Source organism: Gemmatimonas aurantiaca T-27, from assembly GCF_000010305.1.
In the GTDB taxonomy this organism is placed as follows: Bacteria; Gemmatimonadota; Gemmatimonadetes; order Gemmatimonadales; family Gemmatimonadaceae; genus Gemmatimonas; species Gemmatimonas aurantiaca.
Genome location: NC_012489.1, coordinates 632,737 through 690,407 on the forward strand (window position 1 = coordinate 632,737; position 57,671 = coordinate 690,407).

A 57,671-nucleotide genomic window follows, 5' to 3' on the forward strand; every position below is an offset into this window, starting at 1 on the left:
CATTCTGATCCCAGCCACGACCCGTGATCCACGTGCCTTTGGGCAGTGTCTTGGCTTTCTCGGCCACCAGCGCGATCACGTCCTCGAGACTCTTGGTACCCACGAGATCGACCGCCCGCAGCTTCAGCGCGAGACCGGCGAAGTGCGCGTGCGCATCCACCATACCCGGGATGATCGTCCGTCCCTGCGCGTCGAGCACCCGGGTCGACGCACCCTTGAGCATGCCCGCTTCCCGCTGCGAGCCCACGAAGATCACGCGGCCATCACGAACCGCGAATGCTTCCACGAGCGGACGGGCATCATCCGCCGTGTAGACCCGGGCATTGGTGACGATCAGATCTGCCGGCTGCTGAGACTGCGCGTCCAGGGAAAACGGGACGGCAAGCAGCGCCGCGAGGGCAAGGCGGAAGGGAGACATCCAAATTACATGCCAGAGGATGGGGAGGATTCGGAGAGAGATGACGCTATTGCGAATATTCCTCTGGGGGCAGAACTGCGACAGCGGGGAGGGGCTCTACTTCACTCAGGGTGGGTGAACTACAACCGGTCACAGGTACGAGGGGGCGGGTACTAGGCGGTAGGTGGTAAGTGATAGGTGGGAACCAGCATCCTCGCGCACGAATGCCAGCTCCCACCTAACACCTAAGACCCACAGCCTCGTACCCGCCCCCTCATACCTGTGACCGGCATTCCCCGTAGTTCACCGGCCAGGCGGAAGCATCACGGCATCAATCCCATGAATCACCCCGTTTTTCGCCACAATATCGGCCTTGGTGACATGGGCATTGTTGATCATCGGCGTACTGCCCATGACAGAGATTTTCGCTTCCTGCCCCTCCACCGTTTTCCGGCCTGTGCCGGCCAGCTTCACGGCATCAGCCGCAGTGATCTTGCCGGCCACCACGTGGTAAAGGAGCACGCTGCGTAGCCGTGAGCGATCCTTGGCCAACGCATCGAGTGCGCCCGGGGCGAGTTTGGCGAACGCCTCGTCGGTCGGAGCAAAGACGGTAAACGGTCCAGGACCGCGCAGCGTCTCGGTAAGCCCAGCGTCGCCCAGCAGCTTCGTCAACGTCTTGAACGAGCCGGCAGCCGTGGCCGTCTCGACGATGTCCTTGTCCTGGGCCTTCGCCGCCAACGGGGAAATGGCAATCGCGGCAGCAGTGATCACGGTCCAGTGGCGCATGGGATGCACTCCAGGCAAAAAGTCGTACGCATGTTGGTGGGGCGCAGGAGCGCACCACTCCTGATAATACCGACATGTCGTCGGCAGAGGTCCGGAACAGTTCCCGGAAATGAAAAAAGGGCGCCCTATCGGGACGCCCTTTTCCACTGGTCAACGGCCAGAAACCAACCAAACTGTCGCAGTCAGACCGAAGCGTGTCCGGTCTGATGCAAATCAGGCCGAGCGGCGACGACGCGCCACAAGAGCCATCGCGGCAAGACCGGCCGCCATCAGCGCGTAGGTGCTCGGCTCCGGCACGACCGAAGACGCCGCGTTGCCGATGAACAGACCGTCCGTGCTGCCATCGCCTTCGATCACGAAGCGAATGGCCGTGGCGCCGGCGTACTGACCCAGGTCACCGATGCTGAAGTCGACAATGCAGTTCGGGAAGCTCGCGCTCGGCAGCACACCGTCGTTATCACGGCAGAAGCCGTACTGGTTCGTGCCCGACGGCACGAGGGTGAGCCACGAAGAGTTGGGCGCGATCAGGCCCGACACGGCGTTGTTGGACGCATCCACAAACTGGTAACCCAGGAGGATGTTGTCCCAACCGATGGAGCCGGTGATGGGCGCCGAGCCGAGCAGGTTGGTCTGGAAGGAGAACTGGGACGGCGAGCCGTAGCTGCCGGTTTCGTTCACACCGATCCAGCGCGAGATCGGACCGTTGTTGGGCTGCCAAGGCGCTGACGGCGGATTGGCGATCACCACCGCCTGCTGGAAGCTTGCGCCAATGGCCGACACCGTCCAGAAGGAATCAGTCGATCCCAATCCGGTACCGGTGTTCATGATCTGAGCCTGCGCCGTGGTGGCACCAGCAACGAGTGAAAGAGCAGCGGCGACGCGTGAGAAAGACTTGATCATGAGATCGTGATAAAAGGGGACAAAACCGGTTTGCCGGTACAACAGCAACTTCCGCCCCTTGGAAATTCAGCACTCTGGCAATGGTTTTTGTGGCAATTATCACTGAATGAGGATATTGCTGTGGTGAGCATCCAACACCAACTAGTGACACCGCCACAAGCCTTTGGTCCTACTCTCCGACCTATTCATCCCTCAATGTCCGCTATTGATCCTCGTACTTTGTGACGGTGTTCATCGCTTTCTGGTGAGATCCGCGATGACCGGTCGGTGATCTGATCCGACATCGTTGCCCACCCATGCTCCCGATGTTTCGAACCATTGCGGAGCAAAGAGCACGTGATCGATACGAATGCGCAGCCAGCGCCCCTCGTGTTTGGTGAATCCGAACCCACGACCGCCGGCATCGAAGGCACTGGATAGTGCGCTCCAGTAGGCGCGAAAGATCGAGCTTTCGACCGGCATATTGAAATCACCGACCACGACGATCGGGGTCGTATTGGCGTGCCGAGCACTCCAGTACGACGCCCGTTCGGACTCTCGGAGGCGGATATCGGCGTTGATCGCAAATCGATCTGTCTCGAGCGATGCCGGCACATTGGGCAGGCCCGTATCGTCTCGCAGCAGTCCCTGATCGCCCAGGATTCCCTCCAGTCCCTTGCGCGCCGTTTCGAGGTGGAGATTCACCAGTTCGAACGGGCCAGCGGGATGGGCAATCGTATAGCGGATGACAATCGCCGCACCGCCGTATCCGAGATCGGAGATGCGGGCAAACGCTGCACGCGGCATGCTGTCTCGCTGCGTAACCGGCCAACGGCTCAGCAGACAGAGATTGTGGAATTGCTCGAAGTGCCACTCCGCGCGTTTGGCGAGGTTTTGCCCAAGTTCGCGGCCACATTCCTGAAAGGCCATCACCGACGGGGTATATGCCGCCATCATCTCGTCGAGATGTTGCTGCACCACACCGCCACCCTGGGCATTGAGCGATAGGATGCGCAGGCCATTCGGAGCCACCTGGAGCGGAGGCGTTCTTCCGGCCATCAGCCCGGCGGGGGAGAGTCGGAATCCCATGATCGGTACCGCCGCGATCACCGCGCTCAATGCCAGTGGCAGCAAGGCGCGCCATGCAAAGATCAGTGCCACCGGTACCAGTATCGCGAGCGGCAACAGCACCACCCACCGAGGTCCGTACAGCAGCATGGTGAACGGCAGCGTGCGCTCAGACAGCGTGTAGAGACCGATCCAGATGGCCACCGTCGCCGCCAGCCACCCCCAGCACGTCCACGTCACCACCCGAGCCAATCGTGGGAATCGTGATCCAGAGCCGCGGGATCGCATGGTCCGACGTCGTGTCTCGCGCCGGACTTCCGCACGACCTTCAGGACGACTTTCCGCGCGTGCCTCCGATCGCACTTCTGATCGTCCGCCACTGCTGCGTGAACCCGCGGTCGACTCGGTGCCTCGCACGATCGTGACCGGCTGACCGCAGATGCAGCGCACCGTACGGCCGATGTGCGCGTCTTCCGAATGCAACTCTCGGCCACACGAACACCGGATCGAAAATGTCGCCATGTCTCTTTTTTTTTGGTCTCGTATTGCCGAAAGCACATACCCAGCCAGTCCAACTTCCAACCTACCACGTGCACCCTACGACCAAGCTCCCTACAACCACTGACCTCCACAGGAAAGCGGGAGGTCAGTGGCCATGGGGGAGCGGGTACTAAGCTGTAGGTGTTAGGGGGCTAAGTGGGAACTGATTTTGGGATGCTCTATTTCAGCATCGCCCCAATCAGTACCGACTCGAGAATGCCGAGTCCGAAGTAGGCCACCAGCACCGAAATGTCGATCATCCCGATGGTGGGGATGACGTTGCGCAAAGGCGCCAGGAACCACTCGGTGAGCACGTACGACCACCGCCACCACTTGGAGTACGGGCTACCGCCCACCCAACTGGAGATCACGCGGGCAAACAATGCGATACGCAACACGCTGAACGTCCACTTCGTCAGCACGGCGATCAGCGAATACCCTGATGTCGTGGCGAACAGCAGCATGACGAACTGGTCGCGCAGGAACTGGATGCCGGAAATCAGCAACAGTCCTCCCAGCACCACAGCGGCCAATGCCCACCATGGTGCCGAATAGGGCGTGCCACCTGCGCGCAGAATGCGGCGTTCCACGGGGGCGATCAGCCAGGGATCAACCCTGTCCCGAACGAAACGCGCGGCGCCGGAGAACGGCGAAATGCGTCGTGTGCGCACCGCCCATGACGTCACCGCCCCGATGGCGGTCAATGCACCGGCCGCAAAGACCAGCGGACGAAGAAAAATCAGCAAGGCGTCAATGACGCGCACCACGGATTCTAGCATGGCCGAATATTACCCCGAAGTTGTCGCCAGGCGCCCACGATGCCGGATCCATAGGCGGTCAGCAGCATCAGCCACTCGAGCCCCGTCAATCGCGATACGCCAACTGTCGCCGGCAGTGCCACCATCGTGCACACCATGGCCGCGAGTGGCCCCAACGCAGTGAACGCGGTGGCCATCGTACTCTGGCTCTCCCCAGCCCACCGACTGCGCACGCTCCACCACGCTGCCGGCGCCCACAACCACAGCAGCCACGCCATCAACACCACCGGTGCCAGCGGGTGTTGCACACCGACCACCGACTGCAGCATCGCCCAGCCCATGGTGGCCGAGAGACGGAGCTGCGCGCGAAGGCCTTGAGGGGGCCCCTCTGCGATGAGAGACAGTTCCGCCGGTGACGAATGCGCCCGCAATGCCAGCACCTGGCCGCCGCCTTCCGCGTGACCGGCAAAGGCATGCTCCAGGCGCAGGCGCGGCATGGCCAACCCCCAATCCCATGCACGTCGTGTCACCGCCAGCACCGCGTCGTCTCCATGCTGCGCGAGCATGACAATCGCGCTGGTGTCGGCCGCGCGGTGCACAAACACAAAAGACCGCAGACCCGAAGCGGTGTCCCGCCCCCGCACCTCTGCGGTCACGATGGTGGACACCGGTTCCCGCTCGATTTCGACCACGATCGGGCCCGAGCCGCGGTGCGCAAACGGTTGTCCATTGATCGTCGCCCCCAGCGGTTCGCCGCCGTACCAGCCGTGGCCGGGCGAATAGGCGATCGCACTGCGGCGATAGTCGGACGGTGTTGGTGGCCGCTCATGGCGCCGTGGTCCCAGCGCAATCGCTGTGCCGATCATCGCACCCGCTGCTGCTGCCGTCCACGCCACCGCCAGCCATCCGGCCTGCCGTCCTCGAGCCAGCACCACACCAGACCAGTGTCTCACGACAAGCAGACCAAGACAGGCGCCCGCCGTATTGGTCAGCACATCGGCCAGGGCCGCTGATCGCTGGGCTGGGATCCCCAGCCACTGCAGCGTTTCCACGCCCAGCGACAAGACTGCCCCAGTCAGCAGCACGGTTGGCACACGCCAGCCCAACCAGGCCAGTGCCACGCCTAGGGGCACAAACAGCAGCACGTTGCTGACGCCGTCCATCAGCCACAGCCCACCGCAGCGCAGGCACCAGCTCGGCGGCAACTGCTCCACCGGCGTGCCGTTGCCGGGCAGCAGGGTAGCCGCCACGATGGCCGCCACGCTCAGGGCCAGCAAAAGAAGTGCCCCCAGGCGAGGGTTCTTCAGGTCACGCAGACGCATGTGCCGTCGGTGGTCGAGTTCGGCATGCCGATTGCTCACTCTCATCCATCGTGAGGATACCTGCCAGTCTCGTGACGGTCGGGGCGGAAATCGCAACCGACCACTGCACACCAACTTACGCGTCTGCCGCGGAGGTGCGCAGCCGCACGCCGCGCCACCGCGTACGCGGGGCGGCCACGGGACTGCTTCTGGCCCTGTTGCAGGCGTGCAGCGGCGGTGACGCACTGGCGCCAGCGGTTCCGCTGTCTGGCGAGACGGCGCCCAGCGTTGTGGGTGATATCCCGCACATCGCAGGACTGACCTCTGACACCGTTGAAGCAGGTCACCTGCTCACCCTGAACGGTGAGCACCTCCCGTCGGTCATCGACGCGACACGGATTCTGGTCGACGGGGTGGCCCTCGAAATCCGCATCAGCTCGGCGACCCGTATCGATGCGTTGCTGCCCGCAGAAGCCTTCGACTGTGCCCCACAGCAGGCCCGCACGCTGACCGTGAGCGTGGGCGGCGCACAGATCTTCCGCCAGGCATTGCAGGTGCGTACCGCGCAGCGTGTGGCGCTCGCTGCTGGGGCGACCCATCTGTCGACCACCAGCCAGACATCGCACTGCATCGAGTTGGTTGCCGCAGACAGCCTTGGTGCTTCGCCGGAGGGTGTCGATACGCGGTTTGTGGTAGCGGTCGTGAACACCAGCAACGACCTCGCCCAACAGGCGCACTTTGAGGTGCGGGGCATCGGCTCGGGCGGAACGGGCACGATGGCCACGACCTCGCCGTTCACGAGTCTGCGGCAGCTCTCCGGTCTCAATGGGTTGGCGGCGACCGAGGCGCTGGCCGACTCGCATGACGACGAGCAGCACGCCAGCCGACTCGCCATGCAGGCGCGCCTGATTGCCACGACCGGCCCGGCACGCAATGCCTGGGCATCGGCAGCCCAACCACACGTCGCGTCGCGGGCACTGCGCGCCGAGCGTCGGGTGGGTGATACGGTGACGATGTCCGCGGTGTTCAACAGTTGCGCCACGGCCTCCACCGTGAAGGCGCGCGTGGTGTATGCGGGAAACAAGGCGCTCGTGCTCGAGGATATTGCGGCACCGCGCGCCGGGCGCATGGACGGCGTGTATCGTGCGATCGGCACCGAGTTCGATACGCTGGTGTATCCGATGCTCGCGCAGAATGTCGGCGATCCGCTGGCCATGGATGCAAGCATGGGTGGCGACGGGCGGGTGACGATGTTGTTCACCCGTTTCGTCAACGACTCGGCTGCGGGCACGGCCGGTTATGTGAGCGCGTGCAACTTCTATCCGCGCCGCACGTTTGCTGCGAGCAACGAAGACGAAGTGTTCTATGCGCGCGTCGCCACGGCAAACGAAACACCGGACGATTGGCGTCGTGTCATGCGGGCCACCATCGTGCACGAAGCCAAACACCTGGCGAGCTTCGCCGAACGACTCGTGCGTGGCCAGTCGTTCGAAGACACGTGGCTGGAGGAGGCCACGGCCCGCGTCGCAGAGGAACTGTATGCGCGCACGTTCCCGGGTGGTGGACAGTGGCGCGGCAACACCGGCTACGCCGGCAGCCTCGAATGTGAGTTGCTGCAGTGTGATGATCGGCCACTGATCATGTGGCGACATTTCTCGCAGTTGTACACATACCTGCGCGGCGCCAATGGACTCTCGCCGTTGGGGCCGACTCACCGCAGCGACAATACGTACTATGCCAGCGGCTGGTCATTGGTGCGTCATGTGCTCGATCGGCACGCGCAGGATGAAGCGGCCACCCTCAAGCGCCTCGTTCGTGGCGACGCCGGTCGGGGGCTTGCCGCCCTTGAGGCCGTTTCTGGCACTCCGTCGGATGCGTTGATGGCCGAGTGGGCATTGGCAAACTCCGGTCAGGCGACCGGCAACACCGGTAGTTGGGATCTGCGCTCGATGTGGGACGGCCTGGCCCGCACCTTTGCCGGTGCCTACGACGCCACACCCCAGCAGCACCTGCGTCATCAACTCGGCACCTCGTTCCAGGACACCCAGCGAGCTGCCGCCGGCGGCGTGGTCTATCTGACCCTCGACGGCAATGCTGCGCGCACAACACAGGTGCTGCGGCTCGCACCCGTCAGCGGCGGAGTTGCAGCCCCACTCCGCCTGGCCATCTCGCGGGTGCCGTAAAAGCTGGTGCAGTTGGGGGCGGCAGTTAACGCGCCGCCTGCCCTATTTGAACTCCCAATGCGCCTCGTCTGGCGGCGTCATCAGGATCCCTCTCCGCGCCCCGACCGCAACACATTCTGTAGCTCACAGCCTACAACTCATAGCCTACAACTCACAGCCTACAGCCTACAGCCCACAACCTACTACTCAGTACTCCCCACCGGTGGCGGCCCTTGCAGCCCGCCACCGCCATCCAAAAAGCAGAAAGGCCACCGAGGGGCGAGAACCCCCACGGTGGCCTTCAAAAAAACCCTGCCCCTTATCGGAGACCCGGCGCCGAAGCGCCGGGCAGTGAAGAGCTCAGCCCTGCTGCTTGCGACGACGTGCCACAGCAGCCAGACCCGCCAGGCCGGCGGCCATCAGCGCGTAGGTGCTCGGCTCCGGCACCACCTGCGAACCACCGATCGACTGCAGGAACAGACCGTCCGTCTGGCCGTCGCCTTCCATCACAAACGTCAGCGTCTGACCCGCCGAGGCGGCAAACGTCAGCGACGTCGGGTACACGCAGGGTTCCATGTTGGCGTTGTTCAAGCTGCCCGCACGGCCGCAGAAGCCGAACGTGTCGGGCGTCGGCAGTCCCGGGGTGAAGGCCAGCGACGTACCGCCGCTCAACCAGTTCGCGGCACTTGCATCAGCCGTCCCGCCCAGGAACGCGCCGACCATGTAGTTGTCCCAACCCAGGTTGAACGTGTACTGGGTGGACGGGGCCGCGGCGCCGAACGTGTACGTGAACAGGTAGCGGTAGCGGCGGACATTGTCGCCCGAGCCGCCCACCGAACCCGACGAGTTGGCGCCAATCCAGTTGGCTGCCGCCGTATTGTCGGTCCATTCACCGGGGATGCTCGGACCGATGTTCGTGGCCGTGGTCCAGGCGCCCGCGTTGGAGCTGATCTGGCCCCAGAACAGGCTCCAGCCGGCCGAACCGGTGTTGTCGATCTGAGCAAAGGCCAGCGACGGGGTGAGCAGGGCAGCAGCGGCAACGACGCGAATCAAATTCTTCACAGGTTTCCTCGATAAGGTTTGCCGTATGGAAGAGCAATCTGTATGCCAGAGTTTTTGTTATCTTCTGTTTAGCTAGCTTTCCATAAAGTTGGCCCTGTGTGACACAGCGCACGGAAAAGGCCGCCAAGAGCTCTCTAGCGCTGTCGCATCGTCGCCTCAGTATTTGTAGCCAGGATCACGCAGAAAGTACTACTCACAGTACTGAGCTACTCAGATTTTCGGTTGCTGAGTTCAGCCAGCGTCGTCTTCGTAACACTGCTGGCAATACGTCTCACCTTCGTTGCTCCCGTGACCCCCGCATGCCTCTGACGTCGATCGCTATGTCAAAGCGTCTGCCGTCGCTTGCTCAATTGGTTTCCGACGCAGCCGGACGGTTTCACGACCGCCCGGCGCTGGCTGGGCACGTCGGTGTGGTGACGTACGGAGAGCTCGACACGAGCGCCAGGCACTGGGCGACGGCGTTGAGGCAACACGGTGTGCCGCAAGGCGGACGTGTGGGCGTGCTCGGCAACCGCTCGCGCGTCACTTATATAGGTGCACTTGCCGCGGCTTATGCCGGGGCCGCGTTCGTGCCACTCAACACCAAGCTGCATCTTGACCGAGTGCGTCGCATTTCGCGGCTGGCCGAGTTGGATGCGGTGATCGTGGAGCCCGATGCGTTGGGCGTGCTCGACCTGCTGCTCGAGGAAATGCCGTCCCTCAAGCTGATCCTGGCGCCTGAATCGGTACTCACCGCACGCGTGGGCGGTATCGCCACGTGCGACAGGACCACACTGCCGGTCAACGCCGAGGCACCCTGTCTCGCGCCGGACCGCGACGCGCTGGCGTATCTGCTGTTCACCTCTGGTACGACGGGCACCCCCAAGGGCGTCGGGGTCACGCAGGGAAATGTCGCCGCGTATCTGGAGCAGGCGCGTGCCCGTTTTGCGTTTGCGCCGACCGATCGTTTCTCGCAGATGTTCGAGCAGTCGTTCGACGTGTCGATTTTCGATCTGTTCGTGGCATGGGCCAGTGGTGCCGCCGTGCATACGCTGGCCGCACGACAACTGGTGGCGCCGGCCAGTTACATCGAGCAGGAAGGCATCACCGTGTTCTCCTGCGTGCCGTCGGTGCTGTCCCTGATGAAGCAGCGCAACGCGTTGCGGCCCGGTCGGTTTGCCTCGGTGCGCTACAGCATGTTTGCGGGCGAGGCGCTGACCGTGGAAAATGCACGGGAGTGGGCGGCTGCTGCCCCGAACAGCGTGATCGAAAACCAATATGGCCCCACGGAAACCACGGTCGTGGTGACGGGGTTTCGTTGGTGCTCCCGTGACTGCCGGGAGTATCCCAACGGATACATTCCCATCGGTGCCGCATTCCCGGGGGTCGATGCCCGCATTGTCACGTCGGAGCTGCGCGACGTGGCCCCGGGCGCGTCCGGCGAATTGTTGATCGGCGGACCGCAGACGGTGCCGGGGTATTGGCGTGACGGAACGCTCACACGCGAACGGTTTGTCGATCTGCCGACCGACGGCGGTGAGCGTCAGCGTTACTATCGCACCGGAGATCTCGTGCGCAGTCTCCCCAGCGGGGATATCGCGTATCTCGGGCGCGTGGACCATCAGCTCAAGGTGCTCGGCCGCCGCGTAGAGCCGGCCGAAGTCGAAGCGATCGCGCGTCAGGTACCGGGGGTGACCGATGCGGTCGCGGTCGGGTGGCCGCTCGAAGACGGACGTGCCGTGGCGTTGACGCTGTTTGTGCTGGCCTCATGCGGCGATGAACAGCTCTCTGGCGAAGTCACACAGTCGATTGCGTTGCGCGTGGAGCCGTTTCTCGTGCCGCGCACCGTCATTCCGTGTCGTGAATTTCCGACCAACGCCAACGGAAAGGTCGATCGCGCCGCATTGTTGGATACATTGCGTGAGTCTGCGCTCGTCGCCACCTGATCACCCGCCACACCGTCTATCGCCTGCATGCCCGTGCTCGAAGAAGTGCTCGCTCTGGCGCTCCGCCTTCCGCTGGAGCGCATCGACGAGACCATTGGTTACCAGCTCATCCCGCAGTGGGATTCCGCGAACCATGTCGCGTTGATCGGTGCGCTCGAGGAAGCGTATGGCATCATGATCGATGACGAGGATATCCCGGACCTGAATTCTGTGTCGGCGATTCGCCGCTATGTCGAGCAACGTACCGGCGGTTGATCCGCAGGTTGTGCACGGGAGCAGTGAACCCACGGCTGTTCCGAACTGGGCACTGATTTCCCGTGTGTTGCGGGAACCCGGGCACGCGGTGTCGGTGTTCCTGGCGGTCCTGCGGGGGCGCCTCTACACGTGGTGGGCGCAGGCCTTTCGGCCGCGCGTGCAGATCGGTCAGGGACTGCGGATCTACGGTCGACTGGATATCCGCGGTTCAGGCACGGTGGTACTCGGGGATGGTGTGCAGATCTATGGACGGGTGACACCATGGACCAATGCGCCCGACGCCCGCATCGAGGTGGGTGATGACACCAAGCTCGATGGGACGCGCATCAGTTGTGTGACCCGCGTGCGCATCGGACGCGAGTGCCTGATCGCCAACTGTCGCATTCTCGACACGTCATTTCATGCGGTGCGCCGTGACGCTCATTCGGCGACGATGCCGATCCTCGAGGGGCCCGTGGAGGTGGGAGACAACGTATGGATCTCGCCGGATGCCGGGCTGCTACCGGGCACACGTATCGGCAGCAACTCGGTGGTCGCCATGGCAGCGATCTGCAAGGGTGAGTTCCCCGAGGGTGTGATGATCCTGGGCAATCCGGCGCGGATAGCCGGGCGTATCGGCTGAATAGGAGCCGGTCAGGTCCGGTGCGTGGTGAGGCTCTCGATCACGGCCTTTCCCAGCATCGGACCGTAGCGCAGTAACCAACCTGAGTGACTGCTGCGGGTGCCGGTCATTCCCCAGGTGACCCCATGTATAGGGTCATGCCAGGCGAGTGTGCCGCTGATCCCGACATGTCCGAACGACACCGCCGACGCTTCTTTCGGGCTCCAGTGGGGCGCCTTCTCGCCGCGCAGTTCCACGCCAAGACCCCAGGGACAACGCTCCCATTCCAGCGTTGGGTTGGCGGCAATGCCAAGTTGGCCGTTGGTTGCAGCGATGCCGCCGGATAGGAGGCCGGCATCGGGGTCAAGAATGGCCGCCTGCTGTATTCGTGCTGACAGTACCGGTGATCCGGCGGCGAAAGCACGCACAATGCGCATGCCGTCATCGATGGCGCCGCAGATCGCCGCCCACGGCAACGACAATGCATGCCAGAACTCCGAGTTCAGCGGTGCAATCGCTGAATCGGCGTGCGGCGAAGGCACACCCGTGACCTGCAGGTATTCGTGCTGCGGCTTGCAACCAAACGTGAGCCTGGTGCCGAGTCGCGTGTTCAGTCTGTCGAGGCAGGCACTCAGCGGCGCTTCACGGTGTTGTACCACGACATCGGCCAGCATTCCATACGCGACGTCGCTGTACTGCACATGGCGTGTGCGCGCCGGCCGCAAATCGAGGCCGCGATAGGCGGCGCGAATGCTGTCCGCGGTGAGAGACGAAGAATACGGGACATCTTCCTCGCGAAGGATGGGCGGAATGCCCGCACGATGCGACAACATGTCGCCAATGGTCGCATGCCGCACGCCACCCCAATCACACTGGGCCGCGTGCTCGAGAGTGTCGTCGAGTGAGAGGCGCCCTTCGTCCACGAGTTCCAACACCAGCAACGCGATAGCAGGCTTTCCGACGGAGGCAAGGCAGGCCGTGCTCGCAGATGTCACGGGCATGCCCCACGCATCTTCCCCACGAAAAACCTGTACCTGTTGGCCAGCCGAATCTTCTGCGAACAGGGCGATGCCTGGCATGCCGAATGGCGGGGCAGACTTGCTCGTAATACGAGCCGCCAGCGCGTCGAGGCGCTGGCGGGTGTATTCTGAAAGTAGCCCGACCAAATTGATACCCAATAGGCCCGCGGGCTCTATCTACTTGAGTACAGCCTTGGCGATGGTCTGCAACTGCATGTTGCTGGTGCCCTCATAGATCGCGCCGATCTTGGCGTCGCGATAGAACTTCTCGACCGGATACTCCCGCGTGTAGCCGTATCCACCGAACAGTTCCACGCACAGCGACGTGACACGTTCGCACATCTGCGAGGCATACAGCTTGGCCATCGCGCCTTCGCGCGCAATGTCCTGGCCGGCGTCCTTGAGGCGGGCGGCGTTGTACACCATGAGACGCGCTGCTTCCAGTTCCGTCGCAGCCTGCGCCACCTGAAACTGAATGCCCTGGAAATCGGCGAGCGCCTTGCCGAACTGCTTCCGCTCCTTGAGATACGCCGTAGCGGCACTGAGCGCCCCCTGGGCGACGCCGATCATCTGCGCGCCGATACCGATGCGTCCTTCGTTGAGCGTTTCGATCGCGATCTTGTAACCCTGGCCAACTTCACCAAGCACGTTGGCATCGGACACGAACACGTTCTCGAAGTGCAACGATGTGGTGCTGGAGGCGCGAATACCGAGCTTGTCCTCCTTCTTGCCCACCGAGAAGCCTTTTGCGTCACGCTCGACGATGAACGCCGTGATGCCCTTGTAGCCAGCTTCCGGCTTGGTGTTCGCAAACACCACGAACACTTCCGCTTCGCCGCCGTTGGTGATCCACGCCTTGCTGCCGTTGAGCGTCCAGCCGCCCTCCGCCCGGTCCGCCCGGGTCGCGAGACCGAATGCGTCCGACCCCGAACCCGGCTCCGAAAGCGCGTACGCACCCACCGTGTTGGACGTCATCCGGGGCAGCACGCGGGCACGCTGTTCATCCGTGCCGTATCGGTTGAGCGGGTAGTTGACCAGCGTGTTCTGCACATCCACCTGGATGGCGGCACTCGCATCCACCTTGCTCAGCTCTTCAACGGCGAGGGTGACCATCATCAGCGAGCCCCCGGCGCCACCGTACTGCTCTGGCAACTCGATGCCCATGAGGCCCAGCTCGAAAAACTTGGCGGTCAGCGCCGGATCGACCTTGCCGGCCGCTTCCATATCGTGGACGCGATGGCGAACCTCGGATTCAGCCAGTTCAGCGACGGCAGCGCGAAAAAGCTCTTCTTCTTCAGACAGAAGGGTTAGGGGAGAGCGTACGAAATCAATCACGAGTTGGTCGGCCGAGTGGCATAGGTATGGATCCAGAGGGTAGTTCAATCCTAGAAGCACGACCTCTGCGGGACTAGGGTCGAATTGCGGGCGACCAAGTATGAGCGCGATCTACTTTCTCTGTGCTGGCGGCTCGTTTCAGCAAGTTTACCTCTATTATGGTCCTGTCCAATATCGCTTCTCCGGTTTAATGAATGATCTCAAGTTGTCATTCGCAGCGAATGTTGTCTGGAGTGATGAATCGTTTGGCGGGATGGGTGAGTTGGACTGAAACAGGTGCAGGATGAGTATCGTCAGTGTAGATGAAGAGCGTGCCAGCGAGGGCCTTGGAGGCACGGATCAGGGCGGATCTAGACCTGGGCAGCAATAGCCGCTGTTCGGGCAAGAATATGAAGACCGCCAGCGTTAGTGCGCTTGACAGGTGCAAAGGGCGCCCCCTTGTAGATGAGAGGCTGTCTGGATTCTTGATCTTTGAATTGTGGGAAACTGGTAAGATCGCAGTAGTGGAGCTAGGCCGCAGGCGGTAGCTCAGTCAGTGCATGGGCTGGCTCCGATAGTGTGCTGTACTGCTGCTCGCGAAATGCAGAGTTCCCGCGTGCGCTATATCAGGGAGGTAGAAGAGCCCCATACCGCACGTTCAATATCGATAACGGAGCATATTGTGAAGAATCCATACACGAGCCTCGACAGGCCAGCATGCGTCTACGCTACCTGCCTTTGAGACCGGCGCGGGCTTCCGGAGAATCCTTGTGCTCTACAGTTCTTGGGCACGCTACTCCGCCGCGCCTTAACCCTTTTCTGGAGTCTCCTCCCGACCCTTAATGCCGCTCGTTAACGTTCCCGCGCACGCCAGTTCTAGATCCAAGTCGGCGAGATGCCCCCTCCCAACGCGCGCTGATCCTCAAACTGCGATATCGCTCGTGGAGGGAGAATCCGGTCAGCATTAGCGTGAGGTTTGCCATGTCCTCGGACTACACAAAAGCAAACTGCTTTCTGCGGAGTTCTGCTGCGGCAAGCAAGTCTCGATCCGTGGTGGATCGATCCCCTGAATCAGAATCTACAACGTGAAGATCTGGTCAAACATGCCCGAGCTCGGTGCATATCTGAGTACTCGAAAGGATATTCAGCACGCCGACCTTCCGAGCTTGCCGACCATCGCCAGCATGGTGAGGTGGGTGCGAGGGCTGTCGGAAACCGATCTGCTACTGGTAAACACGGACGCCACACTGACGCTTCGCCTCGCTGCAGCTTCTATCATCGCGCAAGCAAAGCTGCCACTCGTGTCGCTAGACTGTCTGTTGGGCTTGCCTCCTACTACCGCAATGGCACGCCTCGCAACCTATCTCAAGAAAATATTGCTCGCGAGAGTTGATCACTTTCTCTTGCCGCAGAGGGATACCCAAGGCCTAGAACGACTTTTCCATCTCAATGGGCGGACTAGCTACTTTCCGTTCAAGGTCAACGCGTGGCAAGCGCTTCAAAGCGGAGACTTGACCGTCGTCGATGAAGGCTACGTCATTCATGCGGGCCGCACCATGCGTGATATTCGCACTTTTATTGAAGCAATGCGAATCACGAAATTGCCGACAGTATTGTTGTATCAGGACCAAGACACCGGACGGGAACATGGGACCAGCTGGACACTTTCTGCTCTTCCTGAGAACGTCGTGGCTGTTAAGCACAACGGTGACCCTAGAAGCTACCAAGAGTATCTTGCGCGCGCCCGCGTGATAGTGGTGGCGATAGAATCACATGTTGTAACAAGCGCAGGTATTAGCACGATTCTGGATGGTATCGGAATGGGAAAGTGTGTAGTAGCTACAGATTGTCCGGCTGTTCGAGGCGTCTTCACCGATGAGATTGCAGTCGTTCCAGCGAATGATTCAACGGCTCTAGGGGCCACTGTCTTAAAGTTGTTCCAAGATGAGCACGAACGCGACGAGCTAGCAATGCGAGCTCATCGCGCGGCAGGGCAATTTGGAGGCACAGAAAGGTATCTCCGGGACATAGTGGATTTCTTGAGTTCTCGCTTCGGTGCTTCGGCTTCGGTCAGCACCGTGGAGTGAGGCGCGTCGCGCCACGGATCGCGCTCGTGTTCATTCCGGTAGATACCTGAGAACCGCCGACAACGCTGAGCCAGATGAGCATGGTGGCGCACAGGTTTCGTCGCCCGGCCCGCGCGGCACGGGAGTTCAGTGAAGCTCCGCCGCGGGCGTACGAAGCATGCGGACGCACGAACAGCTTTCTTCACGTCGGCAAGAGTCGCAAGGCTAGCGGATTTGACTTCAAGTTGATGTGCTTAAGGAGATTTGCGTGTGCGTAGAGGTTCTCCAGTACGCGCAATTGCTCTGGATCTGTACCGAAATCACTTTAGGACGAGTGGTTTCATTTCCTTGGAAGAGTTAGACGCGTTGATTCCCGTGATGGCCGAGACCATTTTCCACTCACTTGTGATCACGCTATTCACTCTCGCTGCTTTCGGTGTTGGTACCCTAGTGCTGATCTGGCTGGGGTTCCCGATTGGCATGTGGGTGCTTGCCATGATCCGGGGCAGTAGAATGCGGCCGGACGCAGAATCGGGGAGTACCACCAGGGTCAGTTTAGTGCTCGCCACTCGGGATAGCCCTGATGCGATTGCCACGCGTGTCCGGAACCTCCTGGATACCGACCACCCACTCTCACGCCTGCAGGTGGTCGTGGCGCTTGATCACACCGGATCGCGAGCTACGGAAGACGAGGTGCGGCAGATCCCGGGCGTGAATTCGGTTGTTATCGGCGCTGCGCCTGGTGGCAAGGCAACGGCCCTCAACGCTGGCGTGCTGGCGTCGACCGGGGATGTGCTCATCATGGCGGACACCGCCCAGGCTTTTGATCGCCAAACGGTCCCATGCCTGGCTGCCGCGTTGACCGACTCTCGGTTTGGTGCCGTTTCTGGAGCGTTGTTGCTGGGAGAGCGGCGGCGCCTTTCTCCTGTCGATCTCTATTGGCGACTGGAGAAGTGGCTCCGCTTCAATGAGTCGCTGGTGCATTCCGCCGTCGGTGTGACGGGGGCCGTGTACGCCACCCGCCGGGCGCTGTGGCAGCCATTGCCACCGGGCACGCTGTTGGATGACGTGTATGTCCCGATGTCACTCGTGCTGCGGGGGCACCGCGTGGGATTCACGTACGATGCAGTGGCGCGCGATGTCAGAGTCTTTGATGCTGCGGCCGAAGGAGGACGAAAGGCACGTACGCTCACCGGCGTGCTTCAGCTCCTCGATCTGCTTCCTGGGTTGCTTTCGAAACGCAATCCGATCCGTTGGACATTCGTGATGCACAAGCTGGCTCGGTTGACGTCACCAGTGTTCGTGCTGTTTGCTGTAGTCGGCAGCATGGGTGTAGCGACGCTGTTCGTGTTGGCCAACCCCCGACTGGGATTGGCGCTGACCGCTGGCCTGATGGTTCCTCTTTTCGCCGTAGGGCCGCTTCGAAGATTGCTGTTTGCCACGCTGCGATGGGTGTTCGCCATGCAGTGGTCCATTGTGACAGCGTTGAGGAACGGTCTGTCCAGGCGCTGGTCGGTATGGAACCAGCGCTGAGTGGCACCGACCTACAGCCGCCTAGACAACGTCGCTGATACCGTAATGCTGTTCCCAAAGCCTGAGAAATAGCAGCGAATAGAGACGGTCGCCGACAGCTCGCCCCTCTGTGAGCAAGCGTTGCAGTGACAGGAACGCTTCTGGTGCAATCAGTCCGGCACTGCTGCCGGACGCGGCGGACTCCAGCAATGGCTGCCACGCCCCTCGCATCCAGCTTTCCACTGGAATTGAGAAACCCTGTTTGCGCGTCAGGTCGAGTTGTTCCGGCAACAGCTTCGCGCCAATCCGACGCAAGACGATCTTTCGATCGTCACGTGTGGCCTTGAGTCGATCAGGGACCGAGCCGAAGGCGTACTCGATGACCGGAATATCCAGGAACGGTGCGCGCACCTCGAGTGAGGTCAACATGCTGGCGCGGTCCACTTTCACGAGTACATCGTCGACCATGTACGACGTGAAATCGACCGCAGTCCCTCGCTGCAATGGAGACGTGCGGCGATGCATGGAGCTCGCACGAATCGCCTCGGGAGCCATCAGCTCGGCGGCCTGCAAGTCCTGCAGGTGTGGGCTGAGTGCGCGCCGTTCATCGCTGCGATACAGGCGGCCAGCGTTGGAAATGCTGGTACCGACGTCGCCAGCGAGTGCCTCCAGCAGCCCGCGACCGCGGGCACCCTCCGGAATGAGCATGGCCCCAAGCTGGGACATCCCCCGCCGTGCGAAAGCCGGCACCTGACGTCGCAATGCCTGCTGACGCAACTGCGAGGGATAGCGATGATAGCCCCCGAAAAGTTCGTCTCCGCCGTCGCCACCCAGCGCCACGGTGGCATGACGCCGGATCTCTCGCGACACCAGATACGTGGGGATCATCGATGAATCCGAAATGGGATCATCGTATTGCGCCACCAACGCCTGGAGCAGATCAGCGTCCGCCGGCGGCGTTTCGAGTTCGATGTGCTCGGCACCGATGTGCTCTGCCACCATCCGTGCGAACGGACCTTCGTCGACCGATCCATGTCCCGGGAAACGGGCTGTGAAAGTCCGGATCCGGCTCCCACTGACCTGCGCCGCGATGGCGGCGATGAGACTCGAATCCACACCGCCGCTCAGCATCACACCGACGGGCACATCCGCCGCCAGCTGACGGCGGACGGCTTGCCGCAACAAGCTCTCCACCTCATCGCCGATACTGCTGTCGGACTGGCTCTCTGCTTTCGGCTGCAGGGTGGGCAACTGCCAGTACAGCTCGTGTCGTCGTGTCCCGTCACGCAGATCGACGATGACCCGTTCACCCGGCAGCACACGACTGATGTCGGCGAACATCGTGTGTGATCCGGTGACGTAGCCATACGCGAAGTACTCGTTGAGCGACTGCCGTCGTACGCGTCGCGGACACGAGGGATCGGCCAGCAACGCTTTGGCTTCGCTGGCAAACGACAGTTGGGAATCGGTGACGCGATAGAACAGCGGCTTTTCACCGGCCCGGTCCCGGGCCAACAACACCTGCTGGCTGCGCGGATCGTACAAGGCCAGTGCGAACATGCCGTGCAAGCGCTCGAGGCACGCCGGCCCCCACTCCCGGAACGCCACCAGTATGACTTCGGTGTCTGACTTCGTGTGGAAGTGATGCCCTTTGCTCGACAACTCGCTCTTCAACTCGAGATAGTTGTAGATCTCGCCGTTGAAGGTGATCACGGCACCCGTCAGGCCATCGATCATGGGCTGGTGGCCGCCAGGCGACAAGTCGACAATCGCCAGACGCCGATGGCCAAACCCGATGCGCCCGTCGTCCGATATCCACAGACCGTCAGAATCCGGACCGCGATGCAACATGGTGTCGCGTTGACGCAGGAGCAGGTCCCGGTCAACCGATCCACGAAAACTCAAGGTGCCGACAATGCCGCACATGGATACGTAGGCTAGACGGTTCGCGCCGTGAGTACGTCGAGCGCGTATTCCACGCGACCAAACGGTGCGCTGATTTGTACACCTTGCACGGACGATTGCACCCGCTCCAGCGCTTCCCGCGCAATCGCAATGCCTTCCGCCAGCGCATGTTCCTTGCTGCGCTCGTTGGCCTTCCGCATGCGCACCAGCACCGATTCCGGCACGGTCACTCCCGGCACTTCGTTTGCCAGGAATTCCGCGTTCCGCGCGCTCACCAGCGGCCAGATACCGGCCACCACGGGGATGCGCACATCGTGAATGGACTCGAGGAATCGCTCGAGCTGCGCCGGGTCGAACACTGGCTGAGTAATCGCATACTCGGCCCCCGCCTCCACCTTCCAGTGGAAACGTCGCAGCTCCTGCTCGGGGTCGATGGCCGCGGGGTTCACACCCACGCCCACCACAAATCGTGTTGGTTCACCGATCGGGTTGGCGCCGGGATCGAGTCCACGATTGAGCTTTGACACCAGATTCGTCAGACCGATCGCGTCGATATCGAAGACCGCCGTGGCATCGGGGTACGGCCCCATCTTCGGCGGGTCACCGGTCACCAGCAGCAGGTTCCGCAAGCCGAGCGCCGAAGCACCCAACAGGTCACTGAGCATGCCCAGCAGGTTGCGGTCGCGGCAGGCATAGTGCGTGACCGACTCGATACCGTGCCGTTCGATGATGAGGCTCGTTGCGATGGCACCCATGCGGCTTTGCGCCCGCGGCCCGTCGGGCACATTGATCGCATCGACGCCGGCCTTGGCGAGCGCCTGTGCGTCGAGCTCCAGCTTGCTGGTGTCGATGCCCCGAGGCGGCACGATTTCCACGCTGGTGACGAATTGTCCAGCGGCCAGCTTGGCGCCAAACCGCGAACGTTCGCCCAGTGGCACCGGCTCGCGTCCCACGGGCGCCGCGTTTTCCACCGCGAACTCCCGCGTGTTCCCCACCTGGACGCGGGTGCGCGGTGCGAGGGGACGGACACCTTCCACCATGGCCTTGATGTGCTCGGGCGTAGTACCGCAGCACCCGCCGATCACTTTGGCGCCGGCATTCACCAGGTGTCGGGCATACGAGGCCATGTATTCCGGACTCGCCATGTACATCCGACGCCCCGCCACGTCGCGTGGCATGCCGGCATTGGGCTGCGCCGACAGCTTGCGGTCGGTGACGGCGGCCATGCGCTCGATGGCTTCCAGGATCGTCTGCGGGCCGATCGAACAATTCAGCCCGATGATATCCACGCCCCACCGATCCAGCGCCACGGCCACGTCTTCCGGCGTTGCTCCGAAGGCGGTGCGCAGATCCTGGCCAATTGTCGCCTGCGCGATCACCGGGACGCGGGCATCGACCGCGCGTGCCGCCAGCACGGCCTGCTGCAGCTCATCGAGATCGCCAAACGTCTCCAGCACAAAGCAGTCCGCCCCGCCTTCCAGCAGCGCCTGCATCTGCTCGGCGAAGTGACGCCCCGCCTCTTCGCGACTGGTTGGACCGTAGGGTTCGAGGCGAACGCCCAGCGGACCTACCGCTCCCGCGACCAGACGGTGCTCACCTGCCGCCTCGCGCGCGAGCTCAGCGGCGCGACGGTTGATCAGCGCCACTTGAGATTCGAGGCCATACTGCGACAGCTTGGGACGATTGGCGCCAAAGGTGTTGGTCTCCACCACCTCTGCACCGGCCTTCACATAGGCCGCGTGGATGTCGCGCACCAGTTCCGGGCTGCGCAGCGCCAGCTCGTCATAACACAGGTTGATGAACACCCCGCGGGCATAGAGCATGGTGCCCATCGCCCCGTCGAACATCACCACCTGTTCCGGATCGAGCAGGCGCGCCAACAAGGCATGGCGAGGGGTCGGGTGCTGCGCAGCAGTGGTCATAGATACCTTTCAAGATATGTCAAATCCGGTCCAGCCGAAGCCCATCGCCTCGAACGACGCGCGCACTGCACGCCTGGCGCAGCTCGACGAGGCACTCGCCCGACGCCTGCTGATCATCGACGGCGCCATGGGCACGATGCTGCAGCGTCATCGCCTCACCGAGGCCGACTATCGCGGGGGCATGGACCATCCGCGCTTCGGCGCCTGGCCGCACGACGTCAAAGGCAACAACGACCTGCTGGTGCTCACGCAGCCCGATATCGTGGCCGATGTGCATCGCCAGTACCTGGCGGCCGGCGCGGACATCCTCGAGACCAACACCTTCAATGCCACGGCCATTTCCATGGCCGACTATGGCATGGAAGCACTGGCCTATGAGCTCAATGTCGCGGGAACCGCCCTTGCCCGGCGAGTCGCCGACGAGTTCGAGGCGCAGGATCCCACGCGGCCACGCTGGGTGGCCGGTGTGCTTGGCCCGACCAACCGCACGGCCAGTATCTCTCCGGATGTCGAGAATCCGGGCAGTCGCAATGTCTCCTATGACGATTTAGCTGCAGCCTACGGTGAAGCCGTGCGCGGGCTGGTCGACGGTGGTGCCGATATTCTGCTGGTCGAAACCATCTTCGACTCCCTGAATGCCAAGGCGGCCCTGTTCGCCATCGAACGGTATTTCGAGGAAACCGGCACCCGGTTCCCGGTGATGATTTCGGGGACGATCACCGACGCCAGCGGTCGTACCTTGTCGGGCCAGACGGCCGAAGCGTTCTGGAACTCGATGGCGCATGTGCAACCGGTGTCCATCGGGCTCAATTGCGCGCTGGGTGCGGAGCAGTTGCGGCAGTACGTGCAGGAGCTGGGGCGAGTGGCCGACTGTCACGTCAGCGCCCACCCCAACGCCGGCCTGCCCAACGCGTTTGGCGGCTATGACGAAACACCGGAGCGCATGGCCGAACAGATCGGCGAGTGGGCCCGCAGTGGATTGGTGAACATCGTAGGCGGCTGCTGCGGCACGACGCCGGAGCACATCGCCGCCATTGCCGCCGCCGTGCACCAGGTGCCGCCGCGCAAGCGACCGGTGCTCGATCACCAACTGCACCTGAGTGGCCTGGAGCCCTTCACGGTGGGCCCGACGACGAACTTCGTGAACGTGGGGGAACGCACCAACGTCACCGGTTCGGCCCGTTTCGCGAAGCTCATTCTCGAAGGCAGCTACGCCGAAGCGCTGGTGGTGGCGCGGCAGCAGGTGCTGAGCGGCGCCCAAGTGATCGACGTGAACATGGACGAAGGGCTGCTCGACGCGGAACGTGCGATGACCACGTTCCTCAATCTCGTGGCCAGCGAACCCGATATCGCCCGCGTGCCGGTGATGGTCGATTCGAGCAAGTGGACGGTGCTCGAGGCGGGGCTCAAGTGTCTGCAGGGGAAGGGTATTGTCAACTCGATCTCGCTCAAGGAAGGGGAGGCCGAGTTTCTGCGTCAGGCGCGGTTGGTGCGGCGGTATGGCGCGGCGGTCATCGTCATGGCATTCGACGAAGACGGCCAGGCCGATACGGTGGCGCGCCGTGTGGCGATCTGCACGCGCGCCTATCGGTTGCTCACCGAAACCATCGGTTTTCCGCCCGAAGACATCATCTTCGATCCGAACATCTTTGCCATCGGCACGGGCATCGAGGAACACGCCAACTACGCGGTGGATTTTTTTGCGGCCACACGGGAAATCAAGCGTACGCTGCCCCATGTGAAAGTCAGTGGCGGCGTGAGCAACGTGAGCTTCTCGTTCCGTGGCAACAATCCACTACGTGAAGCGATCCACGCGGTCTTCCTGTACCATGCCATTCGTGCGGGCATGGACATGGGCATCGTGAACGCCGGCCAGCTCGTGCCGTACGAGGATATTCCGGTCGACCTGCGTGAACGCGTCGAAGATCTCGTACTCAATCGCCGTCCGGATGCCACCGAACGGCTGATGGATGTGGCCGAACAGGTGAAGGGTCGCGCGGCGCGAGCCGTGGAAGATGAAGTCTGGCGTGCGCTACCGGTGGAAGACCGCCTGTCGCATGCGCTCGTGCATGGTATCGACAGCCACGTGGTGGCGGATGCGGAAGAGGCGCGTCAACTGGTGGCGCATCCCATCGAGGTGATCGAAGGCCCGTTGATGCGGGGGATGAACATTGTCGGCGACCTCTTTGGCGCCGGCAAGTTGTTCCTGCCGCAGGTGGTGAAGAGTGCGCGCGTCATGAAAAAGGCGGTGGCGCACCTCATCCCGTTCATCGAAGCGCTCAAGACGTCTGAGACCAAGTCGGCCGGTCGTGTGCTCATGGCCACGGTCAAGGGCGATGTACACGATATCGGCAAGAACATCGTGGGCGTGGTGTTGCAGTGCAACGGCTACGAAGTCATCGACATCGGCGTGATGCAGAGTTGTGCGAAGATCCTCGACAAGGCGCGCGAGATTGAAGCGGATGTCATCGGCCTGTCGGGGTTGATCACGCCCAGTCTCGAAGAGATGTCCTTTGTGGCCAGCGAGATGGAGCGCCAGGGGTTCACGATCCCACTGCTCATCGGCGGCGCGACCACGAGCAAAGCCCATACCGCACTCAAGATCGAGCCGGTGTACAGCGGGCCGGTGGTGCATGTGCTCGATGCCTCCCGTGCGGTGGGGGTCACCAGCAGCTTGCTCAGCCCCGAGCGGCGGAGCGCGTACGTCGCGGCGCTGCGTCAGGAGTATGCAGGCATCCGCGAAGCGCGGGCCGCGCGTGGAGGTGCCGATCGTCTGATCTCCATCGAAGCGGCTCGGGAGAACCGGGTCAACATCGACCTGACGGTGCCCGTGCCTACGCCCGCGTTCACGGGGGTGCGCACGATTGCGCCGTATCCGCTGGAAGATCTGGTGCCGTTCATCGATTGGACGCCGTTTTTCCAGACATGGGAGTTGGCGGGGCGTTTCCCGGCCATTCTCGATGACGAGATCGTCGGAGAAGCCGCGCGGTCGCTCTACGCCGATGCACAAGCGCTGTTGGAGCGGCTGGTCAGGGAGAAGCGGCTCGAGGCGCGTGCGGTGTTCGGTTTCTGGCCGGCCCAGGCCGTGGGCGACGACATTCTGCTGTACGATCCGGAAGGAGGGTCGGAGACCCCAACTGTCGCGGCGACGCTACATATGCTGCGCCAACAGCTCGACAAAAAAGGTGACGGCCGTCCCAATTATTGCCTCGCCGATTTTGTCGCGAAGCGTGACAGCGGCGTGCTCGACTATGTCGGAGCCTTTGCGGTGACCGCCGGTCACGGTCTGGAATCGATTCTCGAAGAGTTTCACGCCCAGCACGATGACTACGGCTCGATCATGGCCAAGGCGCTGGCGGATCGCTTGGCCGAAGCGCTCGCCGAGCGGCTGCATCAGCGGGTCCGGACAGAGTTTTGGGGGTATGCCAATGCCGAATCGTTGGACAACGACGGGCTGATCAGGGAGCAGTATCAGGGAATCCGACCAGCACCGGGTTACCCTGCCTGCCCTGATCACCGGGAGAAAGGCACTCTCTTTGCACTGACTGGTGCCGCTGAGCGCGCCGGGATGGAGCTGACGGAGACGTACTCCATGATTCCGGGAGCCAGTGTAAGTGGCTGGTACTTCTGGCGGCCGGAAAGCACGTACTTCGGGGTCGGGAAGATCCTTCCTGATCAGCTCGCCGAATACGAAGCCCGGGCGGGGCGGACGGCGCCGGATCCGCAGTTCACCTCGGTGCTGATGGCGTCCTGACCACGTGATGGTGACAGGCTAGCTTTCAGGCTCAGGGGTATGCCCCGTGTGTGACAGGTGGTGCCTTCCGGGCGTCATCGCAGTGCCCCCTACTTCCTGAGTCTTTGGTGACAATTCCCATATCTACCACGCAGCCTGCTGGCGGTGTCGCCAGCGGTACCGCCGCGAACGAATCGGTTCTGGACGAGATCAGTCGCGATGCGCGACGGTTCGTGGCGGCGGCACGTGCCCTCCCACCGGCAGAATTGGCGGCGCATGTTCTGACGGCGCTGATGTTCGTGCTGCTGTTTGCGAAGCCCATGCGATTGTTGGGCGACGCCTGGTGGAATGATCCCAATTCCGGTCACGGCCTGCTGCTGGCGCCCCTGTCGCTGTGGTTCGCTTACAAGAGCGGCATCGTGGCTGGCGCCCGTCCGCAGCGCATCCTTGGCATCGCCATCATCGTTGCGGCCGTGGTCTTCCGGTATGCGGCTGATCTGGCGGCCGAACTGTTCGTGATGCGCGGCAGCATGGTGATGGCGCTGGGCGGCTTGGTAGTGTGGCACGCCGGCTTCCGGCAACTGCTGCACTGGTGGCTGCCGTTCACACTGGTATCGCTCAGCATTCCGATCCCGGAAGTCATCCTCAATACCGTCGCGCTGCCGCTGCAATTCACCGCCAGCAAGATCGGCGCGTCGCTGCTCGAATGGCGTCAGATCCCGGTGCTGATGAACGGTAATGTCATCCGCATTCCGGGGCAGGAACTGTTCGTGGCCGAAGCCTGCAGTGGACTGCGCTCCCTGACCGCGTTGCTCAGTCTTGGCGTGCTGCTGGGCGCAATGTTCCTGCAGAAATGGCCGACACGGTTACTGCTCATCCTGATCGCGATTCCCATTGCGATCGTGATCAACGGCGTGCGCGTGTTTTTGACAGGGTTTCTGGTGTTGTTCGTGAGCCCCGAGATGGGCGAGGGGTTCATGCACACCAGTGAAGGCATGTTGATGTTCGGCGCGGCGTTCCTGTTCACATCGTTGACAGCCTGGGGGCTGGGACATGTGGAGCGCTTGGTGTTGCGTTCGACTTCCAAGGCGGAGACAGTCTGATGCGGTTTGCAACATTTGCACCGGTAGCGGTGCTGGGTTTGGGTGTGCTGCTGATTTCGGGGATGCGCGAGCAGCATGCCGTCGAGCCGCGCTCACCCATGAACAGCATTCCGCGCACGATGGCCGGCATCGAGGGACGCGATCTGGTCGTGCCGGAGGAAGAGCGGAAGGTGGCCGGCATGACGGACTACATGATGCGCGTCTTTGGCTCGGACTCGGCGCCGGCATTCACGACCTACGTCGGTTATTACGATCAGCAGGTGCAGGGAAAGGCCATCCACTCCCCGAAGAATTGTTTGCCCGGGGCTGGTTGGGAAATCATGGAGTCCACGCCCGTACCATCGCCTGATGGGCGCGCGGGTGCGACAATCAATCGGGTGATCCTGTCCAACAAGGGCACCAGGGCCTTGGTGTATTACTGGTATCAGGGCCGTGGGCGGGTGCAGTCGAATGAGTATCGCGTCAAGTGGGATTTGATGCGTGATGCAGCACGCTATGGACGCACCGAGGAGGCGCTGGTGCGTATCGTGTTGCCCGTCGATCCTGCACAAAATGGTGCCATTACCCAGATTGGTCGCCTGCCGCAGGACAGCTTGGCGATCGAAGTTGCTCGGGTATTGTTGCGAGAGGTGGATCGGGCACTTCCCCAATCCGCGAGCTGAGCGAGGCCTATCGCACGTAATGCCAGCTCATATTGCGTTCGTTGCCAACCGCCTGCCGTGGCCGTTGGATGACGGCTGGAAACGCAGAACTTTCGCGATCGCACAGGCCACGGCGCTGCTTGGGGATTTGACGATCGTTGTGCCACGAGGTACCTGGAGCGACACGATCGAGTTCGAGAACGCTTTTGGGGCTGATTGCCGTATCGTGTTCTCCGATGGTCCGAATCCGTTGTCTGTTGGCGAGGCGCTGACAAACGCGGCGAGATTCAATCTCTCTCCTCTGGCTTGCAGGCACCTCGATCCTTCCTTGGTGGAGGCGCTTGTCTCGGTGGCGCATCACCGCCGACTGGACGCTGTTGTGTATGCGGGTGCCTTTCTTGCTGAACGACACCAGCAGGTACCCGCACTGCGCGATGTGCCCTTTTGCATCGATACGCACAACCTCGACTCGCTGGCGCTCGGCCGTCGCGCAAAGTTGAAGGGAGGGTTGATGCAAGCGCCGCTACGGCTGTCTGCGCGACTCCAGCAGCGTGCGGAACGCCGTGTATTCGGGCAGGCTGCAAAGACGGTGGTATGCTCAGCAACAGAAGTCCCTCTGGCCAAAGACATCAGTCCGAATGCGAACGTCGGCGTTGTCGCAAACGGGGTGGATCTCTCGGAGTTCGTCGCCGCCCCACTTCCAGAGCGTACTGACATCTGTCGCCTACTGTTCTTCGGCAATCTCGAGTACCCTCCGAATGTTGACGCCGTCCAAATGCTGGTGGACGATCTGATGCCGAGGATTCGATCACGAGGCTTGCCTGGACATTGTCGCATCGTGGGCGCGGGACGCCCAAGCGCCATCGCCGCAATGGTCGCTGGGCTGGACGATGTGTCGTTGGTCGGTCAGGTGCCAAAGATCGTGGACGAGATCCATGCGGCCGATATCATCGTCGTTCCGTTGCGCGCTGGCGGCGGGACTCGACTCAAGATCGTTGAAGCACTGGCCTGTGCGCGGCCGATTGTCACGACGCGCATCGGTGCGGAAGGGCTTGCACTCGACGACGGTGAGACGGCGCTCCTGCGCGATGATGCCGACACATTTGTCGATGCCGTTGAGGCGCTATGGAACGACGAAAAACTCGCAGGGAAGATCGCGGAGAACGCATCGCGATTTGCGACATCACGCTATGCGTGGCAAGGACTCCAAAAGGAGTTCGCTCGACAGGTTGGTGAGGTGCTTTGATGAACGATCACGCATGAGCGCGGCACGAGTCCTGGCCTTTCTGGATACGGGGATACTCTCAGGGCCCGCCCGTCAGCTGATCGCTGCGATTCCACTGCTTCGCGAACGGGGCTACGATGTGCGCCCCGTTGTCTATCAGTCTGGGGAGGCTCGGACAGACTTCAGGCGTGCGTTGGAAGCGGCGGATATCGACTATTCGGTGCTTCACTACGGCACTCGTCGCGACCTGTTGTCGGGCAAGCTTGTTGAAGAGCTGATACGGAAAGAAGGGCCTCGCATCATTCAAACCCACAACTTCCGTCCGGCTGTGGGGGTGTCCCTGTCACGGCGCGCGACTCGTGACCTTCCGTGGGTGGCGTTTTATCACGGCCACACGCTCGAAGACTGGAAAGTTCGAGTCTACAACGGCATTGAGCGTATCCTGTTGCAGCGCTCGGACGTGCTGGTCACTGTTGCGGAACGTCAACGTCGCCGATTCCCTTTCGCGCGTCGACTCGAAACGATCCCCAACGCGGTGTTGCCATCAGCTCGCCAAGGGCCTTCACGGAGGCCGGCAGAGGCAAGAGCGGGGGCCAATTTTGTTCTTGGTTACATTGGCCGACTCAGCCATGAGAAGGGTGTGGACATTCTCTTGCGTGCACTGGCGCAATTGTCCGACAAGGAGACCTTCACGCTCCGGCTCGTTGGCGATGGCCCGGACGAACTCATGCTCCGGCAACTCGCAGTAGAGCTTGGTGTTGAGCAGCAGGTGGAATTCGTCGGCCGGTTGGCATCCGCCGACGCCTTTCTCGAAACGCTCGACGCGCTGGTACTCCCCTCCCGTTCAGAAGGGATGCCAAACGTGCTGCTCGAGGCGGCCGCGAAAGACGTCCCGATGGTGGCCACAGATGTTGGTGATGTGCGGCGCATTTTGTCGTCGCCTCATGCCGGCACGGTGGTGCCTGCCGGGGATGTGCCAGCTTTGGCGGCCGCGCTTCTGGGGATTGTCCGCTTGGCCGAGGACCCTCGCGGCATTGCCGACCGGCGCACGATAGTCCAGGAATTTGGCTTGGAGCGACGGATCGATCGTTTGGTGACGTTGTACGACCAGCTGTGAAATGCAGTGGTATCACATTGTGACCCCATTTTGCTGAAACCGCCTTGGACGGATAAGATTTTATGTGGAATGGCGAAGAGAGGTGCGATGACGCACTCTGCTGGCCCAACTGTCACAAAATCGTAGGTCGAGTAGGTGACGGGCGCCGCGAAGCGTTCGTCCCCTGCATGTGGATGCGATGATCAGCATTTCACAAAGCTCGACCGAACGAAGTAGTTTCAGCGGGCTCGTCAACCGTGTGTTTTTATCAGCTCCCAGGCACGTCCTTGTCCTCGAAGAGCATCATGTTTCTGCCAGCCCTGCTCACGCTTTCGGTTCTCTCCGGATGCGAGACGCCGGCCACCGCGACCCACGAAGTGCGAAGTGTTGTGGCGGGCTCCGTAGCAGAAACCATCATCGCGTCCGATCGGACGTGCGAAGAGGCTCGTGGTCGAGCCTTCGGACCCAGTGTTGTTGGTGTACAGCTCACTGGTGTTCCTTCATCAGTCGCATTGGGAGCTTCGTTTACGCCGAACGCGCAAGCGCTCATGTCGGATGGTAGTAGTCTCGACGTGGGTCGCTTTGTCCGGACGTCGAATACCGGTGTTTTAGGCGTCGCCGGAAGTGCGTTTGTCGCGCTTGGGGGTGGCGTGGCAGAAGTGCGCGTGGCTTGCGGTAGTCATCGCCGAAGTCTCCAGGTTACGGTCACTGGGGGAAGTGATTCGGGTCAGCTGGTGGCGAATCTCAAGGTGGTACGATTCGATGGTGGTAGTGGGCCAACGGCTATCTCCAACGGCATTCCACTTGTGCAAGGCGCCTTTCAGCCTGCCGCGATCGCGAATCTTCGCATGTATGTTTCCGGCGTCGAACAACCCGCCCGTATTCAGGCACTGGAAGGTCGTTTTCATGATGGATCGGTTCGCGCCGTACTCGTGCAATTCACGACAACGGTGAACGGCGCGCAGACGGCGTCTGCCTCTCTTCGTTTGGTCGGCGCGCGACCGGCCTTGGCAATGCCGCCGCTTATGGAGACCTCTCTCGCACCGGATGCCGCTGCACTTCCGAGTGACGCCACCTATCTGCGGAGCACGAACGCAGCGGGCAAGCTTCCGGCCTATCCGTTGACTAACGTGCCTGCAGTTGTCGCCACTCATGACGCCGAATATGCGCAGCTTCATGAAAAAGACTGGGGACGATGTGCGGCTGCATGGGATTGTGGTCGCACCTCCGGCTACGATCGGGCGCAAATGGTGTACGAATTGTGGTTCCGCACAGCTAATCCATTGTACTGGAGGCGCGCTTCGCTCATGGTGAAAGACTATGTCACCCGCTACGCCGGGCCCAACAATGGCGGGCTGCCGCCCTGGTGGACGCAACCACGTAGTGTGGCGCTCAACTACCAGTTGACCGGGGAGAGCAAGGCGCGAGTACTCGCGCGTCAGATGGCAGAAGTACATGCATTCCAGACTCGACCCATGCCCAATTGGGGTCAGGGATGGGCGATCGCCGATGGCGATGATCGACGCGAGGCCCGTGCGATGGTCGCTGGATTGGCTGCTACCAGCGTCGGTGCGGATAGTCCTATTGTTGGTCTGGTGACTCAGTTTGCCAGTTACTTCAGCCCGTCGACGATGTCTCAGTGGATCGGACTACTGCCGAGCTCACAGAAGGCAAATGGGTGTTTCTGCGCACCGGTGTACAGCGATGGACAGAAGAACTTCATGGTTGGCATGCTCCTCACGTCATTAATTCGCTACTATGAAGAGGTAAACGCCGACCCACGTATTTTGCCTATCGTTCAGCGTGCAGCAGACTACATGTGGGAGAATGAGTGGCTGCTCCTTGATCGAGGATTCAAGTATGTTTCTAACAACCGCATCGAGAATGGAGCCGTCGCGGAGTCTTCCAAAGCTGCCCCAGACCTGAATGCGTTTACGCTTCCTGCGTATGCTTGGTTGTACAAGCAGACACGGCGTCAGGAGTATTTGGATCGTTACACAATTATTCTCTCTGGGCTTTGGCGTCCGATGATGGCCACGTCCGGCAAGCACTTCGATCAGGGCTACGCTGACGTGGCTTCTACCTATCTGTGGATCCAATAGCTAGCGGTCCGGTTTTGGAGCCTGCTTCAGGCAGCTACTTGCAGCCCTCACCATCAGAACCGGTATTCTTTCCGGTTTCCTCGGCAGGTATTGCCGTGGCGCCGCGACGTGCAAAGGTTGCGGTGCGCAATACGGGCCGTGCTGCTATAAGAGGCAGCGCCGGTGTCGCACTCTTCGCTGCGTTGGCAACTATCGGTTTCCGACTCCACGAGTTGGTGCCACTGGTAGCCAATGTGCTTCGGCCAGCAATGTTCTTGGGGCCATTGGCGGTGGTGCTCATGCTCCGTCAAGCCAAAGTCCCATTCTCTGCTGTGGTGAAGCGGAGTTTCTTGTTGAGGGCTCTGCTTGCATTGGCGGTCTTCGCAGCGATTGGTGTACCGTTTGCCCTGTTGCGTGGTTTCGCATTCGCACGCTTGCAGGGATTGCTCCCGCTCTTTCTGCTGTTTCTTGCATTCTCCCTGGCCAAGCCTTCTTCGGCCGATGTGAAGCGGGCCATCACCATGTTTGTCATACTTGGTGGTCTGCTGGGTACAGCGGCAATCCTGTTAGGCCATTCGGATTCTTCCGGGCGCGTGAGTGTCACTTACACATTGGACTCCAATGATCTGGCGGCTGTTCTTGCTATGGTTGTGCCGCTCGCCTGTGGGTTGGTGTTTTCTGGATCGGTCTATCAACGCGTGGGTGCCGTTATAGCAGTGGCGATTTGCAGTTGGGCGATCGTTCGTACGGGCTCTCGAGGGGGTGTTGTCGGACTTGGGGTTGGGCTTCTGGTTTTTGTCCTTATACAACGCGGAAGCATGCGCATGATCAGCCTAGCTGTGTTGTCTCTGGCAATGGTCGTAGGTTGGCAATTCGCTCCGCATTCTTTTCGAGAGCGTATGGCGTCTTTGGCGTCCCTGGAAGCGGACTACAACACCACAAGCTATTTTGGTCGCAAAGAGATCTGGAGTCGAGGAATTGGATACGGACTCTCGAATCCAGTCATGGGAGTTGGTATCGGCAATTTTGAGGCAGCAGAAGGCTCCACTTTGGAAGAGATGGGGCGGCGTGGTAAATGGTCCGCAGCGCACAATAGCTTCATCCAGGTTTTCTCGGAAATGGGATTTCCTGGGCTGATTATCTTTTCGCTCATTCTTGGGCGATGCCTATTGGTCGCGTGGCGCTGGCGTTCACCAAGGGTATTCTATCCTAGTGAGCCTAGTAGCTATCCAGGGCTGCTGGGGGCGGTGACAGCTTTCACGGTTGCGGCGTTCTTCGTGAGCGGGGCATTCTCGTGGGCCTTTTTCGCCCTATGCGGCCTCATGAGCGTCGCCGATTTGTCTAGCAATCGTGAGGGGATGACTCCACCTAGGCGAACCGGACGTGCTACCCTCGCACCACTCCTGCGTAAAGGCGCTCGTATCGGGAAGCACAAGCGTCCATACTGAAGCGCTCTTGTACAACTGTCGGCGCTTTCTTTTTGAACACCGACCGCCATGAATCGTTGTGAAGTGACTCTCTCAATGCGGCCGTCAGTTGATGTTGATCATGTGGGTCAATGAGCAGGCCTAGGCCACCTAGTACATCGGCGCTGTCTCCGACATCTGATGCTACGACCGGCGTGCCACTCAGCAACGACTCGAGGAGCGCAATGGAAGTGCCTTCTGAAAAACTTGGCAGACAAAAGGTATCAAACGCCGCTAAATACTGCCTAGCGTCTGTGAGGTTGCCCGTCAGAATAGCAGAATCTCCGATACCAAGATTGGCAATGTCGGCCGTGAGTGTATCATGCTCTGCGCCATCACCAATGATTACTAGATAGGCGTCGCGGATGTTTTTCTTGATATCGGCAAACGCTCTTATGAGCACGCGATGATTCTTGACCGCGGCGAGTCTGCCGATTGTGCCGATGACCTTCGCGTCGTTGGGCACGCCAAGCTGGCGCCGCGCAGCACTACGCTCGAGCGGAGTAAAGCCGAGTACTCCATTGGGGATCACTTCTGCGCGCGACCCATTGCGCGGTAACCAGCGCAAGAAATGCGGACGGAGGGCCTCGGAAACGAACGTCACGCGATCTGTGAAGAGGTCCGCGACTCCCTCTAAAATGCGTGCAGTGGATGCACTGCTTTCGTGTAAGCCATGAATTGTATGAATTCGTGCTGAGACCCCAGAAAGCACCGCTGCGAGGAGCCCTTTGGTCCACGCCCCTGTATGTGAGTGGACAACGTCAGGACGCACAGTGCGCAGATGGTCTACGAGCTCCGGCGAGTAGAAAGATCCTCTGCGGCCGGATACAGGGCAGAATCTCGTTTCGACGCCAAGCCGGTTGGCCAAAGGGGCAAGTGAACCATATTCGTCCGTTGTGGATATGCCAACCCTATGTCCTCGCTCCAGAAGCTTCGCGGACAACTGTACAGTGAAAGTTTCCATGCCCCCGGTCTGCAAGGTGGGCAGGATCATCTCAATCCGCATGATTTGCCGCGTTCATTGGGTTGCGAGCCCTCACTATTGCCTCGAGTTTAGCGAAAAGAATATCCGCCTGCGTGACAATGCTGACGTCCAATGTGTCGACCACGCGCTTTGGTGTCTCGCCCTTCTGGAATCGACGATATAGCGAGGCAATGGCTGTGGCAATTGCTGCCACATCTCCCGGCGCGCAGACGACTGCATTTGCTTCCACCAGAAGACGATGACTCGCGGTGCCACGTTCTTCCAGGGCCAGAATCCAGCTAGGGTGCTCAAAATACTCGTATAGCTTGCTCGGAATGCAGAGGCGGGCACTCTGAGGAAGGTTTACCAGCACGGCAGCCCGTTGTTGCATCGCACCGAGTTCCTTACGCGCCACTGGTGCTTCGATAGAAACCAGATCTGAAATGCCAAGTGCTTCGGTGTATTGCGTGAGAGAGACATCGCCAAAGTGCGAAACGTTTCCAACGAAGCGCATCTGAAACTCCTTTGACGTGACGCCTTCGGCTTGAGCAAAATCGCGAATTGCTTGCAGCAGGGGCCTTGGATCACGATCGAGGTAGATTGCTCCTGCGAATAGCATTTCGAATCGGTCGCGCCGTGACACCTCACAAGCCGGTGAGGTGGGGGCTGAGCCGTTACGCACTACGACGATCTCGGTGCCCGGGTGACGCGGTTGGGTGGCTTCACGTGCCTCTTCGGTATTCATGACAAGCAATGATGCATGCCGCACTGCTCGTTCTTCCAAAAAATCGGCGAGCCTATAGAAAAACGGAGAGGCGTAGTCTGGCTGCAGCACATCCATTGCTGACCAAGGGTCCCGAAAGTCCAGTATCAAAGGAAGCTTGCGGCGTTTCGCTACAACCGCCGCAGCGAGCGATGTGAGATGAGGAGGAGAAGAGCAGATTACCGCGTCGTATGCGCGAAACCGGGAGAGCTGCAGGCCTACGCGCTGGGCGGCTTGCTTCCAGCGAAGTCCCGGAATGTAGTAGAACAGCGTGTTGAAGCTCCGCTTTAAGCCAATGCGACTTAGGGCTGACGGAAGCTGATGCTTAAGCACCACTGCCTCGCTTCCAACACTGTCCGCGGCGCCAATATTGCCATTGGAAGAGGTAGGCATGGCCGTACGAAACCGTGCGCGTGCTACCTGAAGCAGAGTAAGTAGGGTCTGTCGGGCTCGCTCTAGCCAATGAGCGCGATATGGGACTGAATAGCGTTCTATGCCGGCAACCGAAGCGAAGATGCCAGGAGTTTCACAGCAAATGACATCGAAATGCCAGCCACGCTTCGCACCTTCATCGCATAGAAGCTTCCAGCGATGCGCTCCAGCCGCATTGGAGGGAGGAAAATGGTACGAGAAGAGCAATATGTGCCGCTCAGACTGCATACGTGCTTTCTGTCTCCAGGCAAGCGTACTGAGAATGGAACTTTCACCGCACTCGCAATCTATAGGTAGCCATTCATATGCTCTAGCCAACACCTCGCCTCCTATTTTAGGTGGCGCCGTGCAAAGGGGGCGGGTATAGTAGATGGGCGGTGCTCGGTGTGTGGCCGGTTTTTGCGGCGAATCCCCAGACCAATCGCAGGGTCTCGTCATGCTTAGGCGTGGACTTCGATATGCTCGTCGAATCGCCAGGGATAGCCTCGCGGCGATGCCCCACTTGGGAGCAAGAGGTGCACTGTACTTCTTCCTGGTCTCACCGTTTCGTGAGCTGCTGTCCGGAATGCTCCGTGCGCCCTATGCGATCCCCCTCAAGGATGGGCAACAGGCGTGGCTTCGTCCCGGGACTTCTGATCGGATGGTGTTCGATCAGATCTTTGTGACACGAGAGTACGCTCCATTGCTGGTACAGGCGGACATTCGGAAAGTGGTCGACCTCGGCGCGAACTGCGGGCTCGCATCATTGTGGTTCCTGATACACTTCCCCGAATGCTCAGTCGTATACGTCGAACCAGACGGCAGCAATTTCGAGGCGGCTCGCCGAAATACTCACGCGCATGGCACGCGCTCTCGCGGTCTGCGCCGAGCCATCTGGTCAGAATCCCGACGCTTGTGCCTCCATGCCGCTTCTGATGAGCACCAAGGGGAGTGGGGGCTTTTTGTGTCAGAAGACAGCACCGGAGCGATCGATGTGGTCGAGGCCTCCACGCTGGAGGAGATTTTTGCTTCGGAAGGCCTGCAGTCTGTCGACATCCTGAAGGTCGACATTGAAGGAGCTGAGACAGAGCTATTCAAGACACACAACGATTGGCTGCCTGCGGTGCGTTCACTGGCCATCGAAATACATGGTCGGGAGGCCGAGGAACTCATTGGCCGGACGTTGGGTCCCAGCGAGTGGGAAAAGGCGACATCCGGTGAATTGACACTCTTCCGGAGAATGGGTACTGGGTGAGTTCGACTATTTGCCGATGGCCGTCAGATGGTAGTACTCGACCGAGCCATTGTAGATGACTTCGGGGTGCACGATTGCTGACCGCAGGGCGGGGAAACGCACCGCGCTCCGGTAGCGCTCTGGAATATCATCGGGGCGGTTAGTCACCCGCCCCAATAGGCCATCGGCTGCGTGAACTACGGGCACGGCAGCATCGGCAAGCAATGCCGCAGCTTCCCGGTTGATCAGATATGCGGCCGTTGATCCCGCATATGACTCGCCGCTGTAGACATCGCGCGCGATCTTCTGTTTGGGAGGACGTTCATGGAGAAATGCGCTGAGAAAGACGATCTGGGCATCGGTTGGTAGCTGCTTCCACGTCAGCTTCGCCAATCGCCTGGCGCGGAAGAGCGCATCATCTTCGATGATCAATGACCATGGTGCTGTGGAGTTCGCGATCATTCGATAGATCCTTGCGTGCGACAGACTGCAGGCAATCTCGGTAAGGCGAAGGTCGCGCCCGTGAAAATGCTGACAGATCTCCGGCGCGTAGAGGTTCTCGCTGGCGGCCTTTTCGTGGGTCAGATCGCTCGCCTGAACGGCATCCACGAACTGGAAGTGCTGAATCCCGATTTTCTCCACTTGCGACTGAATCAGCGATCTTCTTTCCGTGGCTCCCCGCAGGCTCACACAGTACACGGGGATCTCGTTGATCCAGTGTCCTGTGATCCTGCTGACAGGCCATCGCCGGAGCCGGGCCAGCAGGTAGTTGCGTGCTACCAACGGGCCTCGGCGGAGGATGGCAGCACCCTTTCTGAGAATGGCGTTCACGTGAGGAGCGGTGCGGAGAGACGCAAAGATTGATGAGGCAGCGCGTCATCGCCCGTGGGGTTACCCCGTTGGACGATTTCGCCTTCACCCTCTGCAATAGATCGCCAACGACGACCGCTGTCTACTGGTTTTTGCGGCGAATGCCTATAGGGCAACCTCTGCAACTCGGCTAAATTTTGTCCTCGCCCCGTCATGCTCTGAACACGAAACCGCGCCCGTCATGTCTGCCGATAGCCGTCGCACATTAGCGGGGACCGCTGTTCGCGGGGTGCTGTGGTCGGCGGCGGCAAAGTGGTCGACGCAGATCGTGACGTGGGGAAGTACCATTGTCGTCGCAAAACTGCTCGACAAGGAAGACTTCGGCGTCATGGCGATGTCCGTGGTGTTCCTGGGCATTGTCTCCATCTTCGTCGACCTGGGTATTGCTTCCACCGCGGTCACGCTGCGGGAACTGTCGCGAGGGCAGCTGCGACAGTTGAACTCCGTTTCTGGCGTGTTGGGAATCGCGGGAGCGCTGGTTGCGGCCGTGTCGGCGCCTCTTCTGGTACTCCTGTTCGATGAACCGCGGTTGCGGGGCACCATCACGGTCCTGGGAATCACGATCTTCCTCGGAGGATTGCGGACCGTGCCGACGGCCTGCCTTCGCAGAGAGCTGGATTGGCGACGATTGGCGACGATTGAATCGATCTCCGGTGTCGCCGGGGCCATCACCAGTATTGCTCTGGCGTGGGCTGGGTTCGGGTACTGGAGTCTGGTGCTGAATCAGGTAGTGATTTCCATCGTCAGCCTGATCGCGCTTCCACGACGTGCCTTCATCGGGTATGAAATTCCCGATCGAACATCCCTGGCTCCTGCGCTCCTGTTTACCCGACGAGCCCTGACGGGACAGTTGAGCTGGTACGTGTATTCCAACTCCGACTTCTTCGTGGCCGGCAAGCGGCTCGGAGTGGTGGCGCTGGGTGCCTATAGCTTCGCATGGACGCTGGTCACACTGCCACTCGAGAAGGTGGCACAGGTGGTCAACTCCGTGCTCCCGTCCATATTTGCCGCCATACGCGGCGACATCGATCGTGCACGCAGGGTGCTCTACGCCGCGACGGAGTTGACGGCGCTGGTGGTGTTCCCTATGACGGTCGGGCTGGCGATGGTCGCGCCGGATCTGATACGGGTACTCTTCGGCACCAAATGGATCGAGGCCGTCGCCCCCATGCAGGCGCTGTGTGTGTATGGCGCCGTACGAAGCATCGCGCCGGCCCTGAACAACGCGCTGCTGGCCAATCATCAGGAGCGTCTGACGATGTGGTTCAGCATCATGTTTGCTGCGGTATTCCCTGCGGCCTTCTGGTGGGCATCCGCGTACGGCGCCATGGGAATCGCACTCACCTGGTCGATTCTGTACCCACTGTTCCTGCTTCTGCAGATCTATCTGGCATCGAGAACCGGTGTCATCGAGCTGTGGCCATACCTCCGGTCGGTGGTGCCAGGAACCGTATCCGTGCTGCTGATGACAGCGATTCTGGTGCTTTGGCAGCGAAGTGGTCCTGACCTGTCCGGCTGGTCTGCCATCGCTGCGGACATCGCCGTGGGCGTCGTCGCCTACACCGCGACGGTCATTGTGCTGTTCAGATCATCGGTCGAGCGCATTCTGGCCATCCTGAAAAGCGCAAAGAGCCCGCCCTCGACCTGAGGGCGGGCTCTTTGAGAAACGCGACTACTTGCGAATGCTGTCCTTGCGCGCCTTCGGGAACTTCTCCGAGAGCCCGTCCGCGTACGGACGCTCGCCATGGCCAATGTAGATCTGCCGCGGCCGGGCGATCTTCTGTTCCTTGTCGAGGATCATCTCTTCCCACTGGGCGAGCCACCCGGACACACGCGCCACGGCAAACAGCACCGTGAAGAAGTCCGTCGGGAACGCCATGGAGCGATAGATCAGCCCCGTGTAGAAGTCGACGTTCGGATACAGCTTCCGGGACACGAAGTAGTCGTCGGACAGGGCGATCCGCTCGAGCTCCAGCGCGATTTCGAGATCCTTGTCCATGCCGACCTGCGCGAAGACTTCATCGGCCAGCTTCTTCACGATACGGGCGCGCGGGTCATAGCTCTTGTAGACGCGGTGCCCGAAGCCCATCAGGCGATCGCCCTTGCCACTCTTCACGGACTCGATGAAGGCAGGGATGTTCTTCTTGTCGCCGATGTCGGTGATCATGCGCAGCACCGCCTCGTTGGCGCCACCATGCAACGGCCCGTACAGCGCCGCAATGCCGGCCGCGACCGCCGAGAACGGGTCGACGTGCGATGAGCCCACGGCACGCACCGCGTTGGTGCTGCAGTTCTGCTCATGGTCGGCGTGCAGGATGAACAACACTTCCAACGCCTTCACGAATACCGGATTGGCCTCGTACTTGGGCTCGGACATCCGGGCGATCATGGAGAGGAAGTTCTCCGTGTAGCTGAGATCGTTGTCGGGGTAAATGAATGGCAACCCCTTCACGTGCCGATACGCGAACGCCGCGATGGTGGGCAGCTTTGCCATCAGGCGGATGGTGCTGATGTATCGCTGCTGCGGATCCTGAATGTCGCGCGCATCCGGGTAGAAGCTGGACAGTGCGGCTGTGGCGCTGCACAGCATGCTCATCGGGTGCGCATCGTACCGGAAGCCTTCCAGGAACTTCCGGATGTTCTCGTGCACGTACGTATGGTACGTGATGTCATGCACCCACGAGTCGTACTGCGTCTGATTGGGCAACTCGCCGTTGCGCAGCAGGTAGGCCACTTCGAGGAAGGTAGCGTTTTCCGCGAGCTGCTCGATCGGGTACCCGCGATAGCGGAGAATGCCCTGATCGCCGTCGATGAACGTGATGGCGCTCCGGCAGGAGGCCGTGTTCATGAACGCCGGGTCGTAGCTCAACAAGCCAAACTCGCTGGCTTCGCGCTTGATCGGGCGCAGGTCCATGGCGCGCATGTACGTGTCGCCTTCCGGACCCTCCGTGCGGATTGGGGCGCTATACTGGCTGCCGGACCGGCTATCGGTCAGCTCAAGCACATCGGCGTTTGCGGCGTTGCTCATCGGCTTCGTTGTAGGGCGTGGCGATTGGGAAAGTACCCCTCTCGGGTAGGAGAAATGTACCAACCGCTCACCAGCCTGTACACTAGAACTGACGGTAGCGGAAGTCGGTGCCCGCGCCGTTGCCCATGAAGACATGCGCCACCACGAACAGCAGCATTGTGACGAGATCCCGACGCAGCCCAGGCGTCGACGCACTGGCAATTCGATCGCTCGTGGCCTGCCCAAAGGCCAGAATCACGCCAAGCAGCACCGGAGCCGTGATGAGACGAAGGTCTGTGGTGGGAATGACGCCTCGCAGCACCGCCGTTGACAGGGGGTCGAGTGGGGACACGAGTTGGCTCAGCATCTCGATCGTGATGGCGACACTCGCTGCCTTGACCGTGATGAACACCACACTCACAAACAGGAAGGTCGCGACGATGTCCAGTGGCCTGGGGAGGGGGCGTTTCAAGCGCTTCCAGTACTGATAGCCACCCAACGCCAATCCGTGGAGCAATCCGAAGATCGCGAAATTCCACGTGAACCCATGCCACACGCCGGCAATGATCATGGCCACCAGCGTTGCCATGGCGGACTTCCGCAGGGTGACTTTGCCCATGCGTCGAAGCAGTGGCGTGTACAGGTACGTGGTGATGAAATCGCTCAGCGTGATGTGCCACCGTTTCCAGAACTCGCTGATCGTGGCACTGCGAAACGGGGCGTCGAAATTTCGCGAGAGCTTCATGCCCAGCAACTGCGCAGACCCGAGTGCAATGTCGGAATATCCGCTGAAGTCGAAATAGACTTCAAACGTCGCCGATAGCACCGTGATCCATGCCTCCAGTGCGGAGAGCGATTCGACCGCACCGAACCCGGCACCTGAGATCTTCGCGAAGGAATCTCCGAAGACGACCTTCTTCACCAGTCCCAGCGCGATGAGGAACAGGGCCTTCCCGGCCAGATCGTGCTCGCTCGCTGGTGATTTCGCCGCGTCCAGCTGCGAATAGAACAGACGAGTCCGCAGAATCGGACCCGCCGTAATGTTGGGAAAGTAGGATACGAAAGTGGCGTGTTCTGTCAGTCCACGAGCGGGGACCAGACGTTCGTAACAATCCACCAGGAACATCACCTGGGCGATCGTAAAGAAACTGAGCCCGAGTGGCATGCCGATGCCCCCGAGCCACGACACCGTATCTGGCAGGGCCATCGCTGGACTGACTTTGAACACAATCAGCGCGGCCACGTTCACCCCAAGTCCCAACTGCAACAGGCGCCGCCGGGCGGTGCCGGGTTCCGTCGACGCCAGGCGTTGGGCGATGAACCAGTTGAACGTGATCGACGCAAGCAGCACCGGCAGTTGCTGCCAGCCGTTCGAGACGTAAAAGACCACCGAGGCACACAACAGCAGATGTGGCACCCATTGGCCACGTCGGGCACGTCGCAGGCCATAGGCGGCCAACGCCACGGCGGGCAGGAACAGCAGGAGGTATCGGAACTCGTTGAGCTGCACTCAGTGGCTCGTCGTGTATTGGTCGATGTCTGGCCGTGAGCCGCCGCGTCGGCTTATGCCTTCTTGGCGATCAAGTCCACCATATCGCCGACGCACATCAGCTCTTCCAGTTCGCCGAGGGCAAAGCGCACCTTGAAATGCTCTTCCACGGCCCCGATGAGCGTGACATGCATCAGCGAATCCCATCCGTCGACGGACTGGGCGCTGGTCTCCCGATCAACGGTCAGGTCTGAACGTTCGAACAATTCACGAAAGATCGGCTGCAACTGCTCCAGGATGATGTCACTGGTCACCGGATGCCTCTGTGTTCGGGGTAAGAGTCTGAATGGTTCGACGAAGCTGAACGAAGCCGGCACTGCCGGTACGTTCGGCAAAAAGAGGATCGTTGGCCGGCGTGTGCCAGAAACTCTCGAATCCCGCGCTGCGGTAAGCACGTGCTGCAGCGGTGTTTTCAGCGAGCAACGAGATTTCGGCGTGCGTCGTCGTCGAGCGCGCTGTCGTCTCGCTGATGCAGTACGACGTGAGAGCCGCCGCCAGGCCAGCTCCTCGGAATTCCGGAGCGACAAAGAACGATTCGAGCTGCAGGCTTCCCGCCGTGCGCTTTGGGGCTACCGCAGCCAGCGCTCGTATGAAGCTCGCACGTGATCGCAGACGACTGATCCCCAGGAATCGGGACATCAGCATGGCCACTGTGGTGCCACTGGGGGCGGCTCCTTCGCTCTCCACCCACTGCGTGCAGCATGCCACGGGTTTGTCAGCATCCAGCAGGAGCCGAAATCCGGCCAGCGACAGCGGGTTGCCAAAATGCTCTCCGGACAGTGCTTCCACGGCAAAGGCCCGGAACTCCGACGGGTCCAATCCGTAGATCGCCTCGTACATCGTGCCGGCCCCGGACAACGGAACCTGCTCGGCGGCCGTCACCGCATGCACGACGAAGTCCAGATGCTGCAATGAGGCGGGCGCGAACTGAAGGTGATTCATGGGCGGGCAATGTCGGCGGCGAGCGCATTGCGGTCCACCTTCCCATTGCTGTTCAACGGGAACGTGCTGCGCGCATGGACCTTGTGGGGGACCATGTAGGAGGGCAGGTGCTGGGCCAGCTCCTTGCGGCAGGCACTCGCAAATCCCGCGTCTGGTTGACCGTCGACCAGCACAAAAAGATGGAGTGCCACAATGCGTCCATCGCGGGATTCGGGTACCAACGCGGCGTCCCGAACAGAGTGGACCTGGCGTGCCCGGTGTTCGATTTCCCCGGACTCGACACGATATCCGTCGATCTTGATCTGATGATCGATGCGACCGGCGTAGAAGTACTGTGTCCCCTGACGAAATACCAGATCACCACTGCGGTAACCGGCCGTGCCATCAGGCAGTGTCACGAACGCCGCTTGAGTCTTTTCCGGGTTTCTCCAGTAGCCATTGGTGAGCTGAGGACCAATGAGGATCAACTCGCCCTTCTCGCCCTCGTCGCGCTCGAGCAGGTCTTCGCTCACGATACGGAACGCGCTGCCGGAGAGTGGCAGGCCAATCCCTACCACGCCGTTGTAGGCGTCTTCCGCGGTCGGGTGCCCGCCGAGCTCATACGCCGAAAGGAAGATGGTGGCTTCTGTCGGACCATAGACGTTGAGCAGTCGCGCGTTCGGAGCACAGGCCCACCACTTTCGGGCCAAAGCCACTGGCAGGGCTTCTCCGCAGAACATCGACAGACGCAGGTCCGGGAGCGAGATCTCGTCGAAGTACCGTTCGAGGAATGTCAGCACCGAGGGCACCATGAGTGCCACTGTGACGCGCCCTTTCTGCAGGGTGCGTGCGACTCCTACAAATCCCGCACTGCCGTCTGGTACGACCACACAGGTACCGCCGACACACAGCGGCAATGCATACGACATGACGGAGAGATCGAACGTCAGGTCGAACATCTGGAGCACACGGTCATTGGCCCCGACGTTCCAGTCGGTGTGGGCCATGATCGCGTCCAGAAAGGCATTCAGGTTTCGGTGGAAAATTGGCACGCCCTTGGGGACGCCCGTGCTGCCGGAGGTGAACAGCAGGTACGCCATGTCGTTCTCGCCGATGGCATTGGCGGGTTGCCAGTTGGCGGGTGCCAGGCTGTCCGTTTCCAACGCCGCGACGTTCAGGCTGGAATCCGCGGTCCACCCCTCAACGGCCGCCCCCGACGTGCGACAAATGACCGTGCGTGCTTCCGCCTGTTGGAGACACACCGCGTTGCGTTGCGTCGGTGCCTTGGGGTTCAGGGGCAAGTACGCACGCCCTTCGGCCATGATGGCCACGATAGCCGCGTACGTATCCAGCTCCTGCGTGGCGTACACGGCAACCGGCGTGGCCTTCGTCTCGTCGCGGGCACGCAGCGCCTGTCGAATCGCCTGCACGCGTTGCGCGAAATCCCGGTACGATGTTTCCTGGCCCGCGATGCTGAACGCCACCGCATCGGGATGCTCGCTCAGCACACGCTCGAAGCGCGAGATGAAAAGTGAACCGGTCATGCCACTCAACGAAGGTGGAGAGAGCGTGAAGACGCCTGTCGGCATCCAAGAAGGTCGATAGTGACCCGTGCCACACTGTCGGCGACGACGGCAGCGCCCGCATCACTGAAATGCACAGGATCTGCGAAGTACTGCGCCCGCTGCCGGGACTGAGGAAAGGCCGCGTCCACGAGCGCAACACCGGAATCTCTCGCCGCATTGCGGATTCGCGCTACGGCCGAATCAGTGAACTGCATGAGCAGGTGTCCGGAAGCCTTGGGTACCTGTCGTTCCCAGGCATTCATCCACTGTCGTTCGTCAACAGACGTCGAGATGGTGTCGCCGAAGCGGTGGTATGGAATGACGAGTGCCAGGGGAATGGCACGGCGTTTGGCATCGGCAATCAGGGCACCGAGGTGTCGATCCAGCGAATCGAGGCGTTCGCGCGGAAATCCGTCGAATGGCACAGCGCCGCTGCTGCGTGAAGCCTCCGTGTCTCGGCGACGCAGCGCATCCAGGAGCCACCCTGGGGTCGCGTCCTTGATTTCCGTTCGTAGCCGGAATGCTACCCGGGAGGCAAAGGCCGGCTGGTCTCCGGCACCTGGTTTCGCGGGATACCGGACCGTCGGAACCTGATCCCACAAGTACTGCGTCGGCTGGAGATAGTAGACCAACAGCCGCGGATGCAGCGCTGCCAGTCTGTTCTGCAAGTCCACGGAGACCCAAGGCTGCGACATGCCCGCCGTGGCGGCGTTCAGGACGGTCACCCGCTGATCCGCGCATGACGACGCCAGCAGGCGTTGTGCAATGCGCGGCCATTCGTGCTCAGGCGACTCATATAGTCCGAATGTTTCGCTCGATCCGGTCGCGATCACCACCGCCGACATCGCCAACGAGTCTGTGCGCTCCTCGGGCCCCCGGAAGCCGAGGGTGTTGATGCGGAAGTGTCGATACGACGCCCCGGGGCGCCCGTGCACGCCCTGAGAATCGACTACGCTAAGCTCGCCCACCCCAGAGACCTGACTCGTGATGGGCACGCCGAAACGTACGAAGTCTTCGGCTCTTGCAGAAAGCTCGAGGGCAACTGGCAAAGCCAATCCCACAACCACAAGTCGGGCGATAGCTCGCATAGAGTGATGTTGGGCAGTCCGTGTGACCAAGCGGTCTGTCCGCCACGGTCGATGAGCTGAAACTAGGGGAGTGGGGATTGGCCATCGCCAACGCCACGGGTCGCCGCGCAAGACGGCCGACCCGCCTGTTACCGCTGAGCGGCGGGCATGCGGAGTGCAAACTGGACGACCAACCCAGACTCGGAATTGTCGCGGATCTCAAGACGGCTTCCGAGATCACGAAGCAGTGTGAGGCACATCGCAATACCTAGTCCGGCGCTTGTGTTGATGCCAGCGAAAGCGTCGGGGGCGGTTCGCAGTTGCTCCGCTAGATCGAGGGGGAGGCCACAGCCCGTGTCGGCGACACTGAACTGTATTGTATCGGAGCCCGCTCCAACAACGGTAGCAGTGACCGTTACAGAGCCGCTGACCGTGAACTTCAGGGCGTTCGTCACCAAATTCAGCAGGATGCGACGCAGCGCCTCTGGTTCCCCGATACGGTGATCATTCCTGGGACCAGCCCAGCGCAGGAGCAATCCACGCTCTTCCGCAATGGGCTGAACCAACGCGCGAACAGACGCCCAAAGATCCGATAGCGGAAAGACGATATCCCGGCGGCGGCGATGCGAAGTCCCATGTCTTGCCAGGTCCAGAAGATCGCCGGTGAGCGCTGACATGCCGAATATCGATTCGTATATCAGCCCCAGTTGGCGTTCCTGTTGCGCAGTCACTGGTCCGAATTGGCCGGCCCGCAGCCTCTCGGCCAGGAGCAAGGTGGCTCCAATTGGAGAGCGCAGGTCATGTGCAAAACCAACGAGAAGCGCCAACGAGGGATCATGCTGGTCGAGCCACGTGTCGTTGGCGCTCAGCGAGTGCTCATCAACCACACGTTGCCCCTCTGCAATCAGGGTGTTGATGCGATCGACACTCGTATCAATGGTCGGAGTGGTGCCCGATTCGCTCTGCTGAAGTGGGGTTGCATCGGTACCAGCGCTCATGGCCTCTTATTCCGAAGAGCCAGAGAGTGCGTCCCGCTTGAATCCATGCTTCTCCATCAGGCGATAGAGCGTGGTGCGGTCGATGCCGGCGAGCCGCGCGGCCTTCGACATGTTCCCACCCGCGCGCGCGGTCAATCGTGCCAGATACTCTTTTTCGAAGTGCGTGACCAGGCTGTCCTTCGCCGAGTGGAACGCCTCGTTCATGATCGCGGCCGGGAAGCCCGCATCCCCATCGCCGACAGGGGCCTCGTCATAGATCGGGATGTCGTCCGGCGCGATCGGACGACCACCTTCCGCGATCACCGCCACATGCTCGATCACGTTCTGCAACTCACGGACGTTGCCCGGCCACGGACGGGATTGCAGGAACGCAATCGTTTCCGCCGTGAAGGTGGGCGCCGAGGCCTCATGGCTCCGGTGACGTTCCCACGATCGCTTGAGGAAGTACTCGGCCAGGAGCGGGATGTCCTCCACTCGCTTGCGCAGCGGCGGCAGCTTGATCGGTACCACGCGCAGGCGGTAGAACAGGTCTTCGCGCAGAATGCCCTGCTGCACCGCTTCCTGCGGGTCGCGATTGGTGGCCGAGATGAAACGCACGTCTACCACGGCGTCTTGCGTCTCGCTGCCCAGTCGTCGCACCACGCCATCCTGCAACACGCGCAGCAGCTTGGCCTGGAGTGGCATGGCCATTTCCGTCAGCTCGTCGAGAAACAACGTGCCGCCGTTGGCCATCTCCAGCAGGCCAGCCTTGTCGCGATCGGCGCCGGTGAAGGCGCCCTTGCGATGCCCGAACATTTCTGATTCGAGCAGATTGTCCGGCAGTGCGGCGCAGTTGATCGGCACCAGCTTCCGCGCCGTGCGTCGGCTGTGTTTGTGGATGAACTGCGCGATCATTTCCTTGCCGGTGCCGCTTTCGCCGCTGATCATCACCGAGGCGTCCGTTGCGGCCACTTTCTGCGCCAGTTCCACGGCCTTCCGGAACGTCGGGGATACCCCCAACAGCGACATGAGCTCGCCGGCTCCGCTCTGGGTGACCAGTCCGGCGGGACGCACAGGTTCCCGCACGTCCTTGGTGGTGGCCACCGCATGGGCGGCACGACCGATGAGGACCTGGAGGTGGCTGGCCGAGAACGGCTTGGGGAGATAGTCCCAAGCGCCGGCCCGCAGCGCCTCGATGCTGGACGCCACCGTGGGGTTGCCCGTCATCACCACCACGATGACCTGTTTGTGCGCCTCAACAGCAGCCTTGAGGACCTCCATGCCCGAGATCGGGGTCATGTAGAGGTCCACCAGGATCAAGTCGAAGCGCTTGCGACGCACCAGGTCCAGCGCCTCATCACCCCGCCCGGTGGCGGTGACTGCGTGCCCATCCATTTGCAACACAGAAACACACCCTTCTCGCAGCGTCCGGTCGTCATCGACGACGAGGATGCGCAAGCCGGTGCCCTTGTCGGGTACGGAAGAGCTGGGAGGTTCTGCGAGGAAAGGATCAGTCATTGGCAGTACGGTAGGGCTTTGGTGCTAAGGCCTACGTGGGGTGAGGCATGGTTGCCGCTCAAGCGTAGCGGATAAACCATACTCCGGAAGCATGAGCAGGGCGAAATATCCCAGAACGGGTATCCCGTCAAGGAGAATCGTAGCTTTTTGGCCACAATTGTAGTGTCATGACTGCAACACAGCAGCAAAGGTAACCATTTTGTTGCGCTGGTGCGGCGTGGTGCGTGCGCTTACGCAGCAGTGTGTTGCGCCACAGATTTGTGAACGTCTTTCATCAAACTATTTCGGTTCGGCAGCCTCACCACTCGTCATCACTAATGTCCGGCCAGCAGATCCAGTCCGTAACCCCACAAGCCGTCGCGCTCGAGCCATATCAGGAAGGGACCCCTCCCGGAGACTGGGGAGGTGGTACCGCCGAAGGCGCGCCGGAGCCCAAGGGACCGAGTCTACGCCGCTATCTGGCGGCGGTAAACCGGTTCAAGTGGCTGGTGCTTGTGTTCGCGATTCTGGGTGGGGCCGGCGGCTATGCGGCCACCCGGTTCATCGAACCCGAGTACGAAGTGCAGGCCACCATTCTCCTGGAGCAGGGGACGGGAGTGAACAACGGGGCCGGGCGCGGGCCCATCCAGGCCGCTGAGCTGCTACAGGCCTCGGGATGGCAGGACTTGCTGCGCTCCTATGCCATTGCCGATCCGGTGGTCATCGGCCTCGGGTTGTTTGTCACGCCTGCGGTGGTCGCCGACAGCGTACTGTTCCGCACGTTCCGGGTGGACCAGAGCCGGCTCCGTCCTGGTGACTACAAGCTCACCATCGCTGGTGAGCGCTATGTCCTGAACCTCCAACCTGGTGTGGAGGTCGAGAAGGGCGTGGTGGGCGATTCCATCGGGCGGCCGGTGGGCTTTCAATGGCAGCCGGTGGCTGGCCAGTTTGGTCGTCGCACGGAAGTGGTGTTCAATGTGCAGACGCCCCGAGAAGCGTCACGCGCGCTCATCAAGAAGCTCGCCTTGTCGCTGCAGGATGGATCGTCGTTCCTGTTTCTGCGCATGAATGGGCCTGATGCCCAGCGTAGCGCCGCCACGTTGAATGCCTGGGTGGAACAGTTCGTCACGGTGGCCACCCAGTACAAGAAGCAGAACGTGGTGCAGGTGGCCGGTATTCTGGAAGGGCAGCGCGAGTACGCGGCGCAGGAATTGGCCTCGGCAGAAGCGGCGCTGGAGGGTTTCCGCGTGCGCACGGTGACTGAACCGAGCGAGCGGCAGACGATTCAGCCCGGCATCGAGATGACCAACTCGCCGGTCTTCGAGAATTACTTCCGCGACAAGATCCTGGCGGACAACTATCGCCGTGATCGTGAGGCACTGGAGCGTATTCTGCAAAGCGGGCGCTCTGGCACGGCCATCACGCGTGAGGCGGTGTTGTCCGTACCCGCCGTGAACGCTGATCCGGCAGCAGAGAATCTGCGACGGGCATTGGAAGAGCGAGCGGCGCGTGAGTTGGAGTTGCGCCGTTTGCGCGAGACCTACACCGATGAGTACCAGCGTGTGAAGGATGCGCAGGCCGCACTGGTGGCCCTGCGCGATACGGTGGTACCGCGGTCGCTCGATGCGTACCTCGGTGAACTGCGATTGCGTGAGCAGACGCTCAACAGCACCATCGAACAAAGCAGCAAGGACCTCAAAGGCATTCCGTCGCGCACCATCGAAGAGCAGCGGCTCAAGCGACAGGTGGAAGTGGCGGCTCGTGTCTATGAGAGCCTCAATATGAAGGCGGCTGAGGCTAAGCTTGCCGAAGCCTCTACCATCCCCGACGTCAGTATCCTCGACGCGGCCGTTCCTCCGCTGTCTCCCACGCGGAACACGGCCCCGATGATCATCCTCGGCGCGGTTGGTGCCGCGCTGGCGCTCGGTCTTCTGCTCGCCATTGTGCTCGATCAGCTCGACAAGCGCTTCCGGTATCCCGAGCAGGCCACCGACGATCTTGGGTTGTTCGTGTTGGGTGTGGTGCCGGTGATCGGAGGAAAGGGTCGTCGTAACGCAGATCAGGCCGCGCAGGTGGTCGAATCATTCCGCACCATTCGGATGAATGTGCGGTATGCGGCCGATCCGACCCGTCCGCTGACGATGACCATCACCAGCCCGGGGCCGAATGATGGCAAGAGTCTCATCTCATCCAACCTGGCATTGAGCTTCGCTGAGTCGGGGCTGCGTACCTTGCTCATCGATGGTGATATCCGACGTGGTGAGCTGGCCAAGACCTTCAAGATTCATTCGCGGCCTGGTTTGGTGGAATATCTGGAAGGAAGCGCGCTGCTGGCGGAGGTGCTGAATCCGATCGCATCGCATGCAAACCTCACCATCATGCCGGCTGGTGTGCGCCGGAAGCGCGCGCCGGAGTTGTTGGCTACGCCGAGGCTGACGCAGTTGATCAGCCAGATGGCCGGCGAATACGACGTCGTGGTGGTCGACTCTCCGCCATTGGGCGCGGGATACGACGCGTTCGCTTTGGCCACGGCCACCGGGAACATGGCGCTGGTGATGCGCGCTGGCGTGACCGATCGCAAGATGGCAGAGGCGAAGATGGCTACGGTGGACACACTGCCGATTCGTGTCATGGGCGCCATTCTCAACGGAATCAAGATGACGGGTGCATACCAGTACTACTCGTACTATCAGGACTACGCGGCTGAAGATGAGCAGCCGGAGCGACTGTCCGCAGGATCGGGGAGTTCCCGTCCAGTTGCACTGTCTGGAGGGGTGAGCGATGCGTAAGGGGCGCTCTGCCGTACGTATGCGTCGCCTGGTGACCACCACGGCCGCAAGCGCGGCCTTGCTGGTTGGAATTCTGCCGGCTGTCGCTGAGGCTCAATCGCCTGTGGCTGGTGTGGGAAGCCTGCAGCGCGCCACGCGTGCCGATTTGGCCGCCCGGGTGGCGCAGCTCGAGCAGCAGGTGTCGGGCGGCTCGTTGAAGGGCAAGGATGCTGACCAGGCGAAGAGAGACATTGCTGCCATCCAGGGGCGGCTCTCCGCTGGTGACTTTCAGGTCGGTGACCGCTTCGTGATTACGGCTCGTATGGATTCGATCCGAGCGGATACGGCGTCGGTGCGGGATAGCCTGAAGGTCAGCGTGCTCAATTTGCCAGATCTGTCGATCGCGGGCGTGCTGCGCTCGGAGCTTGATGAGCGCCTCAACGCGCATGTCGCTCGCTACGTGCGCAATGTGACCATCCGAACCAATGTGCTCACGCGTGTGGCGGTCCTGGGTGCGGTGCGCACGCCCGGATTCTACTATGCCTCGCCTGATCGTCCGGTAAGCGACATGGTGATGCTGGCGGGTGGCCCGGCGCCTCAGGCGAATCTGGATCAGTTCGAGGTGTACCGCGCGCGTACGCGCCTGCTGGGCACGAAGGAGTCCCGCAATGCCGTCCGTGGCGGTACGACACTCGAGCAACTGGATATCCGTTCTGGCGACGAGTTCCGGATCCCCCAGAAGCGGAAGATCAACTGGCAGATGGTCCTGCAACTGTTCCTTATTCTGAGCTCCCTGTTGTTCGCGCTCGTCAACTTCCTGCGGTGGTATTACGACCGACAGGAATGAGGATGCTGAACTGAGTATCAACGGAAAGGGGCACTTGCCAGAGATGGCGAGTGCCCCTTTCCGTTGGCTTCTGATGGCGTGTCTTTACCGAAGGTGATGAACCAAGGCCACCAGTGGTGTGGTGCCGTTGCTTCCGTTGTAGTGCCTACAAATGAAGAAGGCCCCCGCAGTTCGCGGGGGCCTTCTTCATTTGTCCGCCAACAGGCCGTTATCAGACCTGGCGACGACGACGCTGCGCGACGAGGAGACCGGCGAGGCCGGCGGCCATCAGGGCGTAGGTCGACGGCTCCGGCGTCACGACCGAGCCGGGCGGAACCTGGACCAGGAACGTCTGGTTCTGGCCGTTGTACAGCACGCGATAGTTGCTGAAGTCACCACCAGGAGCAGGCGTGTTGTTGCCGCCGGCCGAGATCGCCCAAATCGTGTTCTGAATCGCGCCGTTGCTGGCGTTGGTGCCCGGGTTCGACGGACCAACCGCGTACGTCGACGACAGGAACGCGATGTGGTTCAGATTGTCCAGCGTCAGGTTGGCAGGCGCCCACGGGGTCGCCGTGCTAGCCGGGCCAGCCAGGAACTGCGCGAACGTGTACATCGTGTAGTTGTACGGCGCGGCCTGAGCCGGGTTGAACTGACGGGTCTGGTCGATGCAATAGATGATCGCATCGGCCAGGGTGTAACCGCCGCCGATATCACCGTACCACGCACCGCCGGTGTTGTTCGTGTGAACGGCCGTGCCCTGATTGAAAGCCACCGTAACCGCGGTCTGCGCCGAGGCCTGGGTGGCCATGACCCCTGCGGTTACTGCCGCAAGCATCACAGTCTTAAGGAACCGCATGGTCTGTCTCCGTTGTGAGGTGTGAGTGCCGGCGATCCCAGCAGCGGGCTTCCGGAACTTATTGCGCGATGGTGCTTCGCGACACACCCAACAACAGCAAAGGCCATGCCGGGATTTTCTCACAGGTTTTTGTGCCGGTTAGATCACCGTCGGCCCAATGGCCTACTTGTAAGTGTATGATCCGCAACACTATGCAATTTTTTCTCAAAGGCGGATTCCCTAAAACAGTCCGGGCCGGGATCCTTTGGAGGACCCCGGCCCGGTTCAGCGACGCAACGGATGTGGCGTGAGCGCGTCAGTCGCGCTCGACTACGCTCCGTGTTCCGTCTGAAAACACGATCTCCACCGACCGTCCATCGGCCCGGAATTCGTCGCCGGAACGCCGCAGAAAGCTCAAAACTTCGCCGGTGTTGCGGTCACGCACCATGCCCATCCGGAAGGTGCTCTGATTCCAGTTCACCCGGCGGCGTCCGCTCCCGATGCTCTCCATCCGGGACAGTGTGCGGGCGTCCGAAAGCTGCTGGCCACTGGAGTCCCGAACCGCCGCCAGCGCGCTCCGGGCACTGCGCTGAGCCGCCAGCACCATCGGCGACCGGGTCGACCGCACCACGATACGTACCACCCGCTCCCGCTGGGCCTCGCTCAACGGCACCACGACGGCGAACTGCTGGTCACCTGCCGCATGGTCAATGGATTCCATCGCAAAGCTGTGGCTGGCGACCAGGCTGCCATACTCATCATAGAGATCGGCCTCATGTGTAGCGGAGGACGATTCCGGCGTGCCACGTGCCGACACCGCAAAGGCCGGTTCGAGCGTCACGACACCGTTCTCGGAGCGGCCCCAGATGAGCATGCCTTCCGAAGTGGCCGCGCTGATCACTCGGCCTGCCGTGCCGCGCCACTGCGCCACTCGGCTCCAGGTCCAGTCGCTGACCCACTGCGAGGAGCAGTAGCCCATCACGTCGGTGACCGTCGGGGCGACCAGGGTATTGGTCTTCGCGTTCCAGCCCCAGGCCCCAATGACACCACCCGCATAGGGATAGGCCGCCGAGCCGCTCACGCCGCAGGGGGCATGGCCCAGACCGAAGTTGTGGCCAATCTCGTGGGCAAAGATGCGCTGATACGTCGACGCTTCGTCCCAGCCTACCGCGGCCTTGCCCGGCTGGTTTCCAAAACCTGCGGAGCCGGAGGAGTAGTTGGTCTTGACCACACCGTAGTAGTGCGCAGTCATGTTGCCATCGAGCGCCCGCAATACGTTGATCTCGTTCAGGACCGTGAGCCACGCGCCGTTGCCGTTGTTCGATTGCAGCGCCGGCGCGTTGGAGACAAATGTCGCGCGGACCGAGGCCTGCACGTCGCGCACGGGGTGGATGAGCTTCACCATTTCCAGCCAGCTGGCCTTGTTCGACTCCGAGACGTTGCCGGTCAGGCCCGCCACGGTCACCGGCACGAACTTGACCTCGAGGACTGCCGGATTGACGGTGGTCACCGCCTTCAGCGTGCCACCGCGCGGCCAGGTGTTGTCGGTGCGATCGCTCTCGCCCAGTGCGTTGTTCGGGTCGACATCGGCCAACACCTGCATGCCCGCGCGCACGTTGGCGGCGGGGATGACCACATTCCAGCTCGCCGACATCGTGCCTTCACTGATGGTCGTCGGGACCGCCGAAGCCGTCGCCGGAATGGTCACCGTCGACACCAGCGAGCCGTTGGCGTAGATGCGGAGTCGCACATCCGGGCGCACGGTGTTGGTGGCCGCCGCCTTCACGAACACACGGGCCAGGGCCTCACGACCAATGACAATGGGTGCGGTGCCTTCCCAATTCTGCGTGGCCTGCGTGACGTACACGTTCTCGATCGAGAGGTTGGTGACGTTGCCACCACCACCACCGCCGCTTTCCGGCTGGTTCTCGGGACGACTGCCCTGTGCCGCGTAGGTGAAGCTGGTCGTTGCCGTGCCACCCGCCGACACGGTGGCCGCGGCGGACGTGGTCGACGGGGCGTACGTGGTGCCGTTCACCGTGACGCTTGCGGCGGTCACCGTGTAGTTGCCCGGGGCCAGCGAATCCACGGTGCGCGCGCCCGTCACCGAGCGCGATGCCGTACCGGAGAGGGTGAACACCGGCGCGGCGCCTGTCGGCAAACCACTGGCGTTGATCGTCAGGCGACCAATCTGCGCGGCGTACACCACCGAGGCGGCCTGCGCGACCGCGGAAGCGGTCACCGTGAGCGCGCGTGAGGTGGGCGTGGGATTGTACGTGATGCCACCCGATGTCACGGCCGCGGCGGTGACGGTATAGCTGCCCGGCACGAGGCTGGTGAGGGTCAGCGTGCCAAGAAGCGCGCGGGTGAAGCTGCTCGGACCCGTGACCGTCACGTTGGCGTTCACACCGGCCGGCAGACCCGTGGCCGAGACGGCGATACCACCGCTCGAGAGCGCAAAGGCCACCGGGAACTCCAGTGTATCACCAGCCAGGACCGTCTGATCATACGACGCCGGCGAGGGACTGTAGTTGTTGCCACCGCTCGAGAGCACCGAGGCGGCGAGACGCCAGCGACCGGCCGCCGCGGCCGAAATCGTGGTGGTCGCCGTGACCGTGGTGGTGGCACCGGTCGGTGAGGTGAGCGTGATGGACGGCGTGCTGCCGCCCGGCACGCCGGTGACCGGCACGGAGACCACGGCCGGCAATGCGGCGTAGGCGACGGTCTGTGAGCTGGTGCCGCCCGTCGTGATCGTCACCGCACGCGACAACGGCGTGGCGGCGTAGGTTCCCGCCGCAGTACGGACATTGCGCACGGTCAGCGTGTAGCTGCCGGCCGCGAGTCCGCTGATGGTGCTGGTGGCCGTGAAAGCGCGTGAGTAGCTGTTCGGTCCCGTGAGCGTCATGTCGCCCACGGCGCCGGTCGGAAGGCCGGACACGGTCAGGGCCAGAGAGCCGGACTGCGACGCGTAGGTCACGGCCGCCGCCTGGGCCACCAGAGAGGCAGAGACGGTCACCTGACGTGTCGCCGGCGACGGCGTATAGGACGTACCGCTGACGACCACCGATGCGGCAGAGACGGTGTAGGTGCCCGGCGCGAGATTCGTGACGGTTTCGGTGGCCGAAACGCTACGCGAGTAGCTGTTGGGGCCCGTGATCGTGACGGCCGCATTGTTGCCCACGGGCAGACCACCCACCGAGACGGCAATGGCGCCCGTGCTCAGGCTGTAGGTGACGGGCATCTCGAGCGTATCACCTGCCAGGACGGTCTTGTCGTACGAAGCCGGCGAGGCGGCGTACCCATGGCCACCCGACTGCACCGCGTTGGCCGTCACACGCCAGCGACCGGTGGCCGCGCTGTTGTTGCTGTATGCGGTGGTGAGCTGCGACGTGACGCCACTCGGCGAGATCAGCGCGAAGCTGGGATTCGTGCCCGCTGGCAGCCCTGCAACTGGCACCACCACGCTGGCGGGCAGGGCGGCATACGCCACCGTCTGCGATGCCGTGGCATTGGCCGTGACCGTGACCGACCGCGTAGCCTGTGCGGCGGCATACGTGCCCAGGGCCGTACGCACAGTGCCGACCGTGAGTGTATAGGTGCCCGGCGGCACCGAGCCGATCGTACCACCCGCAGAAAGTGTTTCGGAGTAGCCGTTGGGGCCCGTCAACGTGAGGTCCGCCGCAGCGCCCGCCGGAAGCCCCGTGACCGTCAGCGCGACCGAACCACTCTGTGATGCATAGGTCACCGACGCGGCCTGCGCGACCAGTGACGCCGACACCGTGACCGTACGGCTGGCCGGTGAGGGCAGGTAGGTGAGGCCACCCGCCGACACGCTTGGCGCGGCGATGGTGTAGTTGCCTGGCGTGAGGCCAGTGAGCGTCGTGGTTGTCTGCAACTGGCGGCTGAAGCCATTCGGGCCTGTGACCGTCACGGTGCCCGTGACACCTGCCGGTAGGCCGCCGATGGTGACGGCGATGGCGCCCGTGGAGAGCGCGTAGCTGACCGGGAACTCCAGGGTGTCACCGGCCAACACGGTCTGGTCGTAGCTGGCGGGGCTGGGGGCATAGGTGAAGCCACCCACCACCACTGCCGAGGCGGTGAGACGCCAGCGGCCGGCCGCTGCGTTGCTGATGACCGTCGAGCTGGTGTGGCTCGTGGTCGCGCCCGATGGAGCGGTCAGCGATACCGAGGCATTGGTACCGGCAGGCAATCCTGACACGGGCAGTTGAACGACGGCCGGCAGCGCCGCGTAGCTGACCGCCGCAGACGCAGACTGCGCCGACAGCACGTTGAGTACCTGCGAGGCCGGCGATCCATTGTACGTGCCGGCGGCACCACGAACCCGGGCTGCCGTCACCGTATAGGAACCCGGCGTCAGGCCGGCAATCGCGCTGGTCGCCGTGATGACGCGGCTGTAGTTGTTGGGACCGGTGATCGTCACCTGACCAGCCTGACCAGCCGGCAGTCCAGACAGATTCACGGCCAGCGATCCTGTCGGCGCTGCCGTGGCGGCGTACGAGATCGTGGCGCCCGCGGCGACCGCGGAGGTGGTGACCTGCACCGAAGTGGTGCTGGGCGTGGGCGCATACGAAATGCCGCCCGGTGTTACCGGAGCGGCTGTGACCTGATAGGTCCCGACATCCAGATCGGTGAGCGTCGTTGTGCCGGTCAGTGACCGGGTGAAGCCATTGGGGCCGGAGACCGTCACGTTGCCGTTGGTGCCGGCCGGCAACCCCAGGACTGCCACGGCCAGACTGCCGGTGGACACCTGATACCGCACCGCGATGCGCACCGCCTCACGCGCACGCACACTGCGCATCTGCGTGGCAGGTGTGGGCAGGTACATCTTGCCGCCCACCACCACGGGCTCCGCGTTCACGAACCAGTCACCGAGTTCGGCGTTGTTCAGCGAATCGGTGCGCACAATGGCAAAGCTATTGTTGCCAGGGCCGACCGCGTTGACGTTGGCGTTTGCGCCAGCGGGGAGACCGGCGACATCGATGATCAGCAGCGCGCGGCGCAACAACAGATCGAACACAATGATGATCGATTGCGGTCGTCCGGTGTTCTCGATGGCGATCGTCTGATCGGACACCGCAGGCTGCCAGGTGCCCTCGGCGCCTGTCACTGACGCCGCAGAAACAGAGTATTGTCCGGGTGTCAGCCCACGCAGGGTATCACCCACCTCCACGCTGCGAACAAAACCATTGGGCCCTCGAACGACAGCACCACCGGTACTTCCGGCGGGGAGGCCACGTGCATCCACGATAAGTTGTCCGGATGCGCCTGGGGTCGTGGGCTCCGCAGTGTCCCGGTCATGACCGGGACCAGCGGGATTCTCGGTGCATGCGCCTAGTAGGAGAGCAGCAGCGACCGTCAGGGTACGGACGGCGGCCAGAGCAGCATCGCTACGGGCGCGCGAACGGAGAAAAGAGAGCGTTGTCATGCCTGGCAGACGACTCACCACGGTCGAGGTTTTATTCATGTGCCGGCAATGTGACAGCCTTTGCCTTGGCTGGCTCGACCATATGTTAGACACGTCACAGTGGGAGTTTGAAAAAGTTCCACCACTGTGACGCAACGCACCAAATCGCGTGAAA

41 protein-coding genes (1 of these 41 running past the window's edge) are annotated in these 57,671 nt (G+C 61.7%); 17 read left to right on the forward strand and 24 right to left on the reverse strand.

Annotated features, from left to right (window positions below; translation table 11 throughout):
- From GAU_RS02760 to GAU_RS20270, 6 genes are all read right to left on the reverse strand, one after another.
- Window positions 1-418: the 5' end (the start) of an amidohydrolase gene (locus GAU_RS02760; RefSeq protein ID WP_012682032.1), read on the reverse strand. It extends 1,262 nt beyond the left edge of the window; only the first 418 of its 1,680 coding nucleotides appear in the window; it begins with the start codon at window positions 416-418; its stop codon lies off the left edge, out of view.
- 282 nt (window positions 419-700) lie between these two features.
- A complete protein-coding gene (locus tag GAU_RS02765; RefSeq protein WP_012682033.1) occupies window positions 701-1,183 on the reverse strand; it encodes a fasciclin domain-containing protein in 483 nt (160 codons plus the stop codon).
- Window positions 1,184-1,396: 213 nt separating this feature from the next.
- Window positions 1,397-2,083, reverse strand: coding sequence for a PEP-CTERM sorting domain-containing protein (locus GAU_RS02770; RefSeq protein ID WP_041265187.1), 687 nt, complete (start codon window positions 2,081-2,083; stop codon window positions 1,397-1,399).
- Between the two features lie 231 nt (window positions 2,084-2,314).
- A complete protein-coding gene (locus tag GAU_RS02775) occupies window positions 2,315-3,418 on the reverse strand; it encodes an endonuclease/exonuclease/phosphatase family protein (RefSeq protein ID WP_169307570.1) in 1,104 nt (367 codons plus the stop codon).
- 431 nt (window positions 3,419-3,849) lie between these two features.
- The gene (locus GAU_RS21735; protein WP_052574203.1) at window positions 3,850-4,449 is read right to left on the reverse strand and encodes a YggT family protein; all 600 of its coding nucleotides are present in this window, start codon (window positions 4,447-4,449) and stop codon (window positions 3,850-3,852) included.
- Entirely contained in the window at window positions 4,443-5,789 is a 1,347-nt protein-coding gene (locus GAU_RS20270) for a VanZ family protein (RefSeq protein ID WP_052574204.1), read from the reverse strand. The genes GAU_RS21735 and GAU_RS20270 overlap by 7 nt, the downstream gene beginning before the upstream one ends.
- A 95-nt stretch (window positions 5,790-5,884) precedes the next feature.
- Between GAU_RS20270 and GAU_RS02790 the strand changes: the two genes are divergently transcribed.
- Entirely contained in the window at window positions 5,885-7,912 is a 2,028-nt protein-coding gene (locus GAU_RS02790; protein WP_156798870.1) for a hypothetical protein, read from the forward strand.
- A 339-nt stretch (window positions 7,913-8,251) separates the two neighbouring features.
- Here the strand turns inward: GAU_RS02790 and GAU_RS02795 are convergent, their stop codons facing one another.
- Complete coding sequence (locus tag GAU_RS02795) at window positions 8,252-8,953, reverse strand: PEP-CTERM sorting domain-containing protein (protein ID WP_012682039.1); 702 nt, start codon at window positions 8,951-8,953, stop codon at window positions 8,252-8,254.
- Between the two features lie 320 nt (window positions 8,954-9,273).
- On the opposite strand from GAU_RS02795, the gene GAU_RS02800 reads away from it, so the two are divergent.
- Genes GAU_RS02800 through GAU_RS02810 form a run of 3 tightly spaced genes read left to right on the forward strand, consistent with a single transcriptional unit; the run spans window position 9,274 to window position 11,755 of the window.
- Entirely contained in the window at window positions 9,274-10,878 is a 1,605-nt protein-coding gene (locus tag GAU_RS02800; RefSeq protein WP_012682040.1) for an amino acid adenylation domain-containing protein, read from the forward strand.
- Between the two features lie 27 nt (window positions 10,879-10,905).
- Window positions 10,906-11,133: an acyl carrier protein gene (locus tag GAU_RS02805; protein ID WP_012682041.1), complete on the forward strand. Its 228-nt coding sequence runs from the start codon at window positions 10,906-10,908 to the stop codon at window positions 11,131-11,133.
- Window positions 11,108-11,755, forward strand: coding sequence for an acyltransferase (locus GAU_RS02810; protein ID WP_012682042.1), 648 nt, complete (start codon window positions 11,108-11,110; stop codon window positions 11,753-11,755). The genes GAU_RS02805 and GAU_RS02810 overlap by 26 nt, the downstream gene beginning before the upstream one ends.
- An 11-nt stretch (window positions 11,756-11,766) precedes the next feature.
- Here GAU_RS02810 and GAU_RS02815 read toward each other — a convergent pair whose 3' ends face one another.
- Window positions 11,767-12,813 carry a serine hydrolase gene (locus GAU_RS02815; RefSeq protein ID WP_041265190.1) on the reverse strand — a complete coding sequence of 349 codons (1,047 nt, stop codon included), beginning with the start codon at window positions 12,811-12,813 and terminating at the stop codon, window positions 11,767-11,769.
- Window positions 12,814-12,930: 117 nt separating this feature from the next.
- Complete coding sequence (locus tag GAU_RS02820) at window positions 12,931-14,088, reverse strand: acyl-CoA dehydrogenase family protein (protein ID WP_012682044.1); 1,158 nt, start codon at window positions 14,086-14,088, stop codon at window positions 12,931-12,933.
- A gap of 1,064 nt (window positions 14,089-15,152) precedes the next feature.
- Between GAU_RS02820 and GAU_RS02830 the strand changes: the two genes are divergently transcribed.
- Both GAU_RS02830 and GAU_RS20275 read left to right on the forward strand, forming a co-directional pair.
- On the forward strand, window positions 15,153-16,154 hold the full coding sequence (locus GAU_RS02830) for a glycosyltransferase (protein ID WP_041265192.1): 1,002 nt from the start codon (window positions 15,153-15,155) through the stop codon (window positions 16,152-16,154).
- 357 nt (window positions 16,155-16,511) lie between these two features.
- On the forward strand, window positions 16,512-17,666 hold the full coding sequence (locus GAU_RS20275; protein WP_083765408.1) for a glycosyltransferase: 1,155 nt from the start codon (window positions 16,512-16,514) through the stop codon (window positions 17,664-17,666).
- Between the two features lie 21 nt (window positions 17,667-17,687).
- Here the strand turns inward: GAU_RS20275 and asnB are convergent, their stop codons facing one another.
- Entirely contained in the window at window positions 17,688-19,571 is a 1,884-nt protein-coding gene (gene asnB / locus GAU_RS02840) for an asparagine synthase (glutamine-hydrolyzing) (protein ID WP_012682046.1), read from the reverse strand.
- 11 nt (window positions 19,572-19,582) lie between these two features.
- A complete protein-coding gene (locus GAU_RS02845; RefSeq protein ID WP_012682047.1) occupies window positions 19,583-21,472 on the reverse strand; it encodes a bifunctional homocysteine S-methyltransferase/methylenetetrahydrofolate reductase in 1,890 nt (629 codons plus the stop codon).
- A gap of 16 nt (window positions 21,473-21,488) precedes the next feature.
- Between GAU_RS02845 and metH the strand changes: the two genes are divergently transcribed.
- The 7 genes from metH (at window position 21,489) to GAU_RS02885 (ending at window position 32,799) form a co-directional block, all read left to right on the forward strand.
- A complete protein-coding gene (gene metH / locus GAU_RS02850) occupies window positions 21,489-25,226 on the forward strand; it encodes a methionine synthase (protein WP_012682048.1) in 3,738 nt (1,245 codons plus the stop codon).
- 107 nt (window positions 25,227-25,333) lie between these two features.
- Entirely contained in the window at window positions 25,334-26,308 is a 975-nt protein-coding gene (locus tag GAU_RS02855) for an exosortase/archaeosortase family protein (protein ID WP_041265193.1), read from the forward strand.
- Entirely contained in the window at window positions 26,308-26,970 is a 663-nt protein-coding gene (locus GAU_RS20280; RefSeq protein ID WP_012682050.1) for an exosortase C-terminal domain/associated protein EpsI, read from the forward strand. The genes GAU_RS02855 and GAU_RS20280 overlap by 1 nt, the downstream gene beginning before the upstream one ends.
- 64 nt (window positions 26,971-27,034) lie before the next feature.
- Window positions 27,035-28,195 carry a glycosyltransferase gene (locus tag GAU_RS20285; RefSeq protein WP_169307571.1) on the forward strand — a complete coding sequence of 387 codons (1,161 nt, stop codon included), beginning with the start codon at window positions 27,035-27,037 and terminating at the stop codon, window positions 28,193-28,195.
- Window positions 28,196-28,208: 13 nt separating this feature from the next.
- The gene (locus GAU_RS02870; RefSeq protein WP_012682052.1) at window positions 28,209-29,291 is read left to right on the forward strand and encodes a glycosyltransferase; all 1,083 of its coding nucleotides are present in this window, start codon (window positions 28,209-28,211) and stop codon (window positions 29,289-29,291) included.
- 284 nt (window positions 29,292-29,575) lie between these two features.
- Window positions 29,576-31,372, forward strand: coding sequence for a hypothetical protein (locus GAU_RS22120; RefSeq protein ID WP_156798872.1), 1,797 nt, complete (start codon window positions 29,576-29,578; stop codon window positions 31,370-31,372).
- Window positions 31,373-31,467: 95 nt separating this feature from the next.
- Window positions 31,468-32,799 (forward strand): O-antigen ligase family protein, encoded by a 1,332-nt coding sequence (locus GAU_RS02885; RefSeq protein WP_156798873.1) that lies wholly within the window; start codon window positions 31,468-31,470, stop codon window positions 32,797-32,799.
- On the opposite strand, the gene GAU_RS21740 is transcribed toward GAU_RS02885, so the two are convergent.
- Both GAU_RS21740 and GAU_RS22125 read right to left on the reverse strand, forming a co-directional pair.
- Complete coding sequence (locus GAU_RS21740; protein ID WP_012682055.1) at window positions 32,738-33,823, reverse strand: glycosyltransferase; 1,086 nt, start codon at window positions 33,821-33,823, stop codon at window positions 32,738-32,740. The two genes, GAU_RS02885 and GAU_RS21740, sit on opposite strands and share 62 nt — an antisense overlap.
- Window positions 33,813-34,937, reverse strand: a complete 1,125-nt coding sequence (locus GAU_RS22125; protein WP_012682056.1) for a glycosyltransferase — start codon at window positions 34,935-34,937, stop codon at window positions 33,813-33,815. The genes GAU_RS21740 and GAU_RS22125 overlap by 11 nt, the downstream gene beginning before the upstream one ends.
- Window positions 34,938-35,616: 679 nt before the next feature.
- Here GAU_RS22125 and GAU_RS02895 point away from each other — a divergent pair.
- Entirely contained in the window at window positions 35,617-36,210 is a 594-nt protein-coding gene (locus GAU_RS02895; protein WP_169307572.1) for an FkbM family methyltransferase, read from the forward strand.
- A 6-nt stretch (window positions 36,211-36,216) separates the two neighbouring features.
- Here the strand turns inward: GAU_RS02895 and GAU_RS02900 are convergent, their stop codons facing one another.
- The gene (locus tag GAU_RS02900) at window positions 36,217-37,020 is read right to left on the reverse strand and encodes a glycosyltransferase family 25 protein (protein WP_041265199.1); all 804 of its coding nucleotides are present in this window, start codon (window positions 37,018-37,020) and stop codon (window positions 36,217-36,219) included.
- A 220-nt stretch (window positions 37,021-37,240) separates the two neighbouring features.
- Here GAU_RS02900 and GAU_RS02905 point away from each other — a divergent pair, with 220 nt between their 5' ends.
- On the forward strand, window positions 37,241-38,707 hold the full coding sequence (locus tag GAU_RS02905) for a lipopolysaccharide biosynthesis protein (RefSeq protein ID WP_012682059.1): 1,467 nt from the start codon (window positions 37,241-37,243) through the stop codon (window positions 38,705-38,707).
- Between the two features lie 24 nt (window positions 38,708-38,731).
- Here GAU_RS02905 and GAU_RS02910 read toward each other — a convergent pair whose 3' ends face one another.
- The 8 genes from GAU_RS02910 to GAU_RS02945 form a co-directional block, all read right to left on the reverse strand.
- Window positions 38,732-40,087, reverse strand: coding sequence for a citrate synthase (locus tag GAU_RS02910; protein ID WP_012682060.1), 1,356 nt, complete (start codon window positions 40,085-40,087; stop codon window positions 38,732-38,734).
- Window positions 40,088-40,169: 82 nt separating this feature from the next.
- On the reverse strand, window positions 40,170-41,576 hold the full coding sequence (locus GAU_RS02915; protein WP_012682061.1) for an MBOAT family O-acyltransferase: 1,407 nt from the start codon (window positions 41,574-41,576) through the stop codon (window positions 40,170-40,172).
- Window positions 41,577-41,629: 53 nt separating this feature from the next.
- The gene (locus GAU_RS02920; RefSeq protein WP_012682062.1) at window positions 41,630-41,869 is read right to left on the reverse strand and encodes an acyl carrier protein; all 240 of its coding nucleotides are present in this window, start codon (window positions 41,867-41,869) and stop codon (window positions 41,630-41,632) included.
- Window positions 41,859-42,557: a GNAT family N-acetyltransferase gene (locus GAU_RS02925; protein WP_012682063.1), complete on the reverse strand. Its 699-nt coding sequence runs from the start codon at window positions 42,555-42,557 to the stop codon at window positions 41,859-41,861. The genes GAU_RS02920 and GAU_RS02925 overlap by 11 nt, the downstream gene beginning before the upstream one ends.
- The gene (locus GAU_RS02930; RefSeq protein ID WP_012682064.1) at window positions 42,554-44,080 is read right to left on the reverse strand and encodes an amino acid adenylation domain-containing protein; all 1,527 of its coding nucleotides are present in this window, start codon (window positions 44,078-44,080) and stop codon (window positions 42,554-42,556) included. The genes GAU_RS02925 and GAU_RS02930 overlap by 4 nt, the downstream gene beginning before the upstream one ends.
- A gap of 5 nt (window positions 44,081-44,085) precedes the next feature.
- Entirely contained in the window at window positions 44,086-45,036 is a 951-nt protein-coding gene (locus tag GAU_RS02935; protein ID WP_156798875.1) for a hypothetical protein, read from the reverse strand.
- Window positions 45,037-45,317: 281 nt separating this feature from the next.
- Window positions 45,318-46,166: a sensor histidine kinase gene (locus GAU_RS02940; protein ID WP_012682066.1), complete on the reverse strand. Its 849-nt coding sequence runs from the start codon at window positions 46,164-46,166 to the stop codon at window positions 45,318-45,320.
- A gap of 6 nt (window positions 46,167-46,172) precedes the next feature.
- Window positions 46,173-47,663, reverse strand: a complete 1,491-nt coding sequence (locus GAU_RS02945) for a sigma-54-dependent transcriptional regulator (protein ID WP_012682067.1) — start codon at window positions 47,661-47,663, stop codon at window positions 46,173-46,175.
- Window positions 47,664-47,980: 317 nt separating this feature from the next.
- Here GAU_RS02945 and GAU_RS02950 point away from each other — a divergent pair, with 317 nt between their 5' ends.
- Window positions 47,981-50,431: a polysaccharide biosynthesis tyrosine autokinase gene (locus GAU_RS02950; protein WP_012682068.1), complete on the forward strand. Its 2,451-nt coding sequence runs from the start codon at window positions 47,981-47,983 to the stop codon at window positions 50,429-50,431.
- On the forward strand, window positions 50,424-51,257 hold the full coding sequence (locus tag GAU_RS02955; protein ID WP_012682069.1) for an SLBB domain-containing protein: 834 nt from the start codon (window positions 50,424-50,426) through the stop codon (window positions 51,255-51,257). The genes GAU_RS02950 and GAU_RS02955 overlap by 8 nt, the downstream gene beginning before the upstream one ends.
- Before the next feature lie 211 nt (window positions 51,258-51,468).
- Here the strand turns inward: GAU_RS02955 and GAU_RS02960 are convergent, their stop codons facing one another.
- Window positions 51,469-52,044 carry a PEP-CTERM sorting domain-containing protein gene (locus tag GAU_RS02960; RefSeq protein WP_041265204.1) on the reverse strand — a complete coding sequence of 192 codons (576 nt, stop codon included), beginning with the start codon at window positions 52,042-52,044 and terminating at the stop codon, window positions 51,469-51,471.
- 343 nt (window positions 52,045-52,387) lie between these two features.
- A complete protein-coding gene (locus GAU_RS02965; RefSeq protein WP_041265205.1) occupies window positions 52,388-57,199 on the reverse strand; it encodes a M66 family metalloprotease in 4,812 nt (1,603 codons plus the stop codon).
- Window positions 57,200-57,671: the final 472 nt, after the last annotated feature.

Coding starts and splice junctions, on each gene's coding strand:
- GAU_RS22125 (WP_012682056.1), bottom strand. CDS start 34,937: ATGCCTACCTCTTCCAATGGCAATATTGGCGCCGCGGACAGTGTTGGA.
- GAU_RS02770 (WP_041265187.1), bottom strand. CDS start 2,083: ATGATCAAGTCTTTCTCACGCGTCGCCGCTGCTCTTTCACTCGTTGCT.
- GAU_RS20275 (WP_083765408.1), top strand. CDS start 16,512: ATGGCCGAGACCATTTTCCACTCACTTGTGATCACGCTATTCACTCTC.
- GAU_RS02910 (WP_012682060.1), bottom strand. CDS start 40,087: ATGAGCAACGCCGCAAACGCCGATGTGCTTGAGCTGACCGATAGCCGG.
- GAU_RS02805 (WP_012682041.1), top strand. CDS start 10,906: ATGCCCGTGCTCGAAGAAGTGCTCGCTCTGGCGCTCCGCCTTCCGCTG.
- metH (WP_012682048.1), top strand. CDS start 21,489: ATGTCAAATCCGGTCCAGCCGAAGCCCATCGCCTCGAACGACGCGCGC.
- GAU_RS02775 (WP_169307570.1), bottom strand. CDS start 3,418: ATGCGATCCCGCGGCTCTGGATCACGATTCCCACGATTGGCTCGGGTG.
- GAU_RS02940 (WP_012682066.1), bottom strand. CDS start 46,166: ATGAGCGCTGGTACCGATGCAACCCCACTTCAGCAGAGCGAATCGGGC.
- GAU_RS02945 (WP_012682067.1), bottom strand. CDS start 47,663: ATGACTGATCCTTTCCTCGCAGAACCTCCCAGCTCTTCCGTACCCGAC.
- GAU_RS02815 (WP_041265190.1), bottom strand. CDS start 12,813: ATGCCAGGCATCGCCCTGTTCGCAGAAGATTCGGCTGGCCAACAGGTA.
- GAU_RS21735 (WP_052574203.1), bottom strand. CDS start 4,449: ATGCTAGAATCCGTGGTGCGCGTCATTGACGCCTTGCTGATTTTTCTT.
- GAU_RS02925 (WP_012682063.1), bottom strand. CDS start 42,557: ATGAATCACCTTCAGTTCGCGCCCGCCTCATTGCAGCATCTGGACTTC.
- GAU_RS22120 (WP_156798872.1), top strand. CDS start 29,576: ATGTTTCTGCCAGCCCTGCTCACGCTTTCGGTTCTCTCCGGATGCGAG.
- GAU_RS02895 (WP_169307572.1), top strand. CDS start 35,617: ATGGTGTTCGATCAGATCTTTGTGACACGAGAGTACGCTCCATTGCTG.
- GAU_RS02950 (WP_012682068.1), top strand. CDS start 47,981: ATGTCCGGCCAGCAGATCCAGTCCGTAACCCCACAAGCCGTCGCGCTC.
- GAU_RS02930 (WP_012682064.1), bottom strand. CDS start 44,080: ATGACCGGTTCACTTTTCATCTCGCGCTTCGAGCGTGTGCTGAGCGAG.
- GAU_RS02765 (WP_012682033.1), bottom strand. CDS start 1,183: ATGCGCCACTGGACCGTGATCACTGCTGCCGCGATTGCCATTTCCCCG.
- GAU_RS02800 (WP_012682040.1), top strand. CDS start 9,274: ATGTCAAAGCGTCTGCCGTCGCTTGCTCAATTGGTTTCCGACGCAGCC.
- GAU_RS02870 (WP_012682052.1), top strand. CDS start 28,209: ATGAGCGCGGCACGAGTCCTGGCCTTTCTGGATACGGGGATACTCTCA.
- GAU_RS02955 (WP_012682069.1), top strand. CDS start 50,424: ATGCGTAAGGGGCGCTCTGCCGTACGTATGCGTCGCCTGGTGACCACC.
- GAU_RS02960 (WP_041265204.1), bottom strand. CDS start 52,044: ATGGCCACCCAGGCCTCGGCGCAGACCGCGGTTACGGTGGCTTTCAAT.
- GAU_RS02905 (WP_012682059.1), top strand. CDS start 37,241: ATGTCTGCCGATAGCCGTCGCACATTAGCGGGGACCGCTGTTCGCGGG.
- GAU_RS20280 (WP_012682050.1), top strand. CDS start 26,308: ATGCGGTTTGCAACATTTGCACCGGTAGCGGTGCTGGGTTTGGGTGTG.
- GAU_RS21740 (WP_012682055.1), bottom strand. CDS start 33,823: ATGCGGATTGAGATGATCCTGCCCACCTTGCAGACCGGGGGCATGGAA.
- asnB (WP_012682046.1), bottom strand. CDS start 19,571: ATGTGCGGCATTGTCGGCACCTTGAGTTTTCGTGGATCGGTTGACCGG.
- GAU_RS02810 (WP_012682042.1), top strand. CDS start 11,108: ATGTCGAGCAACGTACCGGCGGTTGATCCGCAGGTTGTGCACGGGAGC.
- GAU_RS02845 (WP_012682047.1), bottom strand. CDS start 21,472: ATGACCACTGCTGCGCAGCACCCGACCCCTCGCCATGCCTTGTTGGCG.